Source organism: Priestia sp. KCTC 13724 (assembly GCF_056820425.1).
In genome coordinates this window covers 57,672-101,253 of record NZ_JBXDLD010000016.1, presented here as the reverse complement: position 1 = coordinate 101,253, position 43,582 = coordinate 57,672, and the positions used below count along the sequence as shown (strand labels likewise).

The 43,582-nt window shown below is 38.3% G+C and carries 43 protein-coding genes and 2 pseudogenes (1 of these 45 running past the window's edge); all 45 read left to right on the top strand.

Annotated elements, in window-relative coordinates:
• The first annotated feature begins 145 nt into the window (after positions 1-145).
• Positions 146-538: a flagellar basal body rod protein FlgB gene (gene flgB / locus AC1UFB_RS02085; protein ID WP_025908992.1), complete on the top strand. Its 393-nt coding sequence runs from the start codon at positions 146-148 to the stop codon at positions 536-538.
• 2 nt (positions 539-540) lie between these two features.
• Positions 541-990: a flagellar basal body rod protein FlgC gene (gene flgC / locus AC1UFB_RS02080; RefSeq protein ID WP_025908991.1), complete on the top strand. Its 450-nt coding sequence runs from the start codon at positions 541-543 to the stop codon at positions 988-990.
• Between the two features lie 11 nt (positions 991-1,001).
• Positions 1,002-1,298: a flagellar hook-basal body complex protein FliE gene (gene fliE, locus AC1UFB_RS02075; protein WP_482588418.1), complete on the top strand. Its 297-nt coding sequence runs from the start codon at positions 1,002-1,004 to the stop codon at positions 1,296-1,298.
• Between the two features lie 70 nt (positions 1,299-1,368).
• Positions 1,369-2,958, top strand: coding sequence for a flagellar basal-body MS-ring/collar protein FliF (gene fliF / locus AC1UFB_RS02070; protein WP_025908989.1), 1,590 nt, complete (start codon positions 1,369-1,371; stop codon positions 2,956-2,958).
• 20 nt (positions 2,959-2,978) lie between these two features.
• A complete protein-coding gene (gene fliG / locus AC1UFB_RS02065; protein ID WP_373688722.1) occupies positions 2,979-3,989 on the top strand; it encodes a flagellar motor switch protein FliG in 1,011 nt (336 codons plus the stop codon).
• Positions 3,982-4,776, top strand: a complete 795-nt coding sequence (fliH, locus tag AC1UFB_RS02060) for a flagellar assembly protein FliH (protein WP_076512235.1) — start codon at positions 3,982-3,984, stop codon at positions 4,774-4,776. The genes fliG and fliH overlap by 8 nt, the downstream gene beginning before the upstream one ends.
• Complete coding sequence (gene fliI / locus AC1UFB_RS02055; protein WP_025908986.1) at positions 4,751-6,070, top strand: flagellar protein export ATPase FliI; 1,320 nt, start codon at positions 4,751-4,753, stop codon at positions 6,068-6,070. Before fliH ends, fliI begins: the two co-directional genes overlap by 26 nt.
• Positions 6,067-6,510: a flagellar export protein FliJ gene (gene fliJ / locus AC1UFB_RS02050; protein WP_025908985.1), complete on the top strand. Its 444-nt coding sequence runs from the start codon at positions 6,067-6,069 to the stop codon at positions 6,508-6,510. Before fliI ends, fliJ begins: the two co-directional genes overlap by 4 nt.
• A gap of 8 nt (positions 6,511-6,518) precedes the next feature.
• Positions 6,519-7,139, top strand: coding sequence for a MotE family protein (locus AC1UFB_RS02045; protein ID WP_025908984.1), 621 nt, complete (start codon positions 6,519-6,521; stop codon positions 7,137-7,139).
• Between the two features lie 13 nt (positions 7,140-7,152).
• The gene (locus AC1UFB_RS02040; RefSeq protein ID WP_482588415.1) at positions 7,153-8,331 is read left to right on the top strand and encodes a flagellar hook-length control protein FliK; all 1,179 of its coding nucleotides are present in this window, start codon (positions 7,153-7,155) and stop codon (positions 8,329-8,331) included.
• Positions 8,332-8,340: 9 nt separating this feature from the next.
• On the top strand, positions 8,341-8,772 hold the full coding sequence (gene flgD, locus AC1UFB_RS02035; RefSeq protein WP_025908982.1) for a flagellar hook assembly protein FlgD: 432 nt from the start codon (positions 8,341-8,343) through the stop codon (positions 8,770-8,772).
• Positions 8,773-8,797: 25 nt separating this feature from the next.
• Positions 8,798-9,661 (top strand): flagellar basal body rod protein FlgG, encoded by an 864-nt coding sequence (gene flgG, locus AC1UFB_RS02030; protein ID WP_100346922.1) that lies wholly within the window; start codon positions 8,798-8,800, stop codon positions 9,659-9,661.
• Between the two features lie 55 nt (positions 9,662-9,716).
• The gene (locus tag AC1UFB_RS02025; RefSeq protein ID WP_025908980.1) at positions 9,717-9,926 is read left to right on the top strand and encodes a flagellar FlbD family protein; all 210 of its coding nucleotides are present in this window, start codon (positions 9,717-9,719) and stop codon (positions 9,924-9,926) included.
• 3 nt (positions 9,927-9,929) lie between these two features.
• Positions 9,930-10,361 carry a flagellar basal body-associated protein FliL gene (gene fliL, locus AC1UFB_RS02020; RefSeq protein WP_025908979.1) on the top strand — a complete coding sequence of 144 codons (432 nt, stop codon included), beginning with the start codon at positions 9,930-9,932 and terminating at the stop codon, positions 10,359-10,361.
• A 30-nt stretch (positions 10,362-10,391) separates the two neighbouring features.
• Complete coding sequence (gene fliM, locus AC1UFB_RS02015; protein WP_076512238.1) at positions 10,392-11,387, top strand: flagellar motor switch protein FliM; 996 nt, start codon at positions 10,392-10,394, stop codon at positions 11,385-11,387.
• Complete coding sequence (gene fliY / locus AC1UFB_RS02010) at positions 11,384-12,511, top strand: flagellar motor switch phosphatase FliY (RefSeq protein ID WP_138116686.1); 1,128 nt, start codon at positions 11,384-11,386, stop codon at positions 12,509-12,511. Before fliM ends, fliY begins: the two co-directional genes overlap by 4 nt.
• 22 nt (positions 12,512-12,533) lie before the next feature.
• Complete coding sequence (locus tag AC1UFB_RS02005) at positions 12,534-12,896, top strand: response regulator (RefSeq protein WP_025908976.1); 363 nt, start codon at positions 12,534-12,536, stop codon at positions 12,894-12,896.
• Between the two features lie 64 nt (positions 12,897-12,960).
• A complete protein-coding gene (locus tag AC1UFB_RS02000; RefSeq protein WP_025908975.1) occupies positions 12,961-13,593 on the top strand; it encodes a flagellar biosynthetic protein FliO in 633 nt (210 codons plus the stop codon).
• The gene (gene fliP, locus AC1UFB_RS01995) at positions 13,586-14,254 is read left to right on the top strand and encodes a flagellar type III secretion system pore protein FliP (protein WP_328100907.1); all 669 of its coding nucleotides are present in this window, start codon (positions 13,586-13,588) and stop codon (positions 14,252-14,254) included. The genes AC1UFB_RS02000 and fliP overlap by 8 nt, the downstream gene beginning before the upstream one ends.
• 9 nt (positions 14,255-14,263) lie before the next feature.
• Positions 14,264-14,533 (top strand): flagellar biosynthesis protein FliQ, encoded by a 270-nt coding sequence (gene fliQ, locus AC1UFB_RS01990; RefSeq protein ID WP_025908973.1) that lies wholly within the window; start codon positions 14,264-14,266, stop codon positions 14,531-14,533.
• Between the two features lie 2 nt (positions 14,534-14,535).
• A complete protein-coding gene (gene fliR / locus AC1UFB_RS01985) occupies positions 14,536-15,312 on the top strand; it encodes a flagellar biosynthetic protein FliR (RefSeq protein ID WP_061784576.1) in 777 nt (258 codons plus the stop codon).
• A 2-nt stretch (positions 15,313-15,314) separates the two neighbouring features.
• Positions 15,315-16,397 (top strand): flagellar biosynthesis protein FlhB, encoded by a 1,083-nt coding sequence (flhB, locus tag AC1UFB_RS01980; protein ID WP_100346923.1) that lies wholly within the window; start codon positions 15,315-15,317, stop codon positions 16,395-16,397.
• A 38-nt stretch (positions 16,398-16,435) separates the two neighbouring features.
• Positions 16,436-18,475, top strand: coding sequence for a flagellar biosynthesis protein FlhA (flhA, locus tag AC1UFB_RS01975; RefSeq protein WP_328100906.1), 2,040 nt, complete (start codon positions 16,436-16,438; stop codon positions 18,473-18,475).
• The gene (locus AC1UFB_RS01970; protein ID WP_061784575.1) at positions 18,472-19,551 is read left to right on the top strand and encodes a flagellar biosynthesis protein FlhF; all 1,080 of its coding nucleotides are present in this window, start codon (positions 18,472-18,474) and stop codon (positions 19,549-19,551) included. The genes flhA and AC1UFB_RS01970 overlap by 4 nt, the downstream gene beginning before the upstream one ends.
• Positions 19,544-20,413: a MinD/ParA family protein gene (locus AC1UFB_RS01965; RefSeq protein ID WP_025908968.1), complete on the top strand. Its 870-nt coding sequence runs from the start codon at positions 19,544-19,546 to the stop codon at positions 20,411-20,413. The genes AC1UFB_RS01970 and AC1UFB_RS01965 overlap by 8 nt, the downstream gene beginning before the upstream one ends.
• A gap of 10 nt (positions 20,414-20,423) precedes the next feature.
• On the top strand, positions 20,424-21,476 hold the full coding sequence (locus AC1UFB_RS01960; protein ID WP_482588414.1) for a protein-glutamate methylesterase/protein-glutamine glutaminase: 1,053 nt from the start codon (positions 20,424-20,426) through the stop codon (positions 21,474-21,476).
• A 12-nt stretch (positions 21,477-21,488) separates the two neighbouring features.
• Positions 21,489-23,489, top strand: coding sequence for a chemotaxis protein CheA (locus tag AC1UFB_RS01955; RefSeq protein ID WP_100346927.1), 2,001 nt, complete (start codon positions 21,489-21,491; stop codon positions 23,487-23,489).
• A gap of 47 nt (positions 23,490-23,536) precedes the next feature.
• Positions 23,537-23,968 carry a chemotaxis protein CheW gene (locus AC1UFB_RS01950; RefSeq protein WP_100346928.1) on the top strand — a complete coding sequence of 144 codons (432 nt, stop codon included), beginning with the start codon at positions 23,537-23,539 and terminating at the stop codon, positions 23,966-23,968.
• Positions 23,955-24,614 carry a chemotaxis protein CheC gene (locus AC1UFB_RS01945; protein ID WP_061784571.1) on the top strand — a complete coding sequence of 220 codons (660 nt, stop codon included), beginning with the start codon at positions 23,955-23,957 and terminating at the stop codon, positions 24,612-24,614. Before AC1UFB_RS01950 ends, AC1UFB_RS01945 begins: the two co-directional genes overlap by 14 nt.
• Entirely contained in the window at positions 24,607-25,095 is a 489-nt protein-coding gene (locus tag AC1UFB_RS01940) for a chemotaxis protein CheD (protein ID WP_061784570.1), read from the top strand. Before AC1UFB_RS01945 ends, AC1UFB_RS01940 begins: the two co-directional genes overlap by 8 nt.
• A gap of 55 nt (positions 25,096-25,150) precedes the next feature.
• Positions 25,151-25,915, top strand: coding sequence for a FliA/WhiG family RNA polymerase sigma factor (locus tag AC1UFB_RS01935; protein WP_025908962.1), 765 nt, complete (start codon positions 25,151-25,153; stop codon positions 25,913-25,915).
• 17 nt (positions 25,916-25,932) lie between these two features.
• The gene (locus AC1UFB_RS01930) at positions 25,933-26,472 is read left to right on the top strand and encodes a hypothetical protein (RefSeq protein WP_076512245.1); all 540 of its coding nucleotides are present in this window, start codon (positions 25,933-25,935) and stop codon (positions 26,470-26,472) included.
• Positions 26,473-26,630: 158 nt separating this feature from the next.
• A complete protein-coding gene (rpsB, locus tag AC1UFB_RS01925; protein WP_025908960.1) occupies positions 26,631-27,350 on the top strand; it encodes a 30S ribosomal protein S2 in 720 nt (239 codons plus the stop codon).
• A 103-nt stretch (positions 27,351-27,453) separates the two neighbouring features.
• Positions 27,454-28,335: a translation elongation factor Ts gene (tsf, locus tag AC1UFB_RS01920; RefSeq protein WP_025908959.1), complete on the top strand. Its 882-nt coding sequence runs from the start codon at positions 27,454-27,456 to the stop codon at positions 28,333-28,335.
• 78 nt (positions 28,336-28,413) lie between these two features.
• Positions 28,414-29,136, top strand: a complete 723-nt coding sequence (gene pyrH, locus AC1UFB_RS01915) for a UMP kinase (protein WP_025908958.1) — start codon at positions 28,414-28,416, stop codon at positions 29,134-29,136.
• A 2-nt stretch (positions 29,137-29,138) separates the two neighbouring features.
• On the top strand, positions 29,139-29,696 hold the full coding sequence (gene frr / locus AC1UFB_RS01910) for a ribosome recycling factor (RefSeq protein WP_025908957.1): 558 nt from the start codon (positions 29,139-29,141) through the stop codon (positions 29,694-29,696).
• 139 nt (positions 29,697-29,835) lie between these two features.
• Entirely contained in the window at positions 29,836-30,618 is a 783-nt protein-coding gene (locus tag AC1UFB_RS01905; protein ID WP_100346929.1) for an isoprenyl transferase, read from the top strand.
• 17 nt (positions 30,619-30,635) lie between these two features.
• On the top strand, positions 30,636-31,427 hold the full coding sequence (locus tag AC1UFB_RS01900; RefSeq protein WP_025908955.1) for a phosphatidate cytidylyltransferase: 792 nt from the start codon (positions 30,636-30,638) through the stop codon (positions 31,425-31,427).
• A gap of 77 nt (positions 31,428-31,504) precedes the next feature.
• The gene (dxr, locus tag AC1UFB_RS01895; protein ID WP_025908954.1) at positions 31,505-32,656 is read left to right on the top strand and encodes a 1-deoxy-D-xylulose-5-phosphate reductoisomerase; all 1,152 of its coding nucleotides are present in this window, start codon (positions 31,505-31,507) and stop codon (positions 32,654-32,656) included.
• 76 nt (positions 32,657-32,732) lie between these two features.
• The gene (gene rseP / locus AC1UFB_RS01890; RefSeq protein ID WP_025908953.1) at positions 32,733-33,992 is read left to right on the top strand and encodes an RIP metalloprotease RseP; all 1,260 of its coding nucleotides are present in this window, start codon (positions 32,733-32,735) and stop codon (positions 33,990-33,992) included.
• Positions 33,993-34,109: 117 nt separating this feature from the next.
• Positions 34,110-35,810: a proline--tRNA ligase gene (locus tag AC1UFB_RS01885; RefSeq protein WP_100346930.1), complete on the top strand. Its 1,701-nt coding sequence runs from the start codon at positions 34,110-34,112 to the stop codon at positions 35,808-35,810.
• 154 nt (positions 35,811-35,964) lie between these two features.
• Positions 35,965-38,877 (top strand): annotated as a pseudogene (locus tag AC1UFB_RS01880) (PolC-type DNA polymerase III); the annotation flags it as partial.
• 726 nt (positions 38,878-39,603) lie between these two features.
• Positions 39,604-41,427, top strand: coding sequence for a group II intron reverse transcriptase/maturase (gene ltrA / locus AC1UFB_RS01875; RefSeq protein WP_482588412.1), 1,824 nt, complete (start codon positions 39,604-39,606; stop codon positions 41,425-41,427).
• Between the two features lie 112 nt (positions 41,428-41,539).
• Positions 41,540-42,943, top strand: a pseudogene (locus AC1UFB_RS01870) (PolC-type DNA polymerase III); the annotation flags it as partial.
• Between the two features lie 393 nt (positions 42,944-43,336).
• Positions 43,337-43,582, top strand: the 5' portion of a protein-coding gene (gene rimP / locus AC1UFB_RS01865; RefSeq protein WP_025908947.1) for a ribosome maturation factor RimP. The gene runs 225 nt beyond the window's last position; only the first 246 of its 471 coding nucleotides appear in the window; it begins with the start codon at positions 43,337-43,339; its stop codon lies off the right edge, out of view.

Genomic DNA, 43,582 nt, shown 5'->3' with positions numbered 1-43,582 from the left:
AGTTATCAAGAAATCAAACGTGAAGGCAGGTTTATTTTTAAAAAATTCCATAGGGTCTGAGTAGTTACCTTTTTTTTACAATAGGCTTTATGGTAGAAAAGTCGAAATTTGTCAGAAAATTAAACGCGGTAAGTAGGTGTCCTATATGAGTTTATTTTCAGGAACAATTCAGTCATTAGAGCAAGGTCTGAATTATTCAACGCTTAAGCAGCAAACAATTTCTCAAAACATTGCAAATGTAGATACGCCAAACTATAAGGCTAAAGATGTATCTCGGAAGAATCAATTTCAATCAGAGCTTCAATATTCATTGAAAGCATACCGTACGAACGAAAAACATATTGAATTCTCAAAATCATCCGAACAAGCAGCTGTTATTTCAAGAACAAGTCATACATACCAAGAAAACGGCAATGGGGTTGATTTAGATAAAGAAATGACGACAATGGCAGAAAATCAAATTTACTATGAAGCATTAATTGATCGACTTAACGGTAAATTTAATTCTCTACAAACTGTCATTAGAGGAGGTAAGTAGAGGTGTCAATATTTCAAAATCTCAGCATATCTGGGTCAGCTTTAACTGCTAATCGACTACGAATGGATGTTATTTCTTCTAATATGGCGAATGCCGAAACAACACGAAGTGAACTTGTAAATGGAGAATGGCAGCCGTATCGCAGAAAAGTGGTTTCGCTCCAATCAAACGGTGGTCCAAGTTTTTCTTCGTTGCTACAAAATGAAATGAGTAAAGGGTCAGCGGGCGGTGTGAAAGTTAAGTCCATAACAGAAGATCAATCTCCTTTTAAGCTTGTGTATAACCCAACGCATCCTGACGCAAATGAAGATGGGTATGTTCAGCTTCCCAATGTGGATCCATTAAAAGAGATGACAGATTTAATTGGTGCAACAAGATCCTATGAAGCAAATATTACGGTGTTAAACGCAAATAAAAATTTATTATTGAAAGCATTGGAAATAGGAAAGTAAGGTGAAGCAGTATGATTCAAGGGATTCAACATCAAATGCCTGTACTAACTGAGAAAATATCGAACACAGGAACCGTTAAAGAAGCTCACGGTCAATTTTCAACTTTTTTAAAGGAGTCGTTAAACCAAGTAAACAACGCACAAAATGCATCAGATCTAGCCACAGAAAAGTTAGCTCGTGGAGAAAAAATTGATTTACATAATATCATGATTGTATCACAAAAAGCCAGTATTGCGATGCAGACGACAATTGAAATACGTAATAAAGCTGTTGAAGCATATCAAGAAATGATGCGTATGCAAATGTAGTAAACGGTTTTAGCTAAAAAGCGGTTATTTCATCCCTAGATAGAAAACAAGCAATAGCCGGAGGATTGTAATGAATGAAAAACTAGCACTCTATAAAAATCAAATAGGTGCGTTCTGGTCAAAGCGCACTAAGGTTCAAAAAGGTTTGATCATCGGCGGCCCCTTGGCGCTGCTAATTGCCCTTATTGCTATTTCTTTAGTAGCAACCAATGAGAAGTTTGTTCCCCTTTACAGCAATTTATCTGTACAGGAAACAGGTCAAATTAAAGCGGAGCTGGATACAAGAAAAATACCTTCTGAAATCTCAGAAAATGGAACGGTTATTTCAGTACCGGAACAACATGTTGACTCATTAAAGGTCGATCTTGCTGCACAAGGTATACCAGACAGTGGGAGCATTGATTATTCTTTCTTTGGGCAAAATGCTGGATTTGGTATGACGGACAATGAGTTTAACGTTGTTAAATTGGAAGCTATGCAAACCGAAATAGCTAATCTGATGAAAAATATCCAAGGTGTCAATAATGCGAACGTGATGATTACCTTGCCAGAAGAAAGTGTTTGGGTGAAGGATCAGCAAGGAGAAGCTTCAGCATCAATTGTTTTAAATACACAGCCAGGCTACAAATTTGATGAAGGACAAATAAAATCTCTCTATCATTTGGTTTCAAAAAGTGTTCCAAATTTACCTACTGATAATATCGTAATTATGAATCAGAACTTTGAATATTTTGACTTGAAAAGCAGTGACGAAATGTCTAATTCATCTAGTTTTGCTACTCAGCATGGTATTAAAAAGGAAATTGAACGTGATGTTCAGCGCCAAGTTCAACAAATGTTAGGTAGATTAGTTGGACAAGACAAAGTAATGGTTTCAGTTACAGCTGATGTTGACTTTACACAGGAAAATCGAGAAGAAAATTTAGTGGAACCTGTAGATAAAGAAAACATGGAAGGAATCGCAGTAAGCGTGGAGCGAATCAATGAAACGTTTACGGGAAAGAAACCTGAAGATGGTGGGGTTGCAGGGACCGGTGAAGAAGATACAACCAACTATGTAGAAAGTGGAAGTACCGACAGTGGAGACTATGAAAAGGCAGAAGAACGAATCAACAACGAAGTAAATAGAATTCGTAAAGAAATTGTAGAGAGTCCTTATAAAGTTCGTGACTTAGGAATCCAAGTAATGATTGACCCTTCTAATGCAAACGGTGAAGGTGAACTAGCAGAGAATTTAGAGGATGACATTCAGCAAGTTTTAAGCACGATTGTTCGTACGTCAATTTCAAAGGATGAACAAGGTGCTGAGTTAACTGATAATCAGGTTGCAGACAAAATTGTAGTCTCCGTACAGCCATTCCAAGAACAGAAAGTAGCCGCTAATCAACAGCAAAGCGGAATCCCAACATGGCTATATTTTGTAGGTGGTGGCTTATTACTAGTTATTCTTGCACTACTATTCTTATTGTTAAAGCGTAGAAAAGATTCTGAAGAAGAGTTCTATGAATATGAAGAAGAGTATGAAGATTCAGTTGAAACCATTCAAAAGCCTCCTGTCCTAAGTGAAGAGCAGCAGTCAAGAAAACGTCTAGAAGAGCTTGCAGGTGAGCAGCCAGATGAATTCGCAAAGCTATTGCGCACGTGGATTAGTGAGGAGTAGGAGGGAGTATAGTGGCGAAAGTGGTAAGTAAAAGTGAATTAACAGGTAAGCAAAAAGCAGCTATTTTATTAATTTCCCTTGGTCCTGATGCATCCGCTTCCGTCTATAAGCATTTAAGCGAAGACGAAATTGAACAGCTAACGTTTGAGATTTCTTCAATGCGAAAGGTAGAGCCTGCGGTTAAAGAAGCCGTTTTAAAAGAATTTGAGCAAATGACAATTGCTCAGAATTATATTGAAAAAGGCGGCATTACTTATGCGAAAGAAGTGTTGGAAAAAGCTTTAGGTCCTGAACAAGCAATAATGGTTATTAATCGTTTAACTTCATCTTTGCAAGTTCGACCATTCGATTTTGCGCGTAAAGCAGAACCAATGCAGCTTTTAAATTTTATTCAGCATGAGCACCCGCAAACGATTGCTTTGATCTTATCATACTTAGAGCCAGCTCAAGCTGGGCAAATTTTGTCATCTTTACCTCAAGAGCGTCAAGGTGATATTGCGAGAAGAATTGCTACAATGGATAGCACATCTCCAGAAGTCATCAGTGAAGTAGAACAAATTTTAGAAAGAAAGCTTTCGACAACGGTGACGCAAGATTACACCCATACTGGTGGAATCGAGACGGTGGTTGAAGTGTTAAATGGCGTGGATCGTGCAACAGAGAAAATTATTATTGATACTCTAGAAATTCAAGATCCAGAGCTTGCGGAAGAGATTAAACAGCGTATGTTTGTCTTTGAAGATATTGTGACGTTGGATAACCGCTCCATCCAGCGTGTCGTTCGTGAGGTTGAAAACGAAGACTTGCTATTGAGCTTAAAAGTAGCAAGCGAAGAAGTAAAAGATATTATATTCCGCAACATGTCCAAGCGAATGGTAGACACGTTTACAGAAGAAATGGAGTATATGGGACCAGTCCGTTTAAAAGATGTGGAAGAAGCTCAGTCTCGCATTGTGGCGGTTATTCGTAGATTAGAAGATATGGGAGAAGTAGTCATTGCAAGAGGTGGAGGAGACGATATTATTGTCTAGTATCATTAAATCTACCTATGCAAATCACGTACATGATTCAGCCAAAACAATCGAAATCAAGCCATTATTTAGTGGGAGAAATTTGATCAATTCAAATGGTCAGACAGCAAAGAATGAATGCCCTGACAAAATTCTTACTGAAGCAAAAGAAGCGTCTACACGTCTTTATGAAGAAGCTGAAGCAAGACTATTAGAAGCAAGACAGCAAATTGAAGCAGAGCGACAGCAGTGGGAGAATGAAAAAATACAGCTATATGAAGCAGAGAAGAAAAAGGGTTTTAACGCTGGGTATAGTGAAGGTCAACAGGCTGGATATAAGGACTATACATCGCTTATAGAAGAAGCCCGTACGGCTGTTAACGTAGCTAAAAAAGATTATACCGATTACCTTTCTCAAGCTGAAGAGGTTATCTTAGAGCTTGGCTTTACACTTGCTGAGAAAGTCATTGGGCAAAATCTTCAACATAAAAATGAGAAAAGTTTTGTATCACTGGTTAAGCACGCAATAAAGGAAGTTAGAGAGAGCAAAGAGCTTCGAGTCTTTGTGGCACCTTGCCATTATGAAATGGTTTGTGAAAATAAACAGCAATTGTTCGATATATTGAATGGAGAAGCTAGCTTATTCATATACGCAGATGAAAATTTGACAGATGAACATTGCATTATTGAGTCGATGTATGGAAAGCTCGATGCATCGGTTGATAGTCAGTTAACGGAGCTAAAAAAGAAATTGAAACTACGTTTAATGGAGGAAAAGCAAAGTGAAAGTGAAGCAGCTTATTCCTGAGATAGCTCATATTTCTTCGTTTAAACGATATGGGAAAGTTAACCGAGTTATTGGAATGATGATTGAATCACGAGGACCACAAGCTTCCATTGGTGATGTTTGCTATATCCACTTAAAGGATACTTGTGAGCGAATTCAAGCAGAAGTAGTTGGATTTAAAGATGAACATGTCATTTTAATGCCCTATACATCTGTTCGATATATTGGACCTGGTTGCATCGTGGAAACAACTGAAAAACCGCTTCAAGTAAAAGTAGGACCTGAGCTAATTGGTCAAGCACTAGATTCCCTAGGAAATCCACTTGATGGAACTAGCTTACCTAGCTATCTTCCATCAGTGTTAACTGAACAGGAACCTCCTAATCCATTGCAACGCCCACCAATTTCTGAACCAATTGAAGTAGGGGTTCGAGCAATCGACAGTTTGCTTACAGTTGGCAAGGGTCAGCGGATTGGAATCTTTGCAGGAAGTGGAGTTGGGAAAAGTACGCTTATGGGAATGATTGCGAGAAACACGAATGCAGATATCAACGTCATTGCATTAGTAGGGGAACGTGGTCGAGAAGTCCGTGAGTTTATTGAGAGAGACCTTGGTTCGGAAGGTTTGAGAAATTCAATTGTCGTTGTCGCAACTTCTGATCAGCCTCCACTATTACGAATGAAGGCGGCTTATACAGCTACATCTATTGCAGAATACTTTCGAAGTCAAGGGCTTAACGTCATGATGATGATGGATTCAGTTACGCGCGTTGCTATGGCGCAGCGAGAAATTGGTTTAGCAGTGGGAGAACCTCCCACAACCAAAGGATACACACCATCGGTTTTTGCTTCATTACCTCGCCTATTAGAAAGAACAGGTACTACTGAACAAGGCTCTATTACGGCATTTTATACGGTATTAGTTGACGGTGATGATATGAATGAACCGATTGCTGATACGGTTCGAGGAATTGTTGATGGGCATATTGTATTGGATCGGAATTTAGCTAATAAAGGTCAATATCCAGCCATTAATGTGCTCAAAAGTGTTAGCCGCGTTATGAATCATATTGTAGAAGCAAATCATAAAATAAGTGCTGAAAAGCTACGGTTATTACTTTCTACATATATTGAAGCAGAAGACCTTATTAATATCGGAGCTTACAAAAGAGGGTCCTCTGCTGAAATTGATGAAGCAATTTTATATTATCCAGAACTTATTTCATTTTTAAAGCAAAAAACGAGTGAACATCCCACGCTTAAAGATAGCGTAGAGATACTAAAACAGCTCTTTCAGAAAGGTGAACGAACGTGACGTATCAGTTTAAGTTAGCAAAAGTCATGACGGTTAAGCAAGATGAAAAAAATCGTTTATTGGCTCAATATAATGAATCAGTTCAATATTTCGAGCAAGTCGGGCAGAGGCTTTACGATAAGCTCAAGCAGAAAGAAGAAATGCTTGAACTTCAGGCAAAAAAGCTTAAAAGTGGTTTAGCGGTTAGCGAGATTAAATTTTTTCAACAAGCACTTGAAAGCATTGAGGCGACGATTGCCAGGCTCCAGCGAGACGTCATGTTGGCGCGACAGCAGATGAGTATGAAAGAGCTGAAGCTTCAAGAAAAAAATATTGAGTGCAAAAAGTATGAAAAGCTTAAAGACAAAAGCTATACAAGCTACCTAAAAACTCAGGGTGATGCGGAAAGTAAGCAAATGGATGAGATTTCTCTGCAACAGTTTATGCTACACAGAAATTAGGTGAGAAGATGGCTAGAAAAAAGCAAGATGAATATGAAGAAATAGAAGAAAAAAGAAATAGTAAGTGGCAAGTCTTCTTGTTTATTATTTTTATACCCCTGCTGTTTATTATTACAGCTATTTATATTGGTCTAACAATTAGTGGAGTCGATGTTCAAGAGAAAATCTCGTCGGTAACTTCATCTCTTCCTTTAATAGGAGACGATAATGAAAGCTTAAAATCTACTAATCAGCAACAGGCGAATAAAGAGTTAGAAAATCAAATAAAGAGCCTGAATGAAAAGCTTCAAAAGAAAGAAGACAATATTAGAAGTTTAGAAGAAAAAATAACGGCTAAAGAGCGCGAGATTGATGAGTTAAAAATTAAGATTAGAGATTCAGAAGATGAGAAAGATGTTGCTAGTCAAGAACAAGACGGTGGAGACGATAAACAGAAAGACATTGTTTCTACTTATGAAAAGATGAACCCGACGAAAGCAGCTCTCATTTTTACCGAATTAAAAGAAAATGAAGCAATCTTGCTGCTAAAAGCGTTAAAAACGGATGCACGCACGAAAGTCTTAGAAAAGATGGACCCTGCCGTTGCAGCTCGCTATACAAGCTTACTAGCTGAGCCGTTAAGTGAGTAATGGAGGTGAAAGAATGAAGGTAGCTATGCAGCCTATGCTTCCAGTTATGAATGAGAAGCAAAACGTAGATCGTACAGTTAAGAAAGAACATCCTTTTTTATTTCAAGCAATGCTATTCGTAGAGCTGGAAACGACTGATAATCTCAGCACGAACAGTCATTCTATTAGTCAGCCTTTGAACAATCAAATGATGAACGTAGATGATAACGAAGATTTGGCTGAATTTTTGGCGCTTCTTGAGCTTCATTTAGAAGAAGGGAATGTTGAAAAGATAGAAAATGAAGAGCAAAGTATTTTGTTTAAGCCTTTTGTTGATCTTATTCAACAGCTCCCTACAAGCGGAGTAAAAGAATCTAAGCTGAAGCAATTGCTTTCCAATGCTACGAATTTGCAGGCGTACTTAGCGGATGTCACATTGTCAGGAAGTGCAAAAAATTTCGTTAAGGAATTTCAACAGTTTTTTCAAACCTTGCGAGAGCTTGTTCCATTGGAATCCAGTCAACTAAAAGCATTGCAAGAAAAGCTGCAGCAGCCTGAGATACAATCTGTTCAGTTTTCTCGTAAAGAAATGAAACAGCTTATTGAACTGATTACACAAAAAATTGCTTCAGCAAGTGATAATCACTCACTGCCAACTAGACAATTAATAAGCATGGAAACGGATGAGTTAGGTAAGCAAAAAATTCCTGTTGATAAAGCGACGTTTGTACCGGGTGAAATGAGTAAGTTGCAGCAGCTATCGTTTCATGTAAATACGAATTTGCCCAAAGATATGCAGGCATCACAGGTGATGAAGCAGGTACAAGAGCTATTAGTGAAAGCTTCTTTTCAGCATAATGCGTCTCAAACGAAGCTAGTTTTAAAGCTCTTCCCTGAAAGGCTAGGATCCATTCAAATTGAACTAGTGCAGCGAAACCATGAGACTGTCGCTCGTATTATCGCATCATCTGCTCAGACAAAAGATCTCTTAGATACTCAGCTAGGGTCTTTGAAACAAACGCTTATTAGTCAGCAGGTGCAAGTAGATAAAATTGACGTTTTTCACACAGCAGAACAATGGATGACTAATGGCGAAGAACATCAAGAACAAAAGCAGCAAGAAAAACGAGTTGAAGAAAAAGACGAAAAAGCCGAAACTAATCAAATCTTTTCTCACTCATTAGAAGAAGCGTTAATTAACTACAATGTGTAGGTGATGTATATGACAAATAAGGTTCAGTCTGATTTGTATTTGGCAAATCAGCCCGTGCAGCAAAAGCAAACAGGAACAAGCTCGCTTGGAAAAGATGACTTCTTAAAGATTTTAATTACTCAATTACAAAATCAAGATCCAACTAGTCCTATGGAAGATAAGGAGTTTATTTCTCAAATGGCTCAGTTTTCAACACTAGAACAAATGACAAATATGAGTACATCGATGGAGAAATTTTTACAAGTAGTTCAAAGTGAATCTCCAATTCTAAAAGGTAGCGAGCTTATTGGTAAGACGGTTTCTTGGGTAGATGAAACCAATAAAGAAAGCGAAGCTGTTGTGAAAGCCACTTCTGTAAAGGACGGCAAGCTTACTTTTATGTTAGATGATGAGTCTCATACAACTTTAACTCTTGACGATATTTTGTCTGTCACTCGTTGAACACTATAAATAAGGGGGAAGTTACATGTTACGTTCAATGTATTCTGGAATTAGTGGAATGAAAAATTTTCAAACCAAGCTAGACGTAATCGGTAATAATATTTCAAATGTTAATACGTACGGATTTAAGAAAGGGCGTACAACGTTTAAAGACTTAGTTAGTCAGCAAATAGCAGGAGCGAGTGCACCGGGAGCGGATCGAGGCGGAGTGAATCCAAAGCAGGTAGGGCTTGGGTCTCAAATTGGAACAATTGATACGATACATACTTCTGGAAGCATTCAGCCAACAGGTCGCCCACTTGATCTAGCTATTTCAGGAGAAGGATTCTTTACTGTAGCTAATGGGGCAGATGGCCAAACAATTGATAGACCACTGTATACACGAGCAGGTAATTTTTATTTAGATGAAGGTGGAAACATCGTAACAGCTGAAGGCCTTTACCTTATTGGTTCTGTTTATGACGTTAATGGAAATGAAACGGAGTTTATAGGGACAATAAATATTCCAGATACAGCTAAAAGTTTTAGCATTGGTCAAGATGGAGTCGTAAATTATGTTGATTCAGACGGTGCTTTACAAATAGCGGGTAGAGTTCGATTAGCAAAATTCTCAAACAATGATGGCCTTGAAAAGGTAGGAGGTAATCTCTTTGCTGAAACAGCCAATTCAGGTAGCGCAAAAGTTGATGGTACAGAATTTTTTGATTTAAGTGAACCGGGAGTAAACGGAACAGGAACGCTTGTATCGAGTGCTTTAGAGATGTCTAATGTTGACTTATCGGAAGAATTTACGGAAATGATTGTATCTCAGCGTGGTTTCCAAGCGAATACTCGAATCATTACAACTTCTGATGAAATCTTACAAGAACTTGTCAACTTAAAACGATAAACTGATAGCCTAGGAGGAAAGAAGCTGAGCTGATCAGCTTGGCTTTTTATCAATTATGGTGACTTTAACAAGGTTAAATGGAAAGCAATTTACGCTAAATGCAATTTACATAGAGCAAGTGGAATCGTTTCCTGACACAACTATTACATTAACCAACAATAAAAAGTTGGTTGTAAAAGAGTCGATTGCTGAAGTGAATGAAAAGGTATGCGCTTATTATCAATCGATTAATGTGTTAGGACTTCGGCGCGATATGGAGGAATAAGCTGTGTTTAAAAATAAGTTAGTTGGCACTATGATCATTATTTTATTGTCTTTAACATTGATTGGGAGTGTTGGGGTCATTGTCACGCTAAAGTTAGCAAGCGAGCCGGCGGCTGAAGCTGCGCCTTCCATTGATGAAGTAATTGATTCATCTGTTGACATTGCTGATATTAAAACAAATTTAAAAAGCAATAATTATATTAGCCTATCATTTAAAATTCAAATGGATAGCAAAAAAGCAGCTGAAGAACTACAGAAAAGAGAGTTTCAAGTAAAAGACATTATTATTAAAGAACTATCGGAGATGACAGCTGAAGATTTCGAGGGAAAAAAAGGTTTAGAAGCGCTTGAAGAGCGAATTTCAAAACAGATCGATAGCTCGATTGAGACTGGGCATGTGGTGAAGATTTATACGACCTCCAAGGTTCTACAATAATGGAAAAATGGCAGGTAGGAGGTGAGGTTTTTGGCCGGTGATGTATTGTCTCAAAACGAGATTGACGCACTGTTGTCTGCGCTGTCGACAGGAGAGATGGATGCGCAGCAGTTAAAAGATGAAAACACGAAAAATCGCGTCAGGTCCTATGATTTTAAAAGAGCCCTACGGTTTTCAAAAGATCAAATTAGAAGTTTAACAAGGATCTATGAGAACTATGCGAGATTATTAACAACATTACTTTCAGCTCAACTGCGAACAATCACACAGGTTTCAGTTGTATCAGCAGATCAAATTCCTTATGAAGAGTTTGTTCGCTCGGTTCCGAGCATGACGGTCTTAAATGTCATGTCAGTCGAACCTCTGGATGGCAGAGTAATTATGGAAGTAAATCCGAATATTGCATACGCGATGCTAGACCGTATTTTAGGTGGCAAAGGAGAAGCAGGAAATAAAAAAATAGATAATTTAACAGAGATTGAAACAAAACTACTTCGTAATTTGTTAGATAAAACGCTGGATATTATGGAAGAGGCCTGGAGTTCAGTTGCTGTGATTAATCCAGAAATGGAAGAACTTGAAGTTAATCCACAATTTTTACAAGTTATATCACCAAATGAGATTGTTGTAGTCATTTCGCTGAGCGTACAAATTGGTGAAGAAACAGGCATGATTAACTTATGTATCCCACATGTTACGCTGGAGCCTATTATTTCAAAGCTATCAGTGCATTATTGGATGCAATCATCTAAAAAAGAGCCAAATGAATTAGAGGTTGAGCAGATTCGAACACAAGTTCAAGGTGCAACCGTTCCTGTTGTTGCGATGCTAGGACAGACTGATATATCCATTGAGGATTTCCTTTCTTTAGATAAGGGAGATATCATTCGCTTGGACCGAGGTGTTAATCAACCTCTCATCGTTCAAGTTGGAGGTGTACCGAAATTTAGTGCGCAGCCAGGACAATTAAAAAGGAAATTGGCGATTCAAATTTTAGATCAGTTTAAGGGGGGAACGTCGTTATGACAGGAGATATGCTTTCTCAAGATGAAATCGATGCATTGCTAAAAGGAACGTCTTCATTAGACCCTATGCCTTCAGATAGCAACCTAGAAGAAAGTGAAATTAGTAAACACTTTACAGAGATGGAACGCGATGCGCTTGGTGAAATTGGCAATATTTCATTTGGTAGCTCTGCTACTGCATTGTCAACCTTATTAAATCAAAAAGTTGACATTACAACGCCTTATGTTTCGTTGATTCATAAAGAAGAGCTGAAAGAAGAATTTCCCAATCCGCATGTTGCGGTAGAAGTTCATTATACAGAAGGAATTTCAGGTCGAAACTTACTTGTTATTAAACAAAGTGATGCAGCTATTATCTCTGATTTAATGCTTGGTGGAGACGGTGAAAATCCAGGAGAATTACTAGATGAAATTAAACAAAGTGCCGTTCAAGAAGCGATGAACCAAATGATGGGTTCAGCAGCGACATCTATGTCTACGATTTTTCAAAAGAAAGTAGATATTTCGCCACCAAGCCTTGATATTTTAGATCTTCCAGAAGGAGAAGGCACGAACTTATTAGAAGGGGACGATGTGCTAGTTAAAGTTTCATTCAATCTAAAAGTTGGCACGCTAATCGATTCTAATATTATGCAATTGTTATCTCTTCCTTTTGCAAAAGGGTTAGTAAATGAATTGCTGAATCCAGTTGCGACCGCAGAAGAAGAGAGTGAACTTGTTCAAGAAATACCATCTCAACAACCTTTGCAAAATCAAGTGAGTGAATCACTGCAACAAGAACCAGTTATGCCTGAAGCTCCTGTTAATGTTCAACCTGTTGCTTTTTCATCTTTTGATGGAAATGAAATACCATCACAGTCCGAAACAAATAATTTAGACATGTTGTTAGATATACCACTTCAAGTAACTGTAGAGTTAGGGCGTACAAAACGAACTGTTAAAGAAATTTTAGAGATGTCATCGGGATCAATAATTGAGTTAGATAAACTTGCTGGTGAGCCGGTCGATATTTTGATTAACAGCAAGCTAATCGCTAAAGGTGAAGTAGTGGTAATTGATGAAAACTTTGGCGTTCGCGTGACGGATATAGTTAGTCAACGTGATCGTATTAATAAATTAAAGTAACTTTATATAGGGGGAAAATAAAATGAGTAAACGAGTATTAATTGTAGACGATGCGGCATTTATGCGCATGATGATTAAGGATATTCTTGTGAAAAATGGATATGAAGTTGTGGGGGAAGCTGCTGATGGAATGCAAGCTATCGATCTTTATAAAGAGCATCAGCCAGACCTCGTAACAATGGATATTACAATGCCGGAAATGGATGGTATTACGGCTTTAAAAGAGATTAAGCAACTGAATCCAGCTGCGAAAGTAATTATGTGTTCAGCAATGGGACAACAAGCAATGGTTATCGATGCAATTCAAGCTGGTGCAAAGGACTTTATTGTGAAGCCATTTCAAGCAGACCGTGTGCTTGAAGCCATTTCAAAAGCTGTAGGATAAAGAAAAAAGTGGAGCAGCTGCTCTGCTCCACTTTGTATTATGAAAAGGTAAGAGGTGGCAAACGTTGCTGCGATATATCGTATTTATTTTAGCTATCGCTGGAAGTCTGTTGTTTCAAAATAGTATAAGCGTGCAAGCGGCAGAAACATCGGATTCAGTGAAAGAATGTATAGAAAATCCAAGCGCTTGTGAAAAAGAGTTGGACCCTAACGCAGTTGGTGATAGTGATACCAATCAAGGTGCGACTATTTCCGCTGGTGAAGTGGTGAAAATGTTAGTTGCTTTTGCATTTGTTATTGGCTTATTGCTAGTTGTCTTAAAATTTGTGAAGTCAAAAGGAAATGTATTAAAGCAAAATCAACTGGTGGAAAATTTAGGTGGAACTAACCTTGGGAATAGTAAATCGGTTCAAGTTGTTAAGGTCGGTGAGCAGCTGTTCGTTGTAGGTGTAGGAGAAAATATTGAGCTGCTTTCAGAAGTAGTTGGAGAAGACAAGGAGCAGCTGTTAAAGAAGTACGAAGATCAACGCAGTGATGGTGAATATAAAGTGGTTCTTCCATCACTATTTGAACGAAAAGAAAAGGAAGCTATTTCAGTTGAAAGTATGAAATCTTTTACACAATCGTTAAATCAGATGATGAAAAAGCGGAAAACCAAGTTGGAAGAATTAGAAAGGAACCGTAAGCAACATGAATGAAGTGATGGAGATTTTTAATGCTAGTGATGCTGAAAATGTATCAACCTCAATCCAATTATTGCTGCTTTTAACGGTTCTATCAATTGCTCCAGGTATTTTAATTTTAATGACATGCTTTACTCGAATTGTTATTGTTCTTTCGTTTGTTCGAACGTCATTAGGCACTCAGCAAATGCCTCCCAATCAAGTACTGTTAGGACTCGCTTTATTCATAACATTCTTTGTTATGGCACCGACGTTTTCACAGGTGAATAAAGAAGCTTTGCAGCCTTTATTTAATGAAGAAATTAATTTAACAGAAGCGTACGATCGAGCATCTCTTCCTATGAAAGAGTTTATGAGTGCTCATACAAGGCAGAAAGACTTAGCGTTATTTTTAGAATATGCAGAGATGGATAAACCAAGTTCAGTAGAAGAAATTCCATTAACGGCATTGGTTCCTGCATTTGCAATTAGCGAATTAAAAACAGCCTTTCAAATCGGCTTTATGGTCTTTGTTCCGTTTCTTGTCATTGATATGATTATTTCCAGCGTATTAATGTCGATGGGGATGATGATGTTGCCGCCAGTGATGATTTCTCTGCCGTTTAAAATTTTGCTTTTTGTCTTAGTAGACGGTTGGAATTTAGTCGTTAAATCATTATTAATAAGTTTTCAATAGGTGAAAAACATGAATGGAGAATTTGTCATTTCGTTAGCAGAAAAAGGCGTATATACAATCTTAATTGTGTGTGGTCCACTTTTGCTATTAGCACTCGTTGTCGGTTTGCTTGTCAGTATTTTTCAAGCGACAACTCAGATTCAAGAACAAACCTTGGCCTTTGTGCCAAAAATTGTAGCGGTACTTGTAGGAATTGTATTTTTTGGGCCATGGATGTTATCTAAGATGGTGTCATTTACGTATAATATCTTTTCAAACCTACATAGGTATATCGGATAAAGATGGTGGAGCTAATCAGTGTTTATCCGGCATTTCTCTTAATTTTAGTACGATTGTCCGCTTTCTTTATTACGGTACCGCTTTTTTCATATCGTACAGTTCCAACTTTTCACAAAGTAGGGCTAGCAGCAGCTTTATCACTTGTTGTAGTCACAACACTAGATTTTCCAATTATTCCACTTGATGATCGCTTTTTGCTTCTTGTCATTAAGGAGTGTCTCGTTGGAATTTCGATGGGGTTAATTGCATATATCGTAATCATGGCAATTCAAATTGCTGGTGGGTTAATTGATTTTCAAATGGGTTTTGCTATCGCTAACGTGATGGATCCGCAAACGGGTGCTCAAAGTCCAATTACCGGTCAGTACCTTTATATTTTTGCCCTGCTCTTTTTATTATCGACCAATGGTCATCATTTGTTAATAGATGGAGTTTATCATAGTTATGAAGTATTAAAGATTAACGAGCTTTCATTTTCAGTTGGAACCGAACTGTTTGTGACGACAATTATTAAAACATTTAGCATGATGTTCCTATTAGCGGTTCAAATGTCGCTCCCGGTTGTTGGGGCGTTATTTCTTGTTGATATAGCACTAGGAATCGTCGCAAGAACGGTACCTCAGCTTAATATTTTTGTAGTAGGATTTCCGCTCAAAATCATCGTGGCGTTTATTTTTCTAATCGTGGTTATGGGAAGTATGTTTTATATGATGCAGCTAATCTTTGAATACATGCTAGAGGCGATGCGAACGATGGTTCATTTACTAGGAGGAGTATAAAAATGTTTCTCGTTCGGTTAGATTTGCAGTTTTTTGCGGGAGAAAAAACGGAAAAGGCAACGCCTAAAAAGAGGCAAGACTCTAGAAAAAAAGGACAAGTAGCAAAAAGTCAAGACGTCACGACAGCCATTATGCTACTTCTTGTTTTTCTCTATTTTATATTCGGAGCTCGGCATACGCTTGAAAAGATGATGCTCATTATAAAGGAATCTTTTCAGACATATATGCTAACGGAAGTTACGGAAGAAAGTGTGTTTATTTTGCTACGAGACCTTCTTCCTGAAATTGCATATGCACTCGGACCTATTATGCTCGTTGCCTTGGTAGGTGCGCTTGCAGCTAATTATATGCAGGTGGGTGTCCTCTTTTCAGCTGAACCCCTTCAGCAAAAATTGGAGAAGGTTGATCCAATTAAAGGGGCTAAAAGAATTTTTTCAATGAGAGCCATTGTAGAACTATTGAAATCAACGTTAAAGATCGTCTTAATTGGTGCCGTTACGTTTGCTGTATTATGGATTAACATTGATGAGGTTCTCATTTTATCTCATCGGAGCATCGGAGACAGTCTGGTATCGCTAGCAAAACTAGTGTTGCAAATGGGCCTTGCAGCCTCTTGTGTTCTACTTTTATTATCTGTTCTTGACTACATGTACCAAAAGTTTGATTTTGAAAAAAACATTCGGATGTCAAAGCAAGATATTAAAGAAGAAAATAAAAATGTTGAAGGAGATCCACTCATCAAATCTAAAATTAAGCAGAAACAACGTGAGATGGCGATGTCTAGAATGATGCAAGAAGTGCCGAAAGCGGATGTTGTCATTACGAATCCAACTCATTATGCAATTGCTTTAAAATATGATGAAGATAAAATGGATGCTCCATACGTGGTGGCAAGCGGAGTAGATTTTGTAGCTCAAAAGATAAAAGCCGTTGCAAAAAGCCATGAAATCATTATGGTAGAAAACCGACCTTTAGCAAGAGGGTTATATGAACAAACGAAAGTTGGCGATGTGGTGCCCGAGGAGTTTTTTAAAGCGATAGCTGAGATTTTAGCGTATGTGTATCGCATTCAAAAAAAGGTATAAGTATTGAAGATTATAAGAAATAAGGAGAGAAATGATTCATGTCTGCAAGAGAGTTACCAGTTGTTATAGGTGTTGTACTCATTATTGTTATGCTTGTTATTCCGCTCCCGTCTTGGTTGTTGAGCGTGTTAATTATGGTAAATATATCTCTTGCACTGCTTGTTTTGCTTGTATCAATGAACATGAAAGAGCCGCTTGAGCTATCTGTTTTTCCATCGTTATTGCTTGTGCTGACACTTTTTCGCTTGGGGTTAAATGTATCCACCACAAGAGCTATCTTAGGTGAAGGTAATGCCGGCGGTGTGGTAGAGACATTCGGTAACTTTGTTATCAGTGGGAATCCACTTGTAGGATTTGTTGTTTTTGTTATTTTAATTATCATTCAGTTTTTAGTTATTACAAAAGGAGCTGAGCGCGTTTCAGAGGTAGCTGCACGCTTTACTCTTGATGCAATGCCAGGAAAACAAATGAGCATTGACGCTGATTTAAATGCAGGAATGATTTCCGAAAAAGAAGCCATTCAAAGGCGTGAGAAAATTCAGCGTGAAGCGGATTTTTACGGATCAATGGACGGAGCCAGCAAGTTTGTAAAGGGAGATGCAATTGCTGGTATTGTTATTACACTAATTAATATTTTATTTGGCATCATTATTGGAATGATGCAAATGGGTATGAGCATTGGAGAAGCATCCCAAACGTTTACTTTATTAACAGTTGGTGATGGGTTGGTCAGTCAGATTCCAGCATTAATGATTTCCACTGCTACAGGTATTATTGTAACAAGAGCAGCTTCTACAGGGAATTTAAGTCAAGATATTACGGGACAGCTATTTGCGTTTCCTACAATGCTGTATGTTACTGGAGCGACTATTGCTGTTCTTGGTCTCATTACGCCAATCAATGATTTATTAACACTTCCATTAGCACTTTTACTAGCAGCAGGAGGTTATTACTTATCTCCTAAAAAAGCAAAACTTCTTTTAAACGAAGAAGCCGCATCAGAAGAAGAAGTGCCAGCTGATGATATGAAAAGTCCTGAGAGCGTTGTGAATTTATTGAGCGTAGATCCTATCGAGTTTGAATTTGGTTATGGTCTTATTCCTTTAGCAGATACAAATCAAGGAGGCGACTTGTTAGATCGTATCGTTATGATTCGCCGTCAGCTTGCTTTAGAGCTTGGTTTAGTAATTCCTGTTGTAAGAATTCGCGACAATATTCAACTACAGCCAAACGAATATCGGCTAAAAATTAAAGGGAATGAAATGGCAAGAGGTGATTTATTGCTCGATCATTACTTAGCAATTAGTCCTGGAATGGGTGACGATATGATAGAAGGCATTGATACAATTGAGCCTGCCTTTCAAATGCCAGCCAAGTGGATTAATGAAGCAACTAAAGAGCAAGCAGAGATGTTTGGGTATACCGTAGTAGATCCGCCTTCAGTGGTATCAACACATATTACAGAAGTAATTAAAGTATATGCTCACGAGCTAATAGGTCGCCAAGAAACTAAACAATTAATTGATCATGTAAAAGAGTCGTATCCAATCTTAATTGAGGAGGTTACCCCATCTCCACTCTCAGTAGGAGAAATCCAGCGAGTATTAGCTAAATTATTAAAAGAGCAGGTATCGATTCGGAATTTGCCAGTTATCTTTGAAGTACTAGCTGACTATGGAAAGATGACATCTGATACGGATCTATTAACAGAATATGTTCGTCAAGGATTATCTAGGCAAATTACCACCCAGTATGCTGCTGGAGAACAGCTGCTTCGCGTCATTACGCTATCGGGGAAGGTTGAAAAAGTACTAGCTGAAGGAGTTCAACAAACAGAACATGGGAACTATTTATCATTGGATCCATACGTTTCCCAAAACATTGTGGAACATATTGTAGCTCAAGTTGATGGGGCAGGGTTTCAAGATCAAACACCGATTGTTCTTTGCTCACCAGCTGTACGGATGTATGTCCGCCAGCTAACAGAAAGATATATACCTCAAGTTGCGATTTTATCATATAACGAACTAGAAGCAAGTATTGAAGTTCAGAGCGTTGGAGTGGTTGATTTATCATGAAGGTAAAAAAATATGTGGCATCTTCAATGCCGGAAGCAATGAAAGTTATTCGAGCAGAGCTTGGTCCAGAAGCGGTGATCTTAAAGTCGCGTTCTGTTAAAGTTGGTGGATTTATGGGCGTCTTTACTAAAAAGAAGTTGGAAGTAATTGCTGGGGTAGACGACCAAGTAAAAAAAACTAAAAAATACGTTAAAAACCGTACAGATGAACAGCTTATGAAGCAGGTTGATGAATTAAAACAGCTTATTGCAACGGTGCACCCATTAAGAAATACTGTTGTTGAATATCCGTTGCTTGTTCAAAAAGTTATTTCATATTTGCAACATCAAGAGATCGAAGAACGATTGTTAAAAGAAGTAAGAGATAAAGTCATGGAGTTATATTATACAACACCTTCGCTAGGCGATAAGCAGGTGGTTGAATGGCTGAAAAGCTGGTTTGAAGATTACCTATCATATTCAGAACGTTCAAAAGTATTTCAAAAGAAATATATTAACGTTGTTGGTCCTACAGGCGTTGGTAAGACAACAACGCTAGCAAAATTAGCTGCGTCGTGTATTTTAGAACAAAATAAAAGAGTTGCGTTCATTACAACTGATACATATCGTATTTCCGCTATCGATCAGTTAAAAACGTATGCGTCCATTCTGAATGTTCCAATTGAAGTTTGCTATAACAATGAAGATTTTCAGCAAGCGCTTCAGATATTTAATGAATACGATATTGTGTTCATAGACACAGCGGGACGGAACTTTTTAGACAGCCAATACATTCATGACCTCCACAATATGATGTCGTTTAATGAACACATGGAAACCTTTTTAGTGTTAGCAGCGACGGCAAAAATGGCTGATTTACGTAAAGTTTACCAACAGTTTAGTAGTATACCAATTGATTCAATTATTTTGACAAAGCTAGATGAGACCACAACATTTGGTCCAATTATTAATGTGCTAACGGAGTGTCAGCTGCCAGCTTCTTTTATGACGATTGGACAAGATGTCCCTGACGATCTAGAGAAATATACTGCTGAAAAAATAGTGGATTATCTGTTTGGAGATTGGAAACATGAATGATCAAGCAGCAGCTTTAAGAAAAAGGGTAGCAGCGGTCAAACATGGTTCTAATCAACGGACGGAGGCTAAGACATTAGCAGTCATTAGTGGAAAAGGGGGAGTTGGAAAGTCTAATTTTTCGCTGAATTTTTCATTGTCTTTACAAGAGAAAGGATATCGGGTGCTGCTTTTTGATATGGATATTGGAATGGGCAATATTGACGTATTAATGGGAATTGCTTCGACCTACACTATCGTGGATATGTTAGAGAATAAATGGCCCATTCAGCGTGTCATCAAACAAGGACCAAAGGGTCTTTCATATATTGCAGGAGGCTCTGGAATTACTTCTTTATTTGAGTGGAAACAAAATGATTTGCATTATCTAATTGATCAATTTAACTCCGTTTCTCAAGATTATGACTACTTAATTTTTGATATGGGAGCAGGAATGACAGAGGGCGTCATTGCTTTTTTAAAGGCAATGGATGACATGGTGCTCATTACTACGCCTGAACCAACATCAATTACGGATTGTTACGCTGCATTAAAGTTCTTACATTTATATGGTGTGAATGCTTCTTTTAAGATGGTAGTAAATAAGTCACTTTCTATTAAAGAAGGTGTAAACACGTATGAACGCTTTAATCAAGCAGTTAAACAGTTTTTGAAGTGCTCAATTGAATTGTTAGGAACAATAGAGGAAGACCGCTGCGTTTCTCATTCGGTAAATAGTCAGGTTCCATTCATTTTACAATATCCAAAAGGCAGTGCAAGCCAAGGAATTAAGAATATTGTAAATCAATATGCAACATCGTCTAGTACCAGAAATCACAGCGTTGGATTTGTAGCCAAGCTGAAGAAGTTATTTCTCGAAAGGTAGGGTTTGCTAGTTGAATAAAATTAAAGTATTAATCGTTGATGATTCAGCGTTTATGAGAAAGGTTATTACTAGTTTACTAGAGGAAGACGGTAGGTTTAACGTAGTGGGGACAGCTCGAAACGGCGAGGAAGCACTAAAGAAAGCTGTGCTATTGAATCCACATGTTATGACACTTGACGTAGAGATGCCTGTGATGAACGGATTAGAGATGTTAAAAGAATTAATGAAAATTAAGCCAACTCCTGTTGTAATGTTGTCTAGTACAACGTTTGAAGGAGCAAATAATACATTTTTAGCGATGGAGTATGGAGCAGTTGATTTTGTTGTCAAACCTTCAGGTGCTATTTCACTAGATATCGACAAAGTAAAAGATGAGCTATTAACAAAACTCTATATTGCGAGCAAAGCAAATCTTCCTTTCAATTCAAAAGAATCAATTAAAGACAAGCCTGTGAAATCATCAATGGTAAGGGGAGACCGAAAGCCGTTAAAGAAAGTGGTTTGCATCGGTACATCAACCGGAGGGCCAAGAGCATTACAAGAAGTTCTAACAATGCTTCCTGCAACGATTCCAGTCCCTATTTTAATTGTTCAACACATGCCAGCTGGTTTTACGAGTTCAATAGCAGCTAGATTAGATCGGTTAGCTGCTATTTCGGTAAAAGAAGCAAGAGATAATCAAAAGTTAGAACCAGGATGTGCGTATATTGCACCCGGAGGCTACCATCTAACCGTAAAAGAATCTAAAGAAGGGTTAATAACTGTTTTGGATCAGTCGTTACCGGTAAAAGGGCACCGACCATCAGTTGATACTTTGTTTCAGTCGCTTGCAGATTGTCCTAACTATGAAAAAGTTGCGGTTGTATTAACTGGAATGGGAGCAGATGGAACGGAAGGCGTTATTCATATGAAAAGCAAAGGGCAAACCATAGCGATTGCCGAGTCGGAAGAAACGGCTATTATTTATGGAATGCCAAAGTCTATAATCGCCACAAGGTTAGTAGATGAAATACAGCCATTACATTATGTAGCAAATCGTATTTTACATTACGTGCAGAAATAGGGGGAGCACTCAATGGATATGAGTCAGTATTTAGAAGTATTTATTGAAGAGAGTAAGGAACACTTACAGAATATTAATCAACAGTTGTTAGAATTTGAAAAGGATGTTAATAATCTTAGTTTTGTAAATGAAATTTTCCGTTCAGCTCATACGTTAAAAGGAATGTCAGCAACGATGGGGTTTGAAGATTTAGCGAACCTTACTCATAAAATGGAGAATGTACTAGATGCGATTCGTAACCAGCAATTAAGCGTAAATACACGCGTTGTCGACTTAGTGTTTGAATCAGTGGATGCTTTAGACCTCATGGTGGAGTCAATCGCCGCAGGTGGTGACGGAGGATATGATGTACAAGAGATTGTAACGAAACTCCAGGCTTTAGAAAGCGGAGGATTAGAAGTGGCAGCAGCTACAGAAAGTAAAGTCGTATCACCTAGCATTGTATATGATGAATTTGAAACGGACCTTCTAAACCAAGCGTTACAACAAGAATTCTTTGTATATGAGGTAACCGTTACATTAGATGAGCGCTGCTTATTAAAGGCAGCGCGAGCATATATGGTATTTGACGTGTTTGAGCAAGCTGGTGAAGTGGTTAAGTCAAACCCATCAGTTCAAGATATAGAACAAGAACAGTTTGATCAACAATTTACGGCTGTATTGGTATCAAAAGAAGAGGAAAGCTCGTTAAAAGAGCAGCTGATGCAAATCTCTGAAGTAGAGCATGTTCAGATTAATACTGTGGAGCCAAAAGAAAATGTAGCAACCGATAGTGAAAAACAAACGTCACGCCCTCAACAGTCTAATACAAAGCGTGCTGATGACCTTAATGTCAAAGAAACTGCACCAGCAAAAACTGCACCTATTAATAAAACAATCCGAGTGAACATCGATCGCTTAGATAGCTTAATGAATTTATTTGAAGAGCTAGTTATTGATAGAGGGCGCCTTGAGCAGATTTCAAAAGACTTAAATAATCAAGAGTTAGAGGAAACTGTTGAGCGGATGTCGCGTATCTCTGGAGATTTGCAGTCTATTATTTTAAACATGCGTATGGTTCCAGTCGAGACTGTTTTTAATCGTTTTCCACGTATGGTTCGTCAACTAGCAAAAGATTTAGGGAAAGAAATCAACTTGCAGATTATCGGTGCTGAAACAGAGCTTGATCGTACGGTTATTGATGAGATTGGTGATCCCCTGGTCCACTTGCTTCGCAATGCGCTAGACCATGGGATTGAAATGCCGGACGTGCGTGAACAGAATGGGAAAAAGAGGGAAGGTACAGTTCGACTGAAAGCATATCATAGTGGTAATCATGTGTTCATCGACCTTGAAGATGATGGTGCAGGGATCGACCGCGATAAAATTTTAGAAAAAGCCCTGAAAAAAGGAATTGTTTCAGAAACAGGTGCTCAAGGTTTAACAGATCAACAAGTATATGATCTTATGTTTGCATCTGGTTTTTCCACAGCCGAACAAATTTCTGATGTTTCAGGGCGTGGTGTAGGGCTTGATGTTGTCAAAAATACAATTGAGTCCTTAGGTGGAACGGTGACAATTGATTCAATACCAGGCTATGGATCTACTTTTTCTATCCAACTACCCTTAACATTATCAATCATTTCAGCGTTGCTTGTTAATATGCAAGATGAACGCTATGCACTTCCATTGTCATCTATCATTGAAACAGCACTTGTAAATAAAAAAGACGTTATGAAAGCTCACGGGCAAGAAGTTATTGATTTCCGAGGGAAAATCATACCGCTATTAAACCTAAAAAAGCTGTTTGACGTACCGGAAACTTCTGAGGAAAAAGATGTTTATCCTGTTGTGATTGTACGAAAAAGTGATAAGACAGCCGGTTTAATTGTTGACTCGTTTATAGGTCAGCAAGAAATCGTTTTAAAATCATTAGGCAATTACTTAACTTCTCCGTTTGCCATTTCAGGAGCAACAATTTTAGGTGATGGGCAAGTAGCGTTAATTATTGATTGTAATGCTTTAATTAAATAATAATGTTTGGGAAAACAACGTTTTAAACCGTAGTGGAGGAGAGCAAAATGGAGACAAAATTCATTGTATTTCAGCTGGGGAACGAAGAGTATGGAATTGCAGTAGAGCAGGTTAAATCAATTGAGAAAATGCAACATATCACGCGAGTCCCTCGAACAGAAAAATATGTGCGCGGCGTCATCAACCTACGTGGAGTAGTAATTCCAATTCTAGATTTGAGAAAGCAGTTTGGCTTGCAAGAGCAAACTCATACAGATCATACACGAATTATTATTGTCATAATAAACGGTATTGAAGTTGGCTTAATCGTAGACGCAGCAAACGATGTGTTAGATATTTATGATGACCATATTGAACCAGCACCTGAAGTCATCGAAGGTATTGAAGCTGATTATATAAGCGGTGTTGTAAAAGTAGAGGAGCGTTTAATAGTACTAGTGAATTTAGGAAAGGTTTTAGGTTTGGATGACCAAGAATAAAACCAACTTAGACAATTTGAAGTTTGACGCAATCCATTTAGATGTTTTGAGAGAAATAGGCAATATTGGAGCTGCTAATTCAGCCACGGCCCTTTCTCATTTGGTAAAAAAAAGAATTGAGATGCAGCTTCCAAGCGTAAAAGTTACTGATATAAACGAAGCGGTTGAAGAAATTGGAGGTCCTGAGCGAGTAGTAGTGCAGCTATTATTACAGATTAAAGGAGATATTCAAGGTAGCTTGTTTTTTCTATTATCAGTAGATGATACGAAGACATTACTAGGCTATTTATTAGATGAACCTTCAATAGAAATTGAAAGTTTGAATTTCCTTGAATCAGAATTAATGCGGTCTACGCTATGTGAAATAGGGAATATTTTATGTGGCTCCTATTTAACTGCTCTTGCAGATTTAACAAACCTTCATATCTACCCTTCATTACCAGCTGTTTGTGTAGATATGCTTGGTGCTACGATGACGAGTGGATTACTGGAAGAAGGGTATCAGATGGAATCGGTTTTAATAATTGAAACAATGTTACAAGAACAAGCGCACTCTTCCGTTATGAAAGGGAATTTCCTCCTTGTTCCAGACAACGATTCTATTCAACCATTATTTCAAGCATTAGGAGTACCATTGCATGGATAAGCATATTGTAAAAGTTGGTATTTCAGATATGAATGTTGTGCAAGGACCTGATTTAATTCGCACAGCAGGATTAGGCTCGTGCGTAGGAGTTGTATTATATGATGACATCTTAAAGGTAGCGGGTCTAGCTCATATTATGCTGCCGGATTCTCGGCATGTGAAAGAGTCATTCAACCGGGCTAAGTATGCAGATACAGCCATTATTGATTTGATTGAAATGCTCGTACATTTAGGTGTAAATAAAAGACGCTTATGTGCCAAAATAGCAGGTGGTGCGCAGATGTTTCAATTTACTTCAAATAATGATTTTATGAAAATTGGCGCTCGAAATATTATAGCTGTGGAGCAGGAGTTAAAACAGCATCATATTAGGTTAATATCAAAAGATGTGGGAGGAACAAACGGCAGAACAATTGAATTCGATCCCACAACTTCACGACTAATGGTTCGAACGGTAAACAAAGGTGTGGTTGAAATCTAGCCAGTAAGCTAAAAGGATAGCTATTTATTGTACGAAAGAAGGGGGAGAAGCCGTCATGACAAGTGTAAATGTAATGGATGAAAAGAAACGGTGGGAAAAATGGTCAAAAGAACGAGATGAAGAGGCTGGTAATTTGCTTGTGAAGCAATATATGCCGCTTGTCAATTACCATGTGCAACGAATTGGAGTGGGTTTACCTCGAAATGTACATAAAGAAGAGTTAAAAAGCCTTGGCTTAATGGGGTTGTATGATGCACTTGAAAAATTTGACCATAAACGTGATTTGAAATTTGATACGTATGCATCGTTCCGTATCAGAGGTGCTATTTTAGACGGATTAAGAAAAGAAGATTGGCTCTCTAGAAGCGCACGTGAAAAAGCCAAAAGAGTGGAGCATACGATTGAAAAACTTGAACAACATTATTTACGAAATGTTACTGTTCAAGAGATTGCTAGTGAAGTAAAGATGACAGAAGAAGAAGTCATTCATGTGATGAATGAAGGTTTTTTCGCTAATGTTTTATCAATTGAAGAACCAATAAAAGAGCATGATGAAGGTGATCACCAATCGTATACAATCCGTGACGAGAGAATGATTACTCCTGAAGACCATCTTTTAAAAGAAGAATACTTTGCGGAACTGGTTCGGGTAATTGAAAAGCTTAATGAGAAAGAGCAGCTTGTCATTTCATTATTTTATAAAGAAGAATTGACGTTTACTGAAATTGGACACGTTTTAGGTTTATCCACATCACGTATTTCACAAATACACTCAAAAGCTTTGTTCAAACTAAGAAATACGTTAAATAAAATGATGTAAGTTGGAGGGATTTTACAATGTATATCTTATTAATGATTAGCTTTGTTTTACACAGTGTGACGCTTCTAGTTGTTTGGCGGTTGCGTCAGCAGCTGTATTCGGTAAATGCTTTAGAAAAAAAACAGCGTGAAATAATAGAGGAAATGGATAGCACAATGGCGACTTATTTAGCGGAAGTGGATGCTCAAAACGATGCTTTTCTACTAAAGGTGCAGCAAAGAATGAAGCGAATAGAAGCTGAACAGCCAGGTGTGTCTATAACAAAACCACCTTCTGATGAGGAAGGGAAAGAAAAGTTAGATATTGCTTATCAAAAAATAGATTTAAAAAGCGAACCACAAGAGTCTTTTGCAGAACTTCTTCAACAAGAGATGACCGAAGAAGTTGAAAGAAGTGAAAACGAACTGACAAAGGAAGAAGCTAGTAAATTATCTAGAAATGAAGTACAAGAAATTGCGCTTTCTCTGCAAAAAAAAGGTTTAACAATCGAAGAAATTGCGAAAAATCTATATAGAGGAAAAACTGAAATTGAGTTATTGTTGAAATTTCAACAATAAACTGCATTTTAGGCTTGCTTGTGAAAAGTGAGTGTGCTATATTTGTTTTTGGTGTTAATACACACGCTCATTGATTTAGTCATTGGTGCTACGCTTTGTAGTTTTGGCTAAAGATGAAATGAGCGGAGGATAATCAAAACCATTAGGAGGAAAAACACATGTCAGTAATTTCAATGAAACAATTACTAGAAGCTGGTGTACATTTCGGTCACCAAACTCGCCGTTGGAACCCAAAAATGAAGAAATATATCTTCACTGAGCGTAACGGTATCTACATTATCGATCTTCAAAAAACAGTTAAGAAAGTAGAAGAAGCTTACCGCTTCGTTAAAGAATTAGCTGCTGATGGCGGTACTATGTTATTCGTAGGTACTAAAAAGCAAGCTCAAGATTCTGTTAAAGAAGAAGCAGCTCGCGCTGGTATGTACTTCGTTAACCAACGTTGGTTAGGTGGTACATTAACAAACTTCTCTACAATCCAAAAACGTATTAAGCGTTTAAAAGACATCGAAAGAATGCAAGAAGACGGTACTTTTGAAGTACTACCTAAGAAAGAAGTAGTTCAACTTAAAAAAGAGTTAGAGCGTCTTGAGAAATTCTTAGGCGGTATCAAAGATATGAAACAACTTCCTGATGCATTATTCATCATCGATCCTCGTAAAGAGCGTATCGCAGTAGCAGAAGCTAAAAAATTACACATCCCAATCGTTGGTATCGTAGATACAAACTGTGATCCAGACGAAATTGATTATGTAATCCCTGCAAACGATGATGCAATTCGTGCTGTGAAACTTTTAACTTCTAAAATCGCTGATGCAATCTTAGAAGCAAAACAAGGTGAAGAAACAGCAGTTGAAACTGAAACAACTACTGCTTAATTCCACGAAAGGTGATAAGAGGGAATAGCCTTTTATCACCTTTTTTTGAAAAGATTTAATTAATTGATATAGAGTACATACCCAAATAAGGAGGCTATTTATTATGGCAATTACAGCTCAAATGGTAAAAGAATTACGTGAAAAAACTGGCGCTGGTATGATGGATTGTAAAAAAGCATTAACTGAAACTGGCGGTGACATGGAAAAAGCAATCGATTTCTTACGTGAAAAAGGTATTGCTAAAGCGGCTAAGAAATCTGATCGTATCGCTGCTGAAGGTTTAACTTACATTGAAACACAAGGTAACGAAGCAGTTATCCTTGAAGTAAACTCTGAAACAGATTTCGTTGCGAAAAACGAAGGTTTCCAGAAGTTAACAAAAGAACTTGCTGCACATATCTTAGCTAACAAACCAGCTAACGTTGAAGAAGCTGTTGCTCAAAAAATGGAAAATGGAGCTACTGTAGAAGAGCACATTAACTCAGCAATCGCTACAATTGGTGAAAAACTTTCTCTACGTCGTTTCGCTGTAGTAAGCAAAACAGATGCTGACGCATTTGGTGCTTACTTACACATGGGTGGACGCATTGGTGTATTAACAGTATTATCTGGTACAACTGATGAGCAAGCTGCAAAAGATGTTGCAATGCACATCGCTGCTATCAACCCTAAATATGTATCTCGTGACGAAGTTTCTGCTGAAGAGACTGAGCGTGAGCGTGAAGTATTAACACAGCAAGCATTAAACGAAGGTAAGCCAGAAAAAATCGTTGCAAAAATGGTTGAAGGTCGCTTAAGCAAATTCTTCGAAGATATCTGCTTATTAGATCAAACATTTGTTAAAAATCCTGATCAAAAAGTTCGTCAATTCGTTGAGAGCAAAGGTGCAACAGTAGAGAGCTTTGTACGCTTTGAAGTAGGAGAAGGTATTGAGAAGCGTCAAGACAACTTTGCTGAAGAAGTAATGAGCCAAGTTAAAAAGTAAGAATGTGATTAAATGGGGAACACTCTGTGTTCCCTTTTTTAAAAAAATGGATCTCACCGTTGACGATGGAGGTTAGGCATGAGTCAAGCAAAATATAATCGTATTGTATTAAAATTAAGTGGCGAAGCATTAGCAGGAGAAGACGGATTTGGTATTAATCCTTCTATCATTAAGTCGGTTGCAGAGCAAGTGAAAGACGTTTATGACTTAGGCGTTGAAGTAGCAGTAGTCGTTGGTGGTGGAAACATTTGGCGTGGTAAAATTGGTAGCGAAATGGGAATGGACCGTGCAGCTGCAGATTACATGGGCATGCTTGCAACTGTTATGAATTCACTAGCACTTCAAGATAGCTTAGAGAACATTGGAGTACAAACTCGCGTTCAAACATCTATCGAAATGAGACAAGTTGCTGAACCATACATAAGAAGAAAAGCGGTTCGTCACCTTGAGAAGAAACGCGTTGTAATCTTTGCAGCAGGTACAGGAAATCCTTACTTCTCTACTGATACGACAGCTGCGTTGCGTGCGGCTGAAATTGAAGCAGATGTAATTCTAATGGCGAAAAATAATGTTGATGGCGTATACAATGCTGATCCGAAACTAGTTCCAGACGCAGTAAAGTATGAAACATTAACATACATTGATGTCTTAAAGGATGGACTAGCTGTAATGGATTCGACTGCTTCTTCTCTATGCATGGATAATGATATTCCGCTAATCGTCTTCTCGATTACGGAAGAAGGAAACATCAAACGTGCCGTAACAGGCGAAAATATTGGAACAATTGTAAGGGGGAAATAATGATGGCAAAACAAGTGTTGCAAGATGCAAAGGAAAGAATGGAAAAAGCACTTCAGTCATATAGTCGTGAATTAGCTTCAATTCGTGCTGGACGTGCGAGTGCTTCATTATTAGACCGCGTGACGGTTGAATATTATGGTGTTCCAACACCAATTAATCAACTTGCACAAGTTAGCGTACCGGAAGCTCGTATGTTGGTAATCCAACCTTATGATAAATCACAGCTTGGTGAAGTGGAAAAAGCAATTATGAAATCTGACCTAGGCCTAACGCCAACAAGCGATGGTTCAATCATCCGTTTATCAATTCCTGCTTTAACAGAAGAGCGTCGTAAAGAGCTTGTTAAAACAGTGAAGAAAGCGTCTGAAGATGCGAAAGTAGCAGTTCGTAATATTCGTCGTGATGCAAACGATGACCTTAAAAAGTTAGAGAAAAACGGTGAAATTACAGAAGATGATCTTCGCGGATATAGTGATGATATTCAAAAGTTAACGGATGACCACATTGCTAAAGTTGATAGCGTGACAAAAGATAAAGAGCAGGAAATTATGGCGGTATAAGTCATTTCAATGTAAAATATATTGTAAAAGACCCTCTATTGTTTACAGGGGGTTTTTTTGTTAATAATGTGTAGTAAGACAAAATATCGAATGACAAAGAACAAAATGTCAATGAGAACATACAACGGGGGACCTTTGCATGTTAAAAAAAATTCAAGCATGGAAAAAAAGTCAAGATCCAGGCACACAGTCTTTTGAGGAACGAAAAGAGCGAGTGAAGAAGCAGGCTGTACCAAAACATATTGCAATTATTATGGATGGTAATGGGCGCTGGGCACAAAAAAGAGCACTTCCTAGAATGATGGGACATCATGAGGGAATGAAAGTCGTTCGACAAATTACAAAAGCAGCAAGTCAATTGGGCGTTAAAGCGCTAACTTTATATGCTTTTTCAACAGAGAACTGGAAACGACCAAAGGTGGAAGTAGAATTCCTTATGAAGTTACCTGAGGAATTTTTAACGACTTTTTTACCGGAGCTGATTGAAGAAAATGTTCAGGTGCGCATTATGGGAGATAAGAGTGAACTACCTTCTCATACATTACGTGCAGTTGATAAGGCAATTGATGAAACAAAAGATAATACAGGCCTTATTTTGAACTTTGCACTTAATTATGGAAGTCGACATGAAATCGTTAAGGCTGTCCAGGCTATTGCGAAGGATGTTGAATCTAACAATTTAAATCCTTCTGAAATTAATGACGAATTGTTTTCTTCGTATTTAATGAGTAAGAGCTTACAAGATCCAGATTTGTTAATTCGAACAAGTGGTGAACTGCGCTTAAGTAACTTTATGCTTTGGCAGTTAGCTTATACTGAATTTTGGTTTACAGATGTATTATGGCCAGATTTTAAAGAAAATCATTTAATTGAAGCAATTGAGGCGTTCCAAAATCGTGGGCGTCGCTTTGGTGGAGTCTAAGAGGGTGTTGAACTAACATGAAACAAAGAATCATTACAGCCATTGTTGCGCTAGCGGTGTTTGTTCCTATTGTCATGATTGGTGGCATGCCATTTACTGCTTTAATGTATTTGTTAGCAACAATTGGTGTTGTTGAACTGTTAAATATGAAAAAAATCAAACCATTGTCTTTTCCCAGCATTATCAGTTTCCTACTAACGTGGGTGTTTTTACTACCAAATAGCTCAGATGTTGCATTTCAAATGGTAAGTGAACATAAAGTAGAAGTAGCTCTATTTGCTACGCTGTTATTATTAATGTATACAGTAGTTGTAAAAAATGTATTTACATTTGATGGCGTAGGTTTTCTTTTATTAACGACCATTTACGTAGGGCTAGGCTTTCACTACTTTATTGAAGTTCGTGCAGAGCATGGGTTAACATATTTATTTTTCGCATTTCTTTTAATTTGGGCAACTGATTCTGGCGCTTACTTTATCGGACGAGCAATGGGGAAGAGAAAGCTGTGGCCTGAGATTAGTCCTAATAAAACAATTGAAGGTTTTGTTGGTGGAGTAGTATGTGCATTAGTAGTTGCGGTTATTTTTAAAGTCACGTCGGGCATTGAGCAGTCCATGGGCGCAGTACTTTTAATTGGAATCATCATCTCTTTGTTTGGACAAATGGGAGATTTAGTACAGTCGGCATTTAAACGACATTATGGAGTAAAAGATTCAGGTAAACTCTTACCGGGGCATGGAGGAATACTAGACCGATTTGACAGTCTGCTATTTATTATGCCAATTCTGGCGTTTCTTTTATCTCTCTAGTAGAACCATAATTAAAAATAGCTAAGGCTTGTCTACTCAGTAAAAACATGTCTTTGAAGTAATGGGAGTGAATATATTTGAAGAAACTTTCTTTATTAGGTGCTACAGGTTCGATTGGACTTCAAACAGTTGACGTTGTTCAAGCTCACTGTGATTCTTTTGAACTTGTAGCTATGTCATTTGGTCGAAATGTACAAGAAGCACGCAAGATTATTCAAGTATGTAAGCCATCTCTTGTCTCACTTATGAACAAAGAAGACAGTGAAACACTGCAGGCGGAGTTTCCAAACGTAACGTTCATGTATGGTGAAGAAGGTTTGGTGGCGGTAGCGACACACCCGGAAACGGAAGTAGTAGTGAATGCCGTTGTGGGAAGTGTTGGATTAGTACCAACGCTTGAAGCGATTAAAATGAGAAAAACAATTGCGTTAGCCAATAAGGAAACGTTAGTTACAGCAGGCCATATTGTTATGAGTGCGGCTAAGGAGTATGGAGTGGACATTTTACCAGTAGATAGCGAGCATTCAGCTATTTTTCAAAGCCTTCAAGGGCAAGATGATAAAGCAATCGATCGTTTAATCTTAACAGCTTCTGGCGGTAGCTTCCGAGATAAAACAAGAGAAGAGTTAAAAGGTGTAACCGTTCAAGAAGCGTTAAATCATCCAAATTGGTCGATGGGCGCAAAAATTACAATTGACTCAGCTACTATGATGAATAAAGGACTAGAAGTCATTGAGGCACGCTGGCTTTTTGATATTCCGTATGAACAAATTGATGTATTATTACATAAAGAAAGTATTATTCATTCAATGGTGGAGTTTGCTGATACTAGTGTAATTGCACAGCTTGGAACACCAGATATGCGCGTGCCAATTCAATATGCGTTAACCTATCCAAAACGCTTACCGCTGCAGGGCACAGATCGTTTAAGCTTGGCTGATATTGGACAGCTACACTTTTCGAAAATGGATCAAGACCGCTTTAGATGTTTGCGTTTTGCTTTTGAAGCAGGTAAAGTAGGCGGTACGATGCCAACGGTTTTAAACGCAGCAAATGAATCCGCTGTTCAGGCCTTTTTAGATGGGGCTATTACGTTTTTAGAGATTGAAGATGTGATTGAACGAGCAATGAATGAGCATCAGGTTATAAAAAATCCTTGCTTGTCTACAATAAAAGAAGTAGATTTAGAAACAAGAAAACTTGTAAACCTTTTAGCTCGTACTAATTAAAGTTAGTATGATAACTTAAGAAGGCGTACATTTCTGATTAACGTTTCACCTTATCATAAGAAGGGGGGCATACCCATTGAATACGGTCATTGCGTTTATTATTATCTTTGGTGCTCTTGTCTTTTTCCATGAGTTAGGGCATTTAATTTTTGCGAAACGAGCTGGAATTCTATGCCGTGAATTTGCTATCGGCTTTGGGCCGAAAATTCTTTCGTTCAAACGAGATGAAACAGTCTATACAATTCGCTTATTGCCATTAGGTGGATTCGTACGTATGGCCGGGGAAGATCCGGAAATGATTGATGTGAAACCGGGTCAGGTTATTGGCTTACTGTTTAATAATGATGAAAAGGTAGAAAAAGTCATTATTAATAATAAAGAGCAATATCCAGATGCTAGAGTGATTGAAGTAGAGCATGCAGACTTAGAGCATGAAATGGTTATTAAAGGATATGAATCAGAAGATGAAGAACGATTACACACCTTTAGAGTAGCTGAAGAGTCGTACTTTATTGTTGATGGTGATGAGGTTCAAATCGCACCGTACAGTCGTCAATTTGCTTCCAAAACATTGGGACAACGTGCTATGGCTATCTTTGCAGGTCCTTTAATGAACTTTGTGCTAGCTTTCGTTATTTTTGTGGTGCTAGGGATTTCACAAGGCTATGCAGTTGATAAGCCGGTACTTGGTGAATTAACAAAGGACGGCGCTGCTATTGAAGCGGGCTTGAAACAAGGTGATGAAGTACAAGCAATTGATGGTGCAGCTGTTTCGACATGGCAAGATGTTGTTGAAGTCATCCGTAAGCATCCAGAGCAAGAGATTACGTTCACTGTTAATCGCGGTGATGAAACGCGTGAAATAGAGGTAACACCGGATAGTCGTGAAATGGGAGAAGAAAAAATCGGTTTAATAGGTGTGTATGCACCTGTTGAAAAGTCGGTAATTGGCTCTATCACAAACGGCGCAACTGAAACAGCAACGTGGATGAAAGAAATTGTGACTGGGTTAGGAAAGCTAGTGACAGGACAGTTTTCACTTGATATGCTTTCAGGTCCTGTTGGTATTTATGCAGCTACTGACCAAGTGGCACAGTCAGGTATTTACTACCTAATGAAGTGGGCGGCTGTTTTAAGCATCAACTTAGGAATCGTGAATCTATTACCTATTCCGGCTTTAGATGGTGGACGTCTCGTGTTCTTTGCAGTTGAAGCAGTACGGGGTAAGCCGATTGATCGTCAAAAAGAAGGTGTAGTTCACTTTATTGGATTTGCGTTACTTATGCTATTAATGCTTGTAGTAACGTGGAATGACATTCAAAGTTTCTTTTTATAAAAACAAATAGGGAATACGTGATGAACAAAGGTAAGCCCCTGTAAATAGGGGCTTACTGTGGTTGTAAAAGCGTGATAAACTATGAAAATAGAGAAGTGAGTAAAGAGGTGCAAGGTTATGAGACAAAGTGCAACATTAATTCCTACATTAAGAGAAGTACCTGCTGATGCAGAAGTAAAAAGTCATCAGCTTTTAGTAAGATCAGGCTTTATTCGCCAAAATGCTAGTGGTGTATACAGCTTCTTACCTTTAGGTAAAAAAGTGCTTCAAAAAGTTGAAGAAATTGTAAGACAAGAAATGGAGCGTGCTGGCTCAGTTGAATTGCTAATGCCTGCACTTCAACAAGCAGAGTTGTGGAAAGAGTCTGGCCGTTGGTATTCATATGGACCAGAATTAATGCGTATGAACGATCGCCATAGCCGTGAATTTGCTTTAGGCGCAACGCATGAAGAAGTTATTACAAGCTTGCTTCGTGATGAAGTAAAATCATACAAAAGATTACCTTTAAACCTATATCAAATCCAAACAAAGTTTCGTGATGAAAAACGTCCGCGTTTTGGACTATTACGTGGTCGTGAGTTTGTGATGAAAGATGCTTATTCTTTCCATGCTTCACAAGAAAGCTTAGATGAAGTGTATGATAAGATGTACGAAGCATACAGCCGCATTTTTGAGCGTTGCGGATTAAACTTCCGCGCAGTTATTGCAGATTCAGGGGCAATGGGTGGAAAAGATACGCATGAGTTTATGGTGCTATCTGAAATCGGTGAAGATACAATTGCTTATTCAGATACATCTTCTTATGCTGCAAATATTGAAATGGCTCCAGTCGTAACGCAGTATAAGAAATCAAACGAAGCACCTGTTGAACTTGAAAAAGTAAATACGCCTGATGCGCGCACAATTGAAGAAGTTGCGTCGTTTTTAAATGTCGAAGCATCATCATGCATTAAGTCGCTGCTATTTAAGGTAGATGATCGCTTTGTGTTGGTCTTAGCTCGTGGAGATCATGAGATTAATGATATCAAAGTAAAAAATTATTTTGAAGCAACAGTTGTTGAGCTTGCAACGCCAGAGGAAGCAAAAGAAGTGATGGCAGCTCAAATTGGGTCACTTGGTCCTATTCAAGTAAGCGAGAAGATTGAAGTAGTCGCAGATCATGCAGTAAAAGCTGTTGTAAATGGCGTATGCGGAGCGAACGAAGATGGTGTTCACTACCAAGGCGTGAATCCAGAGAGAGATTTTACAGCAACATATGAAGACTTCCGCTTTATTCAAGAGGGAGACGTTTCTCCAGATGGACAAGGTATTATTAAGTTTGCTAAAGGAATCGAAGTGGGTCACGTATTTAAATTAGGTACGCGCTATAGCGAAGCAATGGGCGCAACATACCTAGATGAAAATGGCCGTTCTCAGCCAATGATTATGGGCTGTTACGGAATTGGTGTATCGCGTACATTAGCAGCGATTGCTGAGCAGTTTAATGACGAGAAAGGTTTTGTGTGGCCTCAAGCTGTTGCGCCTTATCATGTCCATGTTATCACGGTAAATGTGAAAAATGATGAGCAGCGCGAGCTTGGTGAAACGTTATATAACCAGTTATTAGATCGTCGTGTAGAAGTGCTGCTTGATGATCGACAAGAACGTGTAGGAGTTAAATTCGCAGATTCAGATCTAATTGGAATTCCAGTGCGCGTTACGGTTGGTAAACGTGCCTCAGAAGGAATTGTAGAAGTGAAAATGCGTCAAACAGGGGAATCATTTGAAGTCCATGTTGATGAAGTAGAATCGAAAATTATGGAAATGTTAGCTAAGTAATTTACGCTAATTTTAAAATCGCTCAATGCAAATATGACAAGTTTCGTATTTGCAGTTGAGCGATTTTCGTTTGATTTTATAAGCATTGCGTCAACAGCCGATGCTAGGTTTATGTTAAAATGAAGTGCATTATTTTTTAAAGGAGGCAGAAGTTTTGGGAGAACAAACGCTAGGAAAAAAAGAGCGTTTTAAGCTACTGCTGCAGCAGTTAGAGTTAACGAGTGACCAAGTTGTTCCTTATTTTGACCAAGCCTCAATTGAGAAGGTAGTCATTAATAAAGAACAAAAAAAATGGCACTTTTACTTTCAATTTCAACGAGTGCTTCCGTTTAATGTGTATGAGCTTTTTCAAACACGTATTCGGTCAGCTTTCTCACATATAGCAAACGTCTCTTTTTCTATTACGGCAGAGACGAAAGAATGTACACAGGACGACATTCAAAGCTACTGGCAACATTGTATCAGTGAACTTCAAGGTATTTCGCCTTTACTTATGTCGCTTTTACAAGGACAAAGGCCAACGCTAAATGGTGTAAAGCTAGTATTAAATGCAAGACATGAGGCGGAAGGAACGGCTCTGCGAAAAAAATATGGTCAGCTAATTGCCGACCAGTATTCGTCCTATGGTTTTCCACAGATGCAGCTGGTAACAGAGGTTGTGCATTCTGAGGAAGCTTTTCAACAGTTTGTTGAGCAGCGCAAGCAGGAAGATACAGAAAAAGTGCTTCAGGCCATTACTGAAATGCAGAATAAAGAAAACGATAAAAGTGATGGGCCAGATTTACCAAAAGGTCCGCTTACAATCGGTTATACAATTAAAGATGAAGTGGTCTCACTTGATACCATTGTTGATGAAGAGAAGAGAATTGCTGTACAAGGCTATGTATTTGATGCTGAAACAAGAGAGCTTCGAAGCGGCCGTACGCTATTAATCTTTAAAATTACAGACTATACAAATTCCATTATGATTAAGATGTTCTCACGCGATAAAGAAGATATTCCACTGCTTCAAGCAATTAAAAAAGGCATGTGGGTGAAAGTACGAGGCAGTGTACAAAATGATACGTTTGTACGCGATCTTGTTATGATTGGAAACGATGTGAATGAAATTTCACCAATTACAAGACAGGATAAAGCTTCTGATGACGAAAAGCGTGTTGAGCTTCATCTCCATACACCGATGAGTCAAATGGACGCTGTAACATCGGTAAGCACATTGGTTGGTCAAGCTAAAAAGTGGGGACATAAAGCCATTGCCGTAACGGACCATGCTGTAGCACAATCTTTCCCTGAAGCATACGGTGCGGGAAAGAAAAACGGGATTAAAATTTTATATGGTGTCGAAGCAAATCTCGTGGATGACGGTGTGCCGATTGCATATAATCCTCAAGATGTTTCGCTTCCAGATGCCACGTATATCGTATTTGACGTAGAAACAACTGGTTTATCAGCCGTGTATGACACGGTCATTGAGCTGGCTGCTGTTAAAATGAAAGAGGGAGAAATCATTGATAAGTTTGAAAGCTTTGCTAACCCGCATCACCCTCTTTCAGCTACAACAATTGAATTAACGGGCATTACAGACGATATGGTCCAAGATGCGCCTGATGCTTCAGAGGTATTAAAGAAGTTCAGCGATTGGATTGGAAATGACATTTTAGTTGCACATAACGCGAGCTTTGACATGGGCTTTTTAAATGCAGGATTACAGCGAGCTGGATTTGAAAAAGTGCAAAATGGTGTGATTGATACCTTAGAGCTAGCAAGGTTTTTATATCCACATATGAAAAATCATCGTTTGAACACGTTAGCGAAAAAGTTTGATGTAGAGCTAGTCCAGCATCACCGTGCGATTTATGATGCTGAAACAACTGGTTATTTACTAGTCAAAATGTTAAAAGATGCGTTTGAACGTGATATCTTAAATCATAATCAGCTTAACGATTATATGGGAGAAGGGAATGCTTACCAGCGCGCACGCCCGTATCATGTAACGATGTTGGCTCAAAATGAAACAGGCTTAAAAAACTTGTTTAAGCTCATTTCAATGTCTCATTTAAACTATTTCTATCGTGTACCGCGTATCCCGCGTTCCAAACTTCAAAAGTTTCGAGAAGGGATTTTAATCGGGACTGCTTGCGACCGCGGTGAAGTATTCGAAGGAATGATGCAAAAAGGTATCGATGAAGTGCAAGAAGCGGCAGAATTCTATGATTACATTGAAGTACAGCCGCCTGAAAACTACAAGCACCTCATCGAACTAGAGCTGGTGCGAGATGAGCGAGCGTTAAAAGACATTATTAACAATATTGTGAAGCTCGGTGAAAAGTTAGAGAAGCCTGTAGTTGCTACTGGAAACGTTCATTATCTGAATCCAGAAGATAAAATATATCGAAAAATATTAATTAGTTCACAGGGTGGCGCTAATCCGCTTAATCGTCATCAGCTACCGGACGTTCATTTCCGCACAACAGATGAAATGTTGGAGTGCTTCTCATTTTTAGGTGCTGATAAAGCCAAGGAAATTGTCGTAGCCAATACGCAAAAAGTTGCTGATATGATTGAAGAAGTTAAGCCGATTAAAGACGACTTATATACGCCGAAAATTGAAGGTGCCGATGAAGAAATGAGGGCGATGAGCTATGCGATGGCTAGAAGCATCTATGGAGACGATTTGCCTGAAGTTGTTGAAGCAAGGTTGGAAAAAGAGTTAAAAAGTATCATTGGTCACGGCTTCGCGGTTATTTATCTAATTTCTCATAAGCTTGTAAAGAAATCGCTAGATGACGGCTATCTCGTTGGGTCGCGTGGTTCTGTCGGATCTTCATTTGTAGCGACGATGACGGAAATTACCGAAGTAAATCCACTGCCGCCGCACTATGTTTGCCCTTCATGTAAGCATTCGGAGTTTTTTGATGACGGTTCGGTAGGTTCTGGATTTGACCTCCCTGATAAAAGTTGCGTCGAATGTGGCACTCCGTATAAAAAAGACGGACATGACATTCCGTTTGAAACGTTCCTTGGTTTCAAAGGAGATAAAGTACCGGATATCGATTTGAGTGCGTCACGTTGCTAATTGAAAAGATTAGCCACTAGCTATAATGCTAGGAGAACTACTATTTCGAAGTGTGGAATGATGGGGTAACGCCCTGAAACACACTCACTGAAGCTGCGGCAGGCATAAGAAGTAATGCAAAAACAACTTTTGTCTGAAGCCCGCTAAAGTAGGCTGAAGGTCACCCTAACAGTACGGCTGAGGAAAGGGAGCTATAAAGCTTCTGTGAACGATAGGTCTGGTGTCTATAAAATCTATATGGTTAGAATCAGTAGAATAACTGGGACGAACCCTCGATTGACTTCTCGTGAATGTCACATATCAGAAATGATATGGGTTCCTAATAGGAATTTTGAGTGTGGATGAGTAAACGTTTGGTTATGAAAGTCCATACTGTGTTACAGGCACAGTCAAGCTCAACGGGATTTAGGGGGAACCTAAGTAGATTATGTAAAGATAGAAATAGTGGAACGTGAGAAGCTTCCAACACATCAGAAGGTTGCACTTCGTTAAAAGTGTTTCTATGGAAAAGTAACAGCTATAACATAGATTTATGGAAGTGGCAGTGATGCCGTAGTACCGCTTACAAGATTGCCTATGATGACTGAATAACCAATAAGTCGGAGGATAAAACACTCTTGAGGGAAGGGCATTAGTCGTTAACGTCGAAACAAACCTACAAAAGTCAGGTTCTAGTAAGACTTAAAGAAACGAAAACTTTCGAGAGGAAGTGATTAGTTGACTGACTTAATGATACAAAAGTTGAGAAATAACGAATACTTTGGTATGCAAGGCCAGTTGGATAATCTTTATGAAGAAAGCGCAAATGGTAGATACTTTAAAAACCTTTATGATTTTATTGTATCGGAAGAGAACATTAGATTAGCGTATCGAAATATCAAAAGTAATACTGGAAGCAAAACAAAAGGCACAAATGGACATACCATTAAATATTTACAAAGAATGGATATTAACAAGCTTGTTGCAATAACAAGAAAAAGACTTAAATACTACGAACCACATTCTGTTAAAAGGGTATTGATACCTAAACTTAATGGCGATAAGAGACCACTTGGAATTCCCACAATAGAGGACAGATTAATTCAACAGATGTTTTTGCAAATTCTTGAACCTATTGTGGAAGCAAAGTTTAACTCAAATAGTTTTGGGTTTAGACCGAAAAGAAGTACCCACGACGCTTTGGCTAGATGTTATCATCTAGTAAATCACAGCTTCAATCATTATGTGGTTGATGTAGATATAAAAGGATTTTTCGATAATGTTAATCACACCAAGCTTCTCAAACAACTATGGACCATCGGGATACGGGACAAAAAAGTATTATCAATTATTAAGAAAATGCTGAAAGCCGAAGTCAAAGGAATTGGAGTACCAGAGAAAGGCACGCCACAAGGCGGGATATTATCACCACTACTCGCAAATGTTGTATTAAACGAGTTAGATTGGTGGATATCAAACCAATGGGAAACAAAACCTACGAAAATACCTTATAAATTAAAACGAAACAAAACAGATGCTCTTAAAAAGACGAAACTCAAACCGATGTACCTAGTAAGATATGCGGATGACTTTAAAATCTTTACGAACTCATACAATAATGCCAAGAAAATCAAAATAGCCGTCGAAAAATGGTTACAAGAAAGACTTGGCTTAGAGACAAGCAAAGAGAAAAGCAAAATCACAAATATCCGAAAAAATGGTACAGACTTTTTGGGAGTACGGTTCAGAGCCGTTAAAAAGGGAACTGGAAAAACAGGATATATAGTAAACTCAAAAATGTGTCCTAAATCTAAAAATAAGGTAGAAGAAGTAATTAGGCATAAGTTAGTAAAGATAAGAAAAAGTCCTACACCAGAAAAGATTATGATGTACAACGCCAATATCCTTGGAATGCAGAACTATTACAGAATAGCTACAAGAGTATCCCAAGACTTTAATGATATAAGGCATAGAGTACACAAAAATATTAAATCACTTTTATACAGAAATATTTTTAACTTTACTCAAGAGAAAAACAAAGTGATTGAAAAATTTTACACTGGTTACCGATGTCCTAGATTTAAAAGTAATGGCATTTTAGTATATCCGATGGAAGCAGTTAAACACGATATCCGAGGTCAACGCAAGCCAGAATTTACAATCTATAATGCTAAAGACCGAAAAGCCATTCACAAAGAGATTAAAAACGTATCCGTTACTGAAATTGAAATGTTTAGAAAAGGTACTTATAAGTCCAAGAGCGTAAAATACGAAGACAATCGTCTAAGTAAATACGTTGCCCAGAAAGGTTGCTGCGGAATAACGGGTGAAAGATTAACCCCGTTTAATGCAATATGTCACCACAAGAAACCAACTGCCCAAGGCGGAACTGATGACTACGATAATCTAATAATTATCAAAAAAGACTACCATATGTTAATTCATAATAACAATCCAACGACAAATCCAAAGTACAAAGCAATACTTGAAACTTTTGATTTAAAAGCAATTAAAAACCTAAATCAGTTAAGAACGGAAGTAGGAAATCCAAAACTTAGCTGAGTAACTTCGACAATGTTAACGATGGAACGCCGTATGACACTGAAAGGGTCACGTACGGTGTGAGATGGGGGAAAAGCTGGAGATAACTTCAAATGCTTACCTATCATCATACTTCTCTGGTGAATATCAGCCAAGAGCGCATAACTATACAAAAGTGCTGTTTGGAGAAGACAACGTATACCGTGCTGGAACAATCGGTACCGTTGCAGAGAAAACGGCGTATGGATATGTAAAGGGATACGCTGGAGATCATGAATTGCATTTGCGAAATGCGGAAGTTGATCGATTAGTAGCAGGGTGTACAGGAGTAAAACGAACAACAGGTCAGCACCCTGGAGGAATTATCGTTGTACCAGACTATATGGATATCTATGACTTTACACCAATTCAGTTCCCAGCAGATGATCGAAACTCTGAGTGGCGTACAACTCATTTTGACTTCCACTCTATTCATGACAATCTCTTAAAGCTTGATATTTTAGGGCACGATGACCCTACGGTTATTCGTATGCTACAAGACTTAAGTGGAATTGATCCAAAGACCATTCCGACAGATGACCCTGAAGTCATGAAGATCTTTAGCGGAACGGAATCTTTAGGTGTAACAGAAGAGCAGATTATGTGTAAAACAGGAACTCTTGGTATCCCTGAATTCGGTACTCGATTTGTTCGCCAAATGTTGGAGGATACAAAACCATCTACGTTCTCAGAACTTGTTCAAATTTCTGGGCTATCTCACGGAACGGATGTATGGCTAGGAAATGCGCAAGAGTTAATTCGTAATAATATTTGTAACCTAAGTGAAGTAATTGGCTGTCGTGATGATATTATGGTGTATTTAATTTATCAAGGGTTAGAGCCTTCCTTAGCGTTTAAAATTATGGAGTCAGTTCGTAAAGGGAAAGGGTTGACCCCTGAATTCGAAGAAGAAATGATTAAAAACGGCGTGCCAGATTGGTACATTGATTCGTGTAAAAAGATTAAGTACATGTTCCCGAAAGCCCATGCAGCAGCATACGTTTTAATGGCTGTACGTATTGCGTATTTTAAAGTTCATCATGCGCTTTTATATTATGCAGCATATTTCACAGTACGCGCCGATGACTTCGATATTGACACAATGATCAAGGGTTCGACTGCTATTCGGGCGAAAATGGAAGAAATCAATGGTAAGGGACTTGATGCTTCTCCGAAAGAGAAGAACTTATTAACAGTGCTTGAACTTGCGCTTGAAATGTGTGAGCGTGGCTATTCATTCAAAAAAGTTGATTTGTATGAATCGAGTGCAGATGAGTTTATTATTGATGGTACATCGTTAATTCCACCATTTAATTCCATTCCCGGATTGGGTACTAATGCGGCTTTAAATATTGTGAAAGCTCGCAAGGATGGAGAGTTTTTATCAAAAGAAGATCTACAGCAAAGAGGAAAAGTATCAAAAACAATTCTAGAGTATTTAGACAATCACGGTTGCTTAGAAAGCTTGCCAGATCAAAACCAACTTTCACTTTTCTAACATTTGCATAAAATAAGCGGTTATGATATAGTGAATGTGGAAATGCTAAGGATACGGACGAGTAAAGAGTGGGGAAACCCGCTCTTTCTTATTGATATGAACTTACGAACTAGTAAGGAGTATGGGAAACGAATCGGCGGTTAGCATGATTCGTTTTTTCTGTACGTGCATGCTTTTTGACTCGAGACGTTCTAGCATCGAAACTTAAGTACCGGACTGTATCACGGCGATATGAATTGAAAACATTCATTATTATTTTCATCATTCTTACTCATTAGTATATCGTGCGTATGTACCAGCTTCATACTAGGTATTGAAAGGACAGTATCAAATGTGTCCACTCTTTTTTAGATAAGAGACATAGATTTTGTTGTCTCGAAAGGAGGATTAGAAATGGGCAAAAGCGTAAAAGAAACAGTAGAAGAAATGGTTACGCCAATTTTAGAAGAAATGAACTTAGAGCTAGTGGAAATAGAGTATGTAAAAGAAGGGCGCGATTGGTTCCTTCGAGTTTTTATTGATTCTGAAACGGGTGTAGATATTGAAGACTGCGGAGCTGTAAGCGAAAAGCTTAGCGAGAAAATGGATGAAGTTGATCCAATCACACATAACTATTTTCTTGAAGTATCCTCTCCAGGT

Coding starts and splice junctions, on each gene's coding strand:
- flgB (WP_025908992.1), top strand. CDS start 146: ATGAGTTTATTTTCAGGAACAATTCAGTCATTAGAGCAAGGTCTGAAT.
- fliE (WP_482588418.1), top strand. CDS start 1,002: ATGATTCAAGGGATTCAACATCAAATGCCTGTACTAACTGAGAAAATA.
- fliF (WP_025908989.1), top strand. CDS start 1,369: ATGAATGAAAAACTAGCACTCTATAAAAATCAAATAGGTGCGTTCTGG.
- AC1UFB_RS02045 (WP_025908984.1), top strand. CDS start 6,519: ATGGCTAGAAAAAAGCAAGATGAATATGAAGAAATAGAAGAAAAAAGA.
- AC1UFB_RS02040 (WP_482588415.1), top strand. CDS start 7,153: ATGAAGGTAGCTATGCAGCCTATGCTTCCAGTTATGAATGAGAAGCAA.
- flgD (WP_025908982.1), top strand. CDS start 8,341: ATGACAAATAAGGTTCAGTCTGATTTGTATTTGGCAAATCAGCCCGTG.
- flgG (WP_100346922.1), top strand. CDS start 8,798: ATGTTACGTTCAATGTATTCTGGAATTAGTGGAATGAAAAATTTTCAA.
- AC1UFB_RS02025 (WP_025908980.1), top strand. CDS start 9,717: ATGGTGACTTTAACAAGGTTAAATGGAAAGCAATTTACGCTAAATGCA.
- fliY (WP_138116686.1), top strand. CDS start 11,384: ATGACAGGAGATATGCTTTCTCAAGATGAAATCGATGCATTGCTAAAA.
- AC1UFB_RS02005 (WP_025908976.1), top strand. CDS start 12,534: ATGAGTAAACGAGTATTAATTGTAGACGATGCGGCATTTATGCGCATG.
- fliP (WP_328100907.1), top strand. CDS start 13,586: ATGAATGAAGTGATGGAGATTTTTAATGCTAGTGATGCTGAAAATGTA.
- fliQ (WP_025908973.1), top strand. CDS start 14,264: ATGAATGGAGAATTTGTCATTTCGTTAGCAGAAAAAGGCGTATATACA.
- fliR (WP_061784576.1), top strand. CDS start 14,536: ATGGTGGAGCTAATCAGTGTTTATCCGGCATTTCTCTTAATTTTAGTA.
- flhB (WP_100346923.1), top strand. CDS start 15,315: ATGTTTCTCGTTCGGTTAGATTTGCAGTTTTTTGCGGGAGAAAAAACG.
- flhA (WP_328100906.1), top strand. CDS start 16,436: ATGTCTGCAAGAGAGTTACCAGTTGTTATAGGTGTTGTACTCATTATT.
- AC1UFB_RS01970 (WP_061784575.1), top strand. CDS start 18,472: ATGAAGGTAAAAAAATATGTGGCATCTTCAATGCCGGAAGCAATGAAA.
- AC1UFB_RS01965 (WP_025908968.1), top strand. CDS start 19,544: ATGAATGATCAAGCAGCAGCTTTAAGAAAAAGGGTAGCAGCGGTCAAA.
- AC1UFB_RS01955 (WP_100346927.1), top strand. CDS start 21,489: ATGGATATGAGTCAGTATTTAGAAGTATTTATTGAAGAGAGTAAGGAA.
- AC1UFB_RS01950 (WP_100346928.1), top strand. CDS start 23,537: ATGGAGACAAAATTCATTGTATTTCAGCTGGGGAACGAAGAGTATGGA.
- AC1UFB_RS01945 (WP_061784571.1), top strand. CDS start 23,955: ATGACCAAGAATAAAACCAACTTAGACAATTTGAAGTTTGACGCAATC.
- AC1UFB_RS01940 (WP_061784570.1), top strand. CDS start 24,607: ATGGATAAGCATATTGTAAAAGTTGGTATTTCAGATATGAATGTTGTG.
- AC1UFB_RS01935 (WP_025908962.1), top strand. CDS start 25,151: ATGACAAGTGTAAATGTAATGGATGAAAAGAAACGGTGGGAAAAATGG.
- AC1UFB_RS01930 (WP_076512245.1), top strand. CDS start 25,933: ATGTATATCTTATTAATGATTAGCTTTGTTTTACACAGTGTGACGCTT.
- rpsB (WP_025908960.1), top strand. CDS start 26,631: ATGTCAGTAATTTCAATGAAACAATTACTAGAAGCTGGTGTACATTTC.
- tsf (WP_025908959.1), top strand. CDS start 27,454: ATGGCAATTACAGCTCAAATGGTAAAAGAATTACGTGAAAAAACTGGC.
- pyrH (WP_025908958.1), top strand. CDS start 28,414: ATGAGTCAAGCAAAATATAATCGTATTGTATTAAAATTAAGTGGCGAA.
- frr (WP_025908957.1), top strand. CDS start 29,139: ATGGCAAAACAAGTGTTGCAAGATGCAAAGGAAAGAATGGAAAAAGCA.
- AC1UFB_RS01905 (WP_100346929.1), top strand. CDS start 29,836: ATGTTAAAAAAAATTCAAGCATGGAAAAAAAGTCAAGATCCAGGCACA.
- AC1UFB_RS01900 (WP_025908955.1), top strand. CDS start 30,636: ATGAAACAAAGAATCATTACAGCCATTGTTGCGCTAGCGGTGTTTGTT.
- AC1UFB_RS01885 (WP_100346930.1), top strand. CDS start 34,110: ATGAGACAAAGTGCAACATTAATTCCTACATTAAGAGAAGTACCTGCT.